Genomic DNA, 56787 nt, shown 5'->3' on the forward strand with positions numbered 1-56787 from the left:
CCCCGTAGGACCCGGCCCCCACGCGCCACGTCCGCGTTATGGTGGAGGCATGGATGGAATCTTTTCGCACGCCGAGCAGCCCGCCCCGCGCGATGCCGGCCACGACGAATCGCCGCCGCCGGCGATCACCGAGACGGTGACGGTTCCCGTCGGATCGGACCAGGCCTTCGAGGGTTTCACCGAGTACATCCACCTCTGGTGGCCGGTGGGGAAGTACTCGCGCTTCGGCTCGGGGACGCAACCCGTCTTCGAATCCGGCCAGCTCTACGAAGAGTCCGAGGACGGAGAGCAGTACCGCTGGGGCACGGTCGTGGAGGCCATCCCCGCGGAGCGGCTCGTGCTGGCGTTCACGCTGGGCCTGGACGGTCAGCCGCCGACGCGGGTGCTCCTCGAGTTCCGCGAGGAGGCGGTCGGCTCCTGCCAGGTGGTGCTCGTCCACGACGGGTGGGCCGACGGCCCGGCCGGACGCGAGCAGTTCGGGCACTATACCGGCTGGCCCGAAATCCTCGGCTTCTACGCGCGCTTCATGGGCGCCTCCCTGCCGTCGTGACGGCCGGGACCCGGGGGCACGCCGAGGCGGCCCCGCACACGCGCTTCGCCGGTCTGCTCGTCGATGCCTTGGGCCCGGACGCCGTGTCCACCGATCCCGGGACGCTCCAGCGCTACAGCCACGACTACGGCCACGTCGCCGAGCCGTTCCTGCCCCTGGCCGTCGTCTTCGCGGGCGGGGTCGAGGACGTGCAGGAGACGCTGCGGCTCGCGGGGCGCCACGGCGTGTCGGTGATCGCCCGGGGCGCCGGAACCGGGGTCTCCGGCGGCGCGCACGCGACCGAGGGCTGCGTTGTCCTGTCGCTCGAGCGCATGAACCGCATCCTCGACATCCGCGCGGAGGACGAGGTCGCCGTCGTCGAACCCGGCGTGGTCAACGCGGACCTGAACGACGCCGTCGCGCCCCACGGCCTCATGTACGCGCCGGACCCCGCGAGCTTCCGGCAGTCCACCATCGGCGGTAACGTCGCCACCAATGCGGGCGGCCTGCGGTGCGCCAAGTACGGCGTGACACGCGACTCGGTGCTGGGCCTGGAGGTGGTGCTCGCGGACGGCACCCTGATCCGGACGGGCCGGGACACGTTCAAGGGCGTGGCCGGGTATGACCTCACGTCGCTCTTCGTCGGCTCCGAGGGCACGCTGGGGGTCGTGGTGTCCGTGACCGTGCGCCTGCGGTACCTCAGTGCCGAGCACCGTTCCGTGGCCGCGCTGTTCCCGGACATCGTCGCGGCCGCCGCCGGCGTCGTGGCCATCGCCCGGCAGCGCGTGCAGCCCGCGATCACCGAGCTTCTGGACTCCGGGACCATGGCCGTCATCGACACCCTGCACGGCACCGACTTGGCCTCCCGCGGTGGCGCCCTGCTGCTGGTCCGCCTGGACGGCCACGGCGCCGTGATCGAGGAGTCCCTCGTCCGCGGGGCCCTGCTGGAGCTCGGGGCGTCCCTGAGCGAGGCCGGGGACGCCCTGGCCGACCGGCTGATCGAGATGCGCCGCAGCAGCCGGGGCGACGAGCAGGACGACGCGTACCGGGTCGGCGAGGACGTGGCGGTGCCGCGCTCGCGCCTGGTGTCCTACATGGCCGAGCTGCGGGAGATCGCGGCGCGGCACACGGTCCTCCTGAGGATCGTAGCCCACGCCGGCGACGGGAACCTGCATCCGACCTTCTGGGTGGAGCCCGCGGAGGGCGAGGCGGGCCTCGTGAGGCTGAACGCGGCGCTCGACGAGTCCATCCGGGCTGCGCTGGCCGCCGGCGGAACCATCACCGGGGAACACGGCGTGGGACAGTACAAGCGCCGCTGGCTGGCGTGGGAGCAGCAGCCCGAGGTCCTCGAGCTGCAGCACCGGGTGAAGGAGCTCTTCGATCCGCAGGGGATCCTCAACCCGGGCAAGGCGATCTAGCGCCGGGCGCAGCGTGCGCGATTAGGTGAATCCCGGAATCGCCCGGTAAGATCGATGACTGTTGAGAAACACCGGGGTGTGGCGCAGCTTGGTAGCGCGCGTCGTTCGGGACGACGAGGTCGCAGGTTCAAATCCTGTCACCCCGACCAACACTAAGGCCCCCGATCCGCAAGGATCGGGGGCCTTCTGCATGTCCGGCGCCCCGCCGGAACGGCTGTCCCCGTCGGAACGGTCCCGGCGTATCCGCCCCTGCTCCGGGCTCAGGCCGGGGGGGCGGTCGAGGACCTGGCGACGAACTCCGTCGGGAAGAAGCCGTCCGTGGGGTCGTGCTCCAACTCGTGCTCGCCGAGGATCGCCAGGACCTTGCTGACGGCGGCGGCGCCCTGCCGGGCGGCGTGCTGGTCGATCGTCGTCAGGCCGAACATCTCGCCGAGCTCGTGGCCGTCGATGCCGACCACCGACAGGTCCCCGGGCACGGACAGGCCGAGGTCCCGCGCGGCCAGTATCGCCCCGAAGGCCATCTCGTCCGAGGCGCAGACGAACGCCGTCGGACGGTGCCGGGGATTCGCCAGCACGTTGCGCACCTTCTGGTAGGCGCCCTGGACGGTGAAGTCCGCGGTGATGAGCCACTCGCGGCGCACCGGCAGCTCGGCCTGGTCCATCGCGAACTCGTAGCCGTCCTCGCGGGCGGATCCCAGCTTAAAGTCGACCTCGAACTCCTCGGTGCCGCCGAGGAAGGCGATGTCCCGGTGACCCAGGCTGATCAGGTGTTCGGCCGCGAGGGCCGCGATGTTGAAGTCGTCCACCCGGATGGTGTCGATGCCGGGGATGAGCCCGCCGATCGCCACGACGGGCTTCCGCACGGCGCGCAGCTGCTCGAGCTCCGTGGGGCGGAGCTTCAGCGTCAGCGTGATGACGGCGTCGAGCCGCTTGCGCAGCAGCAGGTCCGAGAAGACGGAGTGCCGGTGCCGGTCCTGACCGCTGGTGTTGTAGAGCGTGAGGTCGTAGCCGGCGTCGATGAGGGCGCTCGTGGCGCCCTCCAGCACCGTCGAGAAGAACCAGCGCCCCACGGTCGGGACGACGAACCCCACGTTCCGGCTGCGTCCCGAGGCCAGGGAGGACGCGTTGTAGGACACGACGTAGCCGAGCTCCTCCGCCGCCCGCCGGACCTTGGCGCGGCTGGCCTCGGAGACCTTCCCCTTGCCGCTGAGCGCGCGGGAGACCGTCGCGACGGAGACGCCCGCCCGCGACGCGACGTCCTTGATGCTCGGCATGGCCGCCTCTCCTCCCCGCCGCTAGTGGGTGCCGGACAGTTCGATCCACGCGGCCGCGTCCGGGGCCAGCATATGCCCGGACCCCGCCGGCGTCACCGCGCCGGGCACGCTTTCCACGAGGAGGCGGCCCGCGGGCAACGGCGCCGGCGCGTCTCCGGCGTTCAGGACGACGGCGGTGCCCCCGTTCGCGTACGCGACGACGCCCGTGCGCATGGTCGCCTCCTCCTGTTCCAGCCAGGCCAGGCCGCCCTCCCCGAGCGCGAGGCGGCCGCGCTCGGCCAGGCCGCGCCGGTAGAGCTCCAGCGTGGACCCCTCGACGCCGTGCTGGGCGTCGCGGGCGTAGTCGGCCCAGTGGTCCGGCTGCGGCAGCCAGCCGGCGTCGCCGTCGCTGAACCCGTAGGTCGCGCCGCCCGCCGTCCACGGCAGGGGGACGCGGCAGCCGTCGCGGCCGATGCGCGAGCCGCCAGTGCGGTGGAAGGTCGGATCCTGCCGGAAGCGGTTCGGCAGCGTGGTGTGGTCCGGCAGCCCCAGCTCCTCGCCCTGATAGAGGTACACCCCTCCCGGCAGCCCGAGCATGAACAGCGTGGCCGCCCGGGCCCGGGCCAGGCCCGTCGCCTCGTCCGGCTGCACGTCGTCGGGTCCCAGCCCGTCGCCGGCCCGGATGTCGGCCCCGTCCGCGCCGAAGCGCGTGGCGTGCCGGGACACGTCGTGGTTGGACAGGACCCACGTGGTCGGGGCCGCGACCGCGTCGAAGGCCCGCAGCGAGCGGTCCACCACGGCCTTGAGCTCCGGGGCGCTCCAGGACGCGCCCACGAAGGCGAAGTTGAAGGTCTGGTGCATCTCGTCCTCGCGCACCCAGTCGGCCATGGTCTCGACGGGGTGGACGTTCGCCTCGGCGCAGAGGATCCGGTCGCCGTCGTACTCGTCCACGATCTCGCGCCAGCGCCGGAAGATCCCGTGGACCTCCTCGCGCCCGAACATCGGGGCGTCGGCGAACGGGAAGCCGGGCAGGGGGTAGCCGTCGGCGGCGCCGCCCCAGTCCGGCAGCCCCGCGGCCTTGACGAGCGCGTGGGCGACGTCGACGCGGAACCCGCCGGCCCCGCGGTCCAGCCAGAAGCGCAGGATGCGCTCGAACTCGGCGTGGACCGCCGGATTGTCCCAGTTGAAGTCCGGCTGGGTGGAGTCGAAGAGGTGCAGGTACCACTGGCCCGGCGTGCCGTCGGGGTCCGTGGTGCGGGTCCAGGCGCTGCCGCCGAAGTGCGACTGCCAGTTGTTGGGCGGCTCGGTGCCGTCCGCGCCGCGGCCGTCGCGGAAGACGAACAGGGAGCGCTCGGCGGAGAGGGGCGCGGACGCGAGGGCAGCGCGGAACAGCGCGTGCTCGGAGGAACAGTGGTTCGGGACGAGGTCCACGATCACGCGTACGCCCAGGCGGTCCGCCTCCGACACGAGGTCGTCGAAGTCCGCGAGAGTGCCGAAGAGGGGGTCGACGTCGCAGTAGTCGCTCACGTCGTAGCCTGCGTCGCGCTGCGGCGAGCGGAAGAAGGGGGAGAGCCAGACGGCGTCCACGCCGAGCTCGGCCACGCGGTGCAGCTCGCGGGTGACGCCGCGCAGATCGCCCATGCCGCTGCCGGTGGTGTCGCGGAAGGACCGCGGATAGACCTGGTAGATGACGGAGCGGCGCCACCACTTCCCCGCCCCGGACGGGGAGTGGACGGTCTCGCCGAGGCGGTACGCGGTGTCGGGGGCGGAGGGGCGCGCGTCGAGTTCGACGTCGTGGGGGGTGGGCATGCTTCTCATCCTAGACGCGCGCGCCCGGCGATTGGAAGCGTTTGCCCCATCGGTGGAGGACGACGGCCCGGTCTCGGACATCTGCGGGAAGGCCGCTGAAATAAGGTCTGAAACGAGCGGTGAAGATACCTCGGGCGGCGTGTGGACGAGTGTGATGCAAGCGCTTACACTTATGCCATACATCACACTGCCTCCCCGGAACGGTCACGGCTCACACCACTCGCGCGTCCAGCGCCGGCCGGTCCCGGGAGGCACCTCAGAAAGGTTCACCATGACGGTGCGTACTGACGGCAGCGGCGCAATCACCCGCCGCAGCTTTACCCTGGGTGCGTTCGGCACCTCCGCGGCCCTGATGCTGGCGGCCTGCGGCGGCGGTTCGGCGACTCCCTCCACCTCGAGCGCGGCGGCCGGCTCGGCCTCCTCGGCGGCCCCCTCCACGTCGACCACGCTGACGCTGTGGGTCGACGCCGAGCGCGCCCCGGCGTTGAAGTCCATCGCCGCCAAGTTCAAGGAAGACAAGGGCATCGAGGTCAAGCTGGTCGTCAAGGACTTCGCCGCCGTCCGCGACGACTTCATTACCCAGGCGCCTACGGGCAAGGGCCCGGACATGCTCGTCGGACCGCACGACTGGCTGGGCAAGATGGTCCAGAACGGCGTCGTCGCCCCGATGCAGCTCGGCGACAAAGCCTCCCTCTTCGCGGAGGCCTCCGTTCAGGCCATGACCTACGACGGGCAGGTCTACGGGCTGCCGTACGCCATCGAGAACATCGCGCTGCTGCGCAACACCGCGCTGGTCGCCGAGCCGAACGAGACCTTCGACGAGGTCGTCGCCGCCGGCCAGAAGGCGGTCGCGGACGGTAAGGCGAAGTACGCCTTCCTGGTGGGCCTCGACCCGAAGCAGGGCGACCCGTACCACCTCTACCCGCTGCAGACCTCCTTCGGCGCCCCGGTGTTCGAGCAGAGGCCTGACGGTTCCTACGACCCCTCCCAGCTGACGCTCGCCAGCGACGGCGGGCTGAAGTTCGCGCAGAAGCTCGCCGATTGGGGCGACAAGGGCGAGAAGATCTTCAACTCGAACATCACGGGCGACATTGCCAAGGAGAAGTTCCTGGCCGGCGAGTCCCCGTACTACCTCACGGGCCCCTGGAACGTTCCCGCCGTCGCCGAAAAGGGCATCAAGTTCGCCGTCGACCCGCTGCCGAAGGCCGCCGAGGGGGACGCGCAGCCGTTCATCGGCGTCAACGGCTTCTTCATCTCCGCGAAGAGCAAGAACACGCTCGCCGCGACGGAGTTCGTCGTCAACTACCTCAGCCTCGAGGATGCCCAGGACGCGCTGTTCAAGGTCGGCGGACGCCCGCCGGCGCTGACCGCCTCCTTCGACAAGGCTGCGACCGACGAGGTCGTCAAGGCCTTCGGCGAGATCGGCGCCGCCGGCGTCCCGATGCCGGCCGTTCCCGCCATGGACGCCGTCTGGGCCGACTGGGGAGGCACCCAGCTGAACCTCATCAAGGGCAAGGAAGCGGATCCAGCGGCCGCCTGGAAGAAGATGGCAGCCAACATCGAGAAGAAGATCAAGGCCTAACCGGGCCCCGAGCACCCGGGTGCGGACCGGCGGCGCGAGCCGCCGGTCCGCACCCTCCCGCCGGTGACCATGTCCCGGCCCCGCCGGTGACCATGTCCCGGCCTCCCGCCGGCGACAACGTCCCGGCCCCGCCGCACGCCGCGGACGGACACCACGGGTTCCGCTCCGCACGACGAAAGCTCAAGGACACATGGCAGGCACCGGAACAGCGACAACGGTCCGCAGACCACCCACCGAAGGGGAGGACCGCGCCCCCGGCCGCGCGCCGCGCACCCCCGACTCCATGCTCGGCCTGCTGGCCAAGATCCTGCTGCTGGGCTTCGTGGACGCCATCGCCGTCTTCGTGATGTTCCAGCTGGTGGCCACCGAGGAGTGGCTGGTCTTCGGGATCAGCCTCGTGGTGACCCTGGCGATCAACTGGATCTACCTGCGCAAGGACGGGCTGCCGGCCAAGTACCTGGCCCCCGGGGTCTTCTTCCTGCTGGTCTTCCAGGTCTTCGTCATGGTCTTCAGCACCTACATCGCCTTCACCAACTACGGCGACGGGCACAACTCCACGAAGCAGGACGCGATCGAGTCCATCCAGCTCTCGGCCCAGGAGCGCGTCCCGGACTCCCCGCAGTACTCCACGTCCGTCCTGGAACGCGACGGCGAGTTCTTCCTGCTGGTCACGGACCCCTCGGGGCGCGTCCAGCTCGGCGGCGCCGACCAGCCGCTGCAGGACGCCACGGCCACGGCCACCGGACCCACGGGCGCGGCGACCGGCGTCGAGGGCTACCGCACCCTCGAGTTCGCGGACCTGCTGCAGAACCAGGCCTCCATCGGCGGGCTCGCGGTCCCGCTCTCGGAGAACGTGGAGGACGGGTCGCTGCGGACGGCGGACGGCTCCAGCGCCTTCGTCTACAAGCCCAAGCTCAGCTACGACGCCGCGGCCGACACGTTCACGGACACCATCACCGGCGTCGTCTACACGGACAGCGGCGAGGGCAGCTTCGCCGCGGCCGACGGGTCCACGCTCTCCACCGGCTGGAAGATTAACGTGGGCTTCCAGAACTTCGAGCGGGCCTTCACCGACCCCAACCTCCAGGGCCCCCTGCTGCAGGTCGTGGCGTGGACCTTCGCGTTCGCCCTGCTGTCCGTGGCGTCCACGTTCGCGCTGGGCCTGTTCCTGGCCATCGCGTTCAACCGGGCGGACCTGCGCGGCAAGAAGATCTACCGGATCCTGATGATCCTGCCCTACGCGTTCCCGGCCTTCCTGTCCGGCCTGGTGTGGTCTGGCCTGCTGAACCCCGAGTTCGGCTTCATCAACAACGCGCTGCTCGGCGGCGCGGACATCCCCTGGCTCACGGATCCGTGGCTGGCCAAGTTCTCCGTCCTGCTGGTGAACCTGTGGCTGGGCTACCCCTACATGTTCCTGGTCTGCACCGGCGCGCTGCAGTCCCTCCCGGAGGAGGTCGACGAGGCCGCCCGCATGGACGGGGCCGGGGCCTGGACGATCTTCCGGGCCATCAAGCTGCCGCTGCTGCTGGTGTCCCTGGCGCCGCTGCTGATCTCCTCGTTCGCGTTCAACTTCAACAACTTCAACGTGATCTACATGCTCACGGGCGGCGGGCCGCGCTTCCCCGACACCACGTTCGACGTCGGCGCGACCGACATCATGATCACGATGGTCTACAAGGTGGCCTTCGGCGCCGGAACCGGGCGCGACTACGGGCTGGCCAGCGCGCTCGCGATCATCATCTTCATCATCGTGGCCACCGTGTCCGCCATCAGCTTCAACAAGACGAAGGCCCTGGAGGAGATCAACTGATGACGACCCGGTTAGCCCCCGCCCCGCAGCCCACCGCACCCGTGCGGCGCACCAACAAGCGCGGCGACGTCAGCATGCCGCTCGGACGCTGGTTCCGCGAGAAGGGATGGCGCCACGCGGTGGCCGTCCTCGCCACGGTGTTCTCCGTCTTCCCGCTGCTCTATGTCCTTTCCGCGGCGCTGAACTCCAGCGGCACGATGGCCGCATCCAACGCGCTGTTCAGCGTCGTCGACTTCGGCAACTTCCAGGAACTCTTCGCCAACGAGGAGCGCCCGTTCGGCCGCTGGTTCGTCAACACCATGGTCATCGCCGTGGTCACGTCCGCGCTGACGGTGTTCCTCGGCGCCCTGGCCGCGTACTCGTTCAGCCGCATGCGCTTCCGGGGCCGCCGCGGCGGGCTGCTGACGCTGCTGCTCCTGCAGATGTTCCCGCAGCTGCTGACCGTCGTCGCGATCTTCCTGCTGCTGAACTACCTCGGGGGCATCATCCCCGCCATCGGCCTGGGCAGCTCGCTGGGCCTCATCATGGTCTACCTCGGCGGCGCGCTGGGCGTGAACACGTACCTCATGTACGGGTTCTTCAACACGGTCCCGCAGTCGCTCGACGAGTCCGCGCGGATCGACGGCGCGAGCCACGTGCAGGTGTTCTTCAAGATCATCCTGCCCCTGGTCACCCCGATCCTCGCCGTCGTGGGGTTGCTGGCCTTCATCGGCATCTCCAGCGAGTTCGTCATCGCGTCCGTGGTGCTGACGGACCCGGAGTCGCAGACGCTCGCCGTCGGGCTCTACTCCTACGTGGCCCAGCAGCGCTCGGAGAACTGGGGAGTGTTCGCCGCGGGCGCCGTCCTCGCGGCCGTGCCCGTCATGGCGCTGTTCCTCTTCCTGCAGCGCTACATCGCCAGCGGGCTGACCGCCGGCGGTGTCAAGGGCTGACCCCGGCCGGTCCACCCGCGGCGCGCCGGGCCCACCGCGGCGCCGGATCAGGAGACGATAGCAGCATGATTGCTCACCCCCACCACGACGGTTCGGCCCTGCACATCGGCGGACCGGCGCCCCACCTGGGGGACCGGGTCCCCGTCAGGATCCGCGTTCCCGAGTCCTTCGGCGAGGTCGAGGGGGTCTGGCTGCGCAGCGTCCGGGACGCCGAACCCCACTACGACGCCGCGGCGCACCTGGGGACGGCCGACGGCTGGTCCTGGTGGGGGGCCGACCTGAGCATCGTGAACCCCGTGCAGAACTACCGTTGGCTGGTCCGCGCGGACGGCCGCCCGCACTGGATCAACGCCGAGGGGCTGTCCACGCGCGACGTGCCCGACGCCCGGGACTTCCGGATCTGCGCGTTCGAGGCCCCGCCGGCCTGGGTGAACGACTCCGTGATGTACCAGATCTTCCCGGACCGCTTCGCCCGCTCGGAGGCCGCCGACCGGCGGGAGCTGCCGGAGTGGGCGATCGCCTGCGACTGGGACCGCACGGAGGTCATCGGCCGCGGGCCCGAGACGCCGTACCAGTTCTTCGGCGGGGACCTCGACGGCGTGCGGTCCAAGCTGGACCACATCCAGGCCCTCGGCGCGACGGTCGTCTACCTGACGCCGATGTTCCCCGCTCGGTCGAACCACCGCTACGACGCCTCCGACTTCTCCGGCGTCGACCCCCTGCTGGGCGGCGACGAGGCCTTCGTGGCCCTGATCGCGGACATCCACGCGCGCGGCCTGAAGGTCATCGGGGACCTGACCACGAACCACTCCGGCGACGCCCACGAGTGGTTCCGCAGGTCCTACGGGAACCCGTCGGCCCCGGAGTCCGAGTACTACTACTTCTCCGAGGACAACACCCGCTACGTCGCCTGGCTCGGCGTCCCGTCGCTGCCGAAGTTCAACTGGAACTCCGAGGGCCTGCGCCGCCGGTTCATCCTCGACGACGACTCCATGGTGGCGCGGTGGCTCAAGCCCCCGTTCAACCTGGACGGCTGGCGCATCGACGTCGGCAACATGACCGGCCGGATGGGCGCCGACGACCTCAACCACGAGGTCGCCTCGCTGATCCGCGAGGCGATGCGGCGCATCAACCCGGACACCATGCTGCTGGCCGAGTCCACCTCCGACGCCGCCCCCGACTTCCAGGGGGACACGTGGCAGGGCGCCATGACCTACACCAACTTCACGCGCCCGCTGTGGCAGTGGCTGGCCCGCGACAGCGCTCCCGGCGTGGACCTGGACCTGGACGCCACCGCAGAGCACCACCCGGACGTGCACCCCGAGCTGGCGCCCGGGCCGGTCGCGGCCGGGCCGGTCGCGGACGGCGGCGGCGTGCCGAAGCAGGCCTGGCCGGACTACTTCGGCGTGCCGCAGCGCGGCCCGGACCGCATCGAGGCCGAGGACTTCCTGGCCACGCACCTGGACTTCGCGGCGCCCTTCCCCTGGCCCGTGCGCCTGGCCAACATGAACGCGATCGACACGCACGACACCGCGCGCGCCGCCTCCGCCGTCATCGCCGGCGGGCAGCGGGTCGGCGTGGCGCTCCAGTTCACCCTGCCGGGCATCCCCATGGTGTTCATGGGCGACGAATTCGGGCTCCAGGGGTTCAACGGCGAGGACTCGCGCACGCCCATGCCCTGGGACGATCCGGACCGGATCCTGGAGGACCTGCGGCCGCTGTACGCGGAGCTCGCGGACCTGCGCCGCACGCACCCCGCACTCGTCGGCGGCGGCATCCGCTGGCTCCACGCCGAGGGCGACGCGATCGTGTTCGTCCGCGAGCACGCCGAGGGGTCGGTGCTCGTGGCCGCCTCGAGGGCCGCGTTCAGCGGCGTCGAGTTCCCGGCGGCGCTCGTCGGCGCCGCGCACCCGGAGCCCCTGTGGTCGTCGGGGCGCATCGCGGCGACCTTCTCGGGGGCGACCGCTACCGCCGAGGGCCGCGGCGTCGTCGTGCTGGAGGGCGAGGGCCCGGCGGCCGCGCTGTGGCTGCTGCCCGGCGTCACCCCGCCGGCCGCCGCGGCGCCTTCCCCGTAGCCGTCCGCGCGGCCACCCCGGCCCCACCGCGGAGGGCCGCGGCGCCGTCGTGCCGCGGGTCGGGGGACCGCCGGCCGGGGAACCGGGCCCGGGTCAGCGTTCCCTGGACTCCGGCTGGTCCACGGCCTCGAGCACGCCGGTCGGCGGGTTGAGCATGATGGCGGCCTCGTCCCGGCGGTGGCGCAGGATGTCCTGGACGTAGGAGGCGACCGTCTCCTTCATGGGGACGTTGGACCCGCGCCGCTCGGAGATGTACCAGCGGTGCTCCAGCACCTCGTGGACGATCTGCGCGGGCTCCAGCTTCCCGTGCAGCTCCTTGGGGATCGAGCGGGTGATGGGCGTGAAGACGTCCTGGACCCAGAGCGCCGCGGCGAGCTCCTCGTCCATGTCCGGGTGGCGCGCCGCGCGGAACGCGTCGATGTCGTTGAGCAGGCGGCGGGCCTGGCGCTCCTCGACGTCGAGCCCGGTCAGGCGCATCAGCCGGCGCTGGTGGTGGCCGGCGTCGACGACCTTCGGCTGGATCTCCAGGTGCCGTCCGTCGGAGGTGGTCCGCAGCCCGATCTCGTCCACGTCGAAGCCGAGCTCGTTGAGGCGGCGGATGCGCTCGTCGACCCTCCAGCGCTCGCCCGTGTCGAACTCGTCCTTGCGCGTGAGCTCCGCCCACAGGCCGCGGTAGCTGTCCATGATCTGCTCGCTGGTGGCGAGCGGGTCGACCGTGTCCTCGATCAGCCCCGCCTCCATCAGGTCCATGAGCTCCCCGGCGATGTTCACCCGCGCGATCTCGAGGTCGTACTCGCGCTGCCCGTTGGACAGCTCCGGGTACAGCTCGCCGGTCTCCGCGTCCACGAGGTAGGCGGCGAAGGCCTCCGCGTCGCGGCGGAACAGCGTGTTGGACAGGGAGACGTCCCCCCAGTAGAACCCGACGAGGTGCAGCCGGACCAGCAGGAGCGCCTGGGCGTCGATGAGGCGGGTCAGCGTGTCGCGCCGCAGCTTCTGGGAGAACAGCGCGCGGTAGGGCAGCGAGTACTTGAGGTGCCGCGTCACGAGCGCGCAGTCCAACTCCTCGCCCGAGGGGGTGCTGCGGGCGGCGATGACGGCGACGGGCTCCACGCAGGGGACGTCGAGCCGGCGCAGCTTGCGCAGCATGTGGTACTCGTGCCGGGCCACGTGCTCGCCGGTCTCCTTCACGGCGATCACGGCACCGCCGAGCCGGGCGAAGCGGACGACGTGGCGCGAGATGCCGCGGGGGAGCGCCGCCAGGTACCGCGAGGGCCAGTCCTCGAGCCGGATCTGCCAGGGCAGGTCCAGGAGCGCGGGATCGGCCGTCGACGACGTGATGTTCAGCGACCCGGACAGGCCCGCGCCGTGATCCTCGACGACGCGCTCGCGGGGGAGCTTGCCGTGCTGGTTGTAGTCGGTCGGTTCGTCGTGCCAGTTGGCGTCGTGGCGCATCAACTCGTCCTCGCTCGTCGGGCCTGGGTGGTCTGCGGACGGCGACGGCGGCCGGGCCTCCCGCGCGGGGAGACCCGGCCGCCGTCGTCGTCGGTGGCGGGAGCCGGCCGGTGGCCTGCTCGCATGTCGTGCGGGTCGCGGCCCTACTCGGCCGCGGCCTGCTCCTGCTCGGCCAGGGCCTCCAGGTCGGCCAGCGTCGCCTCGGGCGTCCCGGCCGGGACCGGCTCGCCCAGGCGCAGGCCCGTCTGCACGTCGAAGAGGTGCACGTGGCCGGACATCGGGCGCACGTAGATCGTCTCGCCCTTGAACGGCGGCTTGCGCCCGTCCACGCGGACCACCATGTCGTGCTCCGTGCCGTCCAGCGTGGCGTGTCCGTAGACGTACGCGTCGGCGCCGAGCTCCTCGACGACGTCGACCTCGACGGCCAGGCCCTGCCCGGCCGGCGAGAGCTCCAGGTCCTCGGGCCGGACGCCCACCGTGACGGTGCGGCCGTGCGCGCCGGCCACCGTGTCCGCGTCCACCGGGTAGAGGGCGTCGCCGAACTGCACGCCGCCCGGGACCGTCGGCAGCTCGAGCAGGTTCATGGCGGGGGAGCCGATGAAGCCGGCGACGAACACGTTGGCGGGACGGTCGTAGAGGTTGCGCGGGGTGTCCACCTGCTGGAGCAGCCCGTCCTTGAGCACCGCCACGCGGTCGCCCATGGTCATGGCCTCGACCTGGTCGTGGGTCACGTACACGGTGGTGACGCCCAGGCGCCGGGTCAGCGACGCGATCTGGGTGCGGGTCTGCACGCGCAGCTTGGCGTCCAGGTTGGACAGCGGCTCGTCCATGAGGAACACGCGCGGGCTGCGCACGATCGCGCGGCCCATGGCGACACGCTGGCGCTGGCCGCCGGAGAGCGCCTTCGGCTTGCGGTCGAGGTAGTCCTCGAGGTCCAGGAGCTTGGCCGCCTCCAGGACGCGGCGGGCGCGCTCCTCCTTGTCGACGCCGGCGATCTTCAGGGCGAAGCCCATGTTGTCGGCGACGGTCATGTGCGGGTACAGCGCGTAGTTCTGGAAAACCATCGCGATGTCGCGGTCCTTCGGCGGGACGTCGGTGACGTCGCGGTCGCCGATGAGGATCCGGCCGGAGTTTACGTCCTCGAGCCCGGCGAGCATGCGCAGGGAGGTGGACTTGCCGCAGCCGGAGGGGCCGACGAGGACCAGGAATTCTCCGTCCGCGATCTCGAGGTTCAGCTTGTCGACGGCGGGCTTCTGCGTGCCCGGGTACAGCCTGGTTGCATTGTCAAAGGTGACGGTTGCCATGAGTGATCAATCCCTTCACGGGCAGGTACGTGCCCGACGATCCGTTGTGAATGGTCTCACAATCATCTCACATCGAGGACGGCCCGCAGAAGGGCCGGGAGGTCCCCGGTGCCGTCGATGCGGAACCGGGCCGCCGTCGCCCCGGTTCCGACCTTCACCCCGACGTCGCCCGGGCGGAGGACCGCGAAGGCATGCTCGTCCGTCACGTCGTCGCCGACGAAGAGCACGGCGTCGGCGCCGACGACGCCGCGCAGCCACTCCAGCCCCGCGCCCTTGTCCGCGCGCACCACCGAGGATTCGAGCACGGCCTTGCCATCGGAGAGCCGGACCCCGTCGAGGTCCTCGAGCGCGGCGCGCCCCGCGGCGAGGGCGGCGGCGCCGGTGTCCGGGTCGGACTGGCGCACGTGGAGCACGACGCCGGCCGGCTTGTCCTCCAGCAGGGCACCCCGCGCCGCGCCGGCCACCCGGGCCAGGCGCGAGCGGACCTCCGTGAGCAGCCCGGCCTGCCGCGCGTCGAGGGCGAGGTCGTCGGTGTCCGCTGCGTAGCGCTCGGGCGCCCAGCGCTCGGCGCCGTGGCTGCCCACGAGCAGCACGCCGGGACCCGGCGACGCGGCGGCGCGCAGGCCGTCCAGGTGGCGCCCGGACAGCAACGCCGTCGCGGTGCCCGGCAACTCCGTCAGCTCCGCCAGCAGGCGCGCCGACGCGGGGAGCGGGCGCGCGTCCTCGGGGCGGTCGACGAACGGCGCCATGGTGCCGTCGAAGTCGAGGGCGACGAGGAGCCGGGAAACGTCGCCGAGGCGTTCGATGGCGGCGCGGAGATCGCGGTCCAGACCGTCCACGGCTAGGCCTTCGTTCCCTCGAGGGACTCCAGGAACGTCCGCGACCACCGGTTGACGTCGTTGGCGACGATCTGGCGGCGCATGATGCGCATCCTGCGGGCCGATTCGGTGCCGGGCATGCGCACGGCCTCCATGATCGCCCCCTTGAGCTGGTCGATGTCGTGCGGGTTCACCAGCAGGGCGTGGCGCAGCTGGTCGGCGGCGCCGGCGAACTCGCTGAGCACCAGCACCCCCCGGTTGTCGGCGTGGGCGGCGATGAACTCCTTGGCGACCAGGTTCATGCCGTCACGCAGCGCCGTCACGAGCATCACGTCGGCGGCGAGATAGAGGGCCACCATCTCGCGGATCGGGTAGCTGTGGTGCAGGTAGCGCACGGCCGTGTGGCTCATCGTGTCGTACTCGCCGTTGATGGCACCGACCGTGCGCTCGACCTCCTCGCGCAGGGCGATGTAGTGCTCCACGCGCTCGCGGCTGGGGCTGGCGACCTGGACCAGCGTCGCCTGCCCCACGTGCAGGTCGCCGTCGGCCAGGAGCTCGCCGAACGCCTTGATGCGGTGGCGGATTCCCTTGGTGTAGTCGAGGCGGTCCACGCCCAGCAGCACCGTCTCGGGGTCGCCGAGTTCCGAGCGGATCTCCGCGGCGCGGGCGCGGACCTCGGGGTCCCGGGCAAGCTCCGTGATCTGCGCGGAGTCGATCGAGATCGGGTGGGCCTCGGCGCGTGCGGTGCGGATCGGCTGGCCGTCGTCGTCCTGCACGTGGATGTGCTGGGCCTTGACGGTGTAGCCGAGGTAGCGGCGCACGCAGCGCAGGAAGTTGTTGGCGTCGCTCTGGCGCTGGAAGCCGACCAGGTCGGCGCCGAGCAGCCCGAGCAGGACGCGGCGGCGCCACGGCAGCTGGGCGAAGATCTCCAGCGGGGGGAACGGGATGTGGTTGAAGAACCCGATCTTCAGGTCCGGCCTGGACGCGCGCAGCATCTGCGGGACCAGCTGCAGCTGGTAGTCCTGCACCCAGACGGTCGCCCCGTGGTCCGCGACCGCGGCCGTCGCCTCCGCGAAGCGGCGGTTGATCTCCTGGTAGCGGTCCCACCAGGTGCGGTGGAACTCCGGCGCGACGATCACGTCGTGGTACAGCGGCCAGAGCGTGGAGTTGGAGAAGCCCTCGTAGTACAGTTCCACGTCCTCCGCGGAGAGCCCGACGGGAACCAGTCGCATGCCGCCGTCGTCGAAGGCCTCCAGCGACTCGTCGGGCGCGCCGTGCCATCCCACCCACGCGCCCTCGGCGCGGGCCATGACGGGGGCCAGCGCCGTGACCAGACCGCCGGGGGAGCGGTTCCAGCTCGCGTTGCCGTCGGCGTCGGTGACGCGGTCCACGGGAAGGCGGTTGGCGACGACGACGAAGTCGTAGCCACCGGTCGGCGCGGAGGTGGAGCGGGCGGCGTCCTGGGCCGTTGGCACGGGGAGTCTCCTAGATCGGGGGGTCTTGCCTCTTACCTTCGAGCCTAAGTCAAGGGCGGCCCGCCCGTGCACCCAGAACCCGGAAAACAGGCCGGTGGGGTGCACTAAACTGGCCTCAGGCAGGACAGCGGCACGCAACAGAGAAGGATCATCTCCCCATGGCAGCGAACACCCCACGCCCGAGCAAGGCCGAGCGCAGCGCGGACGCCCGCGAGCAGGCCCGGAAGCTGCAGGAGCAGCGCGCCGCGGCCGCGAAGCGCAAGTCGCTGTTCATCAAGCTGGGCGTGGTCGTGGCCGTCGTCGCCATCATCGGCATCATCGCCGCGATCGTCTTCCAGAACAGCAACAACGATGTGCCCGACGCCGGACCGGCGCCGCGGGGCGGCAACGCCGACGGCGGCATCGTGCTGGTCTCGGACACCGAGCTGGGCGGGACCGGCGGCGCGACCGTCGACGTGGCCTCGCTGGGCCCGGCGCCGACGACGACGGCCCCGCCGGAGCCGCGCGGCGTCGCCAAGGCGCCGGCCGGGGAACCCGCGCAGATCGTGGTCTACGTCGACGTGAACTGCGTGCACTGCGCGGAGTTCGAGACCGCGTACGCCGACCAGCTCAAGACGTGGCTGGCCGCCGGCGACGCGACGGTGGAGTACCGCAACGTCGCCTACCTGGACCGCTCCTCGCCGACCAACTACTCCTCCCGCGGGGCGAACGCCCTGGCGTGCGTCGCCGACGCCGCCCCGGCGTCGTACCTGCCCTTCACCCAGGCGGTCTTCGCCCACCACGCCCAGGGCGAGATGAGCAACGACGAGCTGGCCCAGCTGGCGAGCGACAACGGCGCCGACGTCGGGTCGTGCATCGAGGACGGCACCTTCCGCCCCTTCGCGAAGTTCACGCAGGAGTCCGCGCGCCGCGACCAGATCCCCGGCACCCCGAGCGTGTGGGTCCAGGGCGAGGTCTGGAACCCGGAGACCGATCCCGACTTCGCCGGCTGGGCCCAGGGCCTGATCGACGCCGCGTAGCGGTTCCCCGGACCCTCCTCGGCGTCCTCCGGTGCCCCGACGGGCGGCCGGGGGACGCCGTCCGCGTTTTCGGGGCCGGGCGGCGGGTGGGCTAATCTTGTTCATGCTGGCCGCACCGCGGCTCCAGCGCGCCTCCTTAGCTCAGTTGGCCAGAGCACCTGTCTTGTAAACAGGGGGTCACCGGTTCGAATCCGGTAGGGGGCTCCAAATGCAAGGACTTTTCCCTTCCCAGACGCTGGAAGCGACACAAACGCGACAGATGCGCTGTGACCGCGCGCCTTAGATGTTGGTCCGCGCCAACGCCGTCTCGCCGTGAGCTAGGCAGAAGCATGTGTCAGCGGGCCCTGACTCGTAGTGTCGCATACCGCGTGCGAACAAGCATTCACTCGCCAGATCCCGTCCCGGTGCCAGCGGATGGTTTTCCGTCCCTAAAGCCGCGGGTCGCAACAGCCGCAAACTCGGCATCATTTACCATGATGTTCCAGACGGTATCGACGTCTAAAACTGCGATGTCCGGTCAGCTGCTCTAGGAATGCCGGTACCTGCGGACAACGCGCTTCGCGTGGGCCGCGTTGACGCATTCGCATGCGTCGACGTCACCAAATCCCATGTCGCGGGCAGAGCTGCACGGCGTCGGGGCCGGCTCCTGGCCGGACTTTGCCCGCCGCTCGTTCACCCATGCGGCGACCTCAATACCCTCGGCCGCGTGGCCGCACTGAGGGCAATCTTCGCCGGGCGCGTCGGTAGTTTCGTGGTCCAAGACCGTGGAGGGGACTGAGATTCTCGCCATGACTCGAATCATAGCCGAACGCCTAGTCAGCGCCGTTTGCCACCTCGCATAGTCGGCTGTGGGGAAGCGGGGACGGCTCCCCCTTCCGCCGGAAGTGTGAACCCGCACGCCCGGGAAGTAGAGGGCGGCCCCGGAATGCAATTCTGGGTCCGCGCTCCCCAATTCGAACACCCCACGGCCCCGGAGAGCCGACCTCGTGCCTCAGCACCTCGTGCGAACCTACTGACGCGATGGGGCACGCCTCATACGATTGTGCAACGTCTTCCCAGCTCGTTTCGAATCACTCGAGGAATGAAGTTAGCCGCGGGTCAGGGTGCTTGCTTTCGTGCTGCCGCCCGAGCCTTGAGTCCAGAAATTCGGGCTGGTCCCTGGAATAGCTCATAGAGAATTTCACTCATGAAAGTAAGGACCTCGGTGGAATCCTCGGCATCGACAGCGATGGCAATGTCGCCGTGAGCCATATCGTTGCCGAATTGCCGGATTGCGTGAGCGGCCTCCTTCGTGTCAGGACGGATCAAAGACTTTTTTTCCAGCTCATCGATCTTGTTGAATAGACTCCCTGAAATGACGCCTGTCTCCTTCGCCGCTGCCTCGACGACGGTTCGCGCCATGAGGATGGCCGACATGTAGTTCTCGATGCTGTGCGATTTGTAGGCTTCGCTGGCGGCGTTGGCCACATGGGCGGGAACATCGACGAACTCTTGGCCTTCAACGTGCAGAGGAGCCCACGCAGACGGGTCGTTCGAGGACCAAAATGGAATCATGTACACCGGCTCGGTGCCCGTCGGCCTTTCCGAGGAAATTAAGCCGGCGATCGAGAGCCGTTTGCATTGATCACATGCCATGGCCGACTCAATGCGGTACGCGCCGTGACGAATCTGGGTGATTGCTCCAGGTCCAAATGGCGACATGTGTGTGTTCGTCCCGCACCATCCGCATTTGTGTGTCGCCATAATTCCCCCTACTCGGATCTTCCGCTTACCCAATTCAGAGTAGTGGAACCTCATTCTCGCCGAACGGTTGCACACGCGGAGCACACACGATTGGTGAACGCCCTAGCCAGAGCTGCGGCACCTGTTCCGCTGACAAGTGACGGAGGGCGATTGGGCGGCCTGTTTGCCGTCTGAGGACTGAATAACGATTGGAATTATGCGATGACTTCGTGATATTAAGTAACGATCAAGTGGTTTCGATCCACTAGTCACCGAATTAGGGGGATTCGTGAACGGCATTCCACTGCCCTCGGCTGTTGCCCGCGCACGCGATCCCCATCGCGTAGGTGACCGTGCGACGTCCAGCGGGGGTTGGTGGCATAAGTGCCGGCTTCCCGCCAACGGAGGGTGCCCGGTGTCGTACGAGTCTGACCGCGTTTTTGAAGGCATCAAATCCGAGGTCCAGCGGGACTTCGCACGGGCGCGTTTCGCCGTCATGTGGGAGAAGGCCATGGCAGGCAAGCTAAAGTTCGGTCCCTCGGAAGAAGTGGGGGAGTTGCGAACGCGCCCACCGATTCTTCTAGAGATGCGAGTGCAAGTGAATGCCACTGCCAAGGATGTAGCGAAGCGGCACTTGCTGCGCCTCTACTTCACAGAACCCGATCGACCGCATGGAATGATTCTGGCGCTGCATTTCGCCAGGAAGCCCTCGGCCGGGGACCCGGCGGGAACTCAACAAAGGAGCATCATTGTGGCAGCGCAGCGTCACGATGAGGGGGCACGCAATGGTTACACATGGGGATATGGGCAGTAAGGTGACGAATATGGCGAGAGGAGTGCAGATGCAATCGGCAACGAATCCATTTCGAGCGAGCAACCCGAGCACGCAGTCGATGCTGGCGAGCAGCATGGTCCATAACTTCGAGAGCGTTCTCGATGCACTATGCGAACGTCGCTCGGTGCTTCCCCTCGAGGCTTTTGCCGAAAAGCTCGATGTTTCCCCTGAAGAAGTGTTGGCAATCGAGTCGCGGGAAGAGTCGCCCACGCTCGATTTCCTTATTACGTACGCCATGGCTCTAAACGTTCACATCGAGCTCGCAGTTGAGAACGGGGCCGCCTGGGCCAAGCAGCGGCGAGAGCAGGCCATCGCGGCGCAGGCTGCAGAAGTCTGGCATACAACAGCCCGTGCTCCAGAATCACGGAGCTGGACTCAGCTGCGCCAGACGTTCCAGCGGGCCAATGCCTAAGAGGGATGCCGATAATCTGCCGAACATGCTTCGCACCGACGGCTTCGCCATCCATCAATTGCATACCGAACGCAATTTCGATGAGGAAGACAGTCTGGAGTTGCGTATTGGCATGTTCGTGTCGGAAGACGGGCAGCCTGCTATTCTCGCTCGGCTGACGGTACAGCACGATGGTCTCCTGCTTGCGGCCATGAGCAATGCATCGGTCATCGCAGAGGATGCGGAACGATTCGTCGAAATGTCTGACGAGGAGCTTACAGATCTTGTCAGTAACTCGGTCGTCCCCCACATTGCTTACGATGCCGCAGCCGTGAGTCTTCGGGTAGCTGCGGGCCTGTTTGCTAGCGCCGTCGAAATCCCGAGAGCGACTCCAGAGTTCGAGGTGGACATTCTTCGCTCCGACGATAAAGAGTCTGAATCGGCCGACGCCGCGGATCCGGTTGACGCGGCTCACGGTAGCTGAGGGTCCTTAGGCGCCCACTCATTCCTGGTAAGCAAGCCCGTTCCCGCGCTTAGTGGATTCGCTGCGAGACGGGCGCCTGGCACATCGACTTCTGGAATGGATCGGTCTACTCCGTATAGGCGAGCGGCACGATCCCCGCATGGCATAACGGCTCCGACCGAAACACGGAGGTGTCCGTCAACGATGCGACCTCTACGGCAACGATCGTCCACTCGGCCGGCTCCGTTTCGACGGTTACGGACGCGCGCATCGCAGCCAACATCAGCCAGTGGGGCATCATCCTGTCGTGCGCAGTTACGACGGCTAGCACCTGTCCCTCACGATCAAATCGTGGGGCGTCGCCTCTAAGGCCGCTAACGCCGCCGCACTATCCGTACCTCTGGGTCTGAACAATGCCGGTTCAACGGCGGCAGTAAGCGGGGGGTCGCTCCGGCTCGTGCTTATGGGCCCGACTCCGTATCACGGACTTGTCCTGGCTCGCTTCACGCTGACCGGCTTGACGGTTGGGCAGACGGTTAAGGCGAACCTGCGCCATTTCACCGCGGGCGGCACGGGGACGGCGAAGATCATGATAGGAGGCGGCGACGCCTGTCCGTTCAGCATCGTCGTCGCGGCCGCGAACTAGCGGCTGATGAACCCGGGCCGCCAACAACCGGAGGCCCGCTCCAGTGCGTGCCGTGGAGGGGGCCTCCGAGGGACGGAGTGTCAGTGACGGTCGACAAGTGTGCCGCCGTCAGAACGGCGCAGTTTTCGACCGTCACCGACGCGGAGCTAGTCCCTGATTTGCAAGCCGGTTTTCTTGTTGTACTTCCCCGTATTGCCTTCTAGCTCCTCGGGGTTGCCCTCAAAGCGCGTACCAGTCACCTTGAGCCATGCCTGCGGCGAAAACTCCTCAGTCACGATCAGCTTGTTCGAATTGACGACGCGGGAAATCAGGCGCAGGACGCCCGCATCCGTTACCTGGTACGAGTCGTCTCTGGCGGTGCTGTTTTCAGCACTTGCGCCCGCGACGGTGTGCACGGTGTAAGACATGGTTTCCCTTCGTAAGCGCCTGCGACTTGTTCGCGGGCAAAGTCACTCTACCCATTCGAACTGGTCCACCTAACCGCCCAATAAGTGAAGTTGTAACAGCGCCACCATGCAGGCTCGCCGGACTCAGCCGTCGGGCCCTCATGGGTACACATGAGCGTCCCGCCGCTCATGGTCGCTAATCCGCCAAGCGCGCAACCAGGTCCTGAATGCTGCCTGGCTCATAACTAGCCGGTATTGGACCCGGTGTCCTGATGAGGGCTTCAATATTCGCGACATCCTCCGTTGTGAAGCGGATAAGCTGGCCGATGGTCGATGATGGCCACGCCCCTGTCCGGGCCTTGCGCCGTAGCCCGGACTCCGCGGATCAAACCGGGCGCGTGTGTCGCTCAATCCATAGAGCAGGCAGGGTTATGCCGAAATCTGCTCGCGGGTGCTTCCGCGAGCCCGCTAGCAGCGATTCTTGGCGCGCCCGTGATGGACGCGACATGCTCAAAAGGCCTCGTCCGCGGACTCAGTTGCATGTCGATTGCGGGCTCGGATAGAAGGCCAGGGCCCAGGGAAGCCTTCTGAGGTTCGAAGTCCCGGCTTATCCTTGCGCCAAGAAGGAGGATGCCATGCCAACGAGCGAGGAGCAGCACCGCGCCGACATAACTGAGGCGGCCTGGACGGCGATCGACAAGGAGTTCGGGCTGCTCACTGCCGACGAGGTCGTCGTCCAGTGCGGCCCGGACGCCCCGGTGCACCTGCTCGCCGTCAAGCGCCCGGAGGGGCTGCGCTACCCGCGTTTCCAGCTCGGGGACACCGGCCCGCTGCCCGTGCTCGGTGATCTGCGGGCCGCCGCGGGCACGCTCGGCGTGCAGGACGAGTCGCTGCTACTGTGGATGACCGCACCGACCACGTGGTGGGACGAGGAGGACCGGCCCGTGGACCACCTCGACGACCCAGACACCACCGTGCAGGCGTTCCGCTCGCACTACGGTGCCGAGTGGTGAGCCGGCACCGGCGCCCGGCACTCTCCCTGAGGGGTTAAGGGCTTCGTCCCAGCCGGTCGTTCTTGGGGAGCAACCGGTTTTCCATGCCGGGCCGCGCCGCACCCGGTTCGGACGGCGGCGCCGGGCGTCCAGTCATCGGCCACCGGCCGCCGCCGCAGACCGTGAAGGCGAGCTTGTCATGGGACCCTGCAGCACGAAGAAGGGCCCGGCGGCCGTGGGGTGCCGCAAGGCCCCCTTCGCTGCGTCCGGCCTGTGCTTTTGACCCGATCCCCGCCCGAGTGGAAATGGCAGCAGTCGTCGCCACCCGAGGAAACCCGCCGTGCCCACACGGTCCGCAGCGCCCGCCGTCATAGTTCTGGCGCTCGCCCTGGTCGGGTGCGGAAGCTTCGGGCCCGCCATGCAGTCCGGTCCGCTCCAATTTGGCGGCGACACGCTGCCCAACCCGATACCTCTGCTGCGCCGCGCGGTACTACCTGGAAGGCCTGTACAATTTGGGCGAACTCGTGACGAATCCGACCAAGCTGCTGGCCGTCGACGCGGTCGACCCGGACGGCGTGAAGATGGTGCGCACCGGCGCCGCGGGCTACATCGAGGGCGCACTGACGAACTACGCTGGCCCCCGCTTTGACGACTCGGGCGATCCGCCGCCCATGCGCGTACATTGGCCGGAGCTGACCGAGGGAACTCTGGGATACCGACACTCTCAGCGGCAGTCACCCAGGCGGTCTGCCCGCGGTTCCAGGCCGAGGGCATCAATCAGCAGAAGATCACCGACCGGCTCACCGCCGAGCTAGGCATGCAGATGAGCAACGCTTCCCGGCGGTCCTGGCCTAGTCACCCAGACGGACCAGCTCGAGGACCGGGGAGGTCGTGCGGAGCGTGGCGACTCCGTCCAGGCGGACATCGAGCACAAATACCGCGCCCTGACCCCGGGTGAGCTGCAGGATCTCGAGCACTGGCAGCCGCTCTCCATCGCGGCGCAGGTCCGACGGCACGAGGCGTACCCAGGGTCCCGTCCTGCCGTACTCGGCGGGAAGCCGCGTCAGGAAGCTGCCGGCCGTGGCAAGCTCGAGCAAGTAGGCTGAACCGGTGGCGGTCCGCAGGCGGTATGCCCCCGCGGCCAGAACGCCGGCGGGCGGCGCGTCATTCACCGTCACCCTCACTGTCGCGCTGCAGGAAGGCGAGCGCCTCGTCGTCCTCGAGCAGCCATAGCGGGGTCTCCGCGCCCACCCGGTAGGTGAGGTTTTCCATGAGCTGCCCCAGCCGCTCGGCGGGGTGTTTGCTCCAATGGACGGCCAATAGCTCGGTGATCATTTCGATGCGGACGTCGGGCGGCCCGAGTAAGGTCATGGCCGGAGCGTAGACCGCGAAGCGACCCCAGTCGAGCTGCGGCCGGACGGTCCCTACGGCGCGGATCCAATGTGCAATATGCGATATGGCTGGCCGGCGGCCCGCCATGTCCGACATTGCCCTGTGTCGTGCATTAGACATTGCGCGATACGCAACAGTGGACATCAGCCAATGTCCAATATTCGACACTGCCTCATGTCCAATATTGGGTATTGAAGATTTCCACGTCGATGTGCGACCCCGGCGGCGCTTTTCGGGTCGGCCTAAGCCCGACTTGGGACAATGTGCAACGTTGCATATTGACCATACTCAGCTTTCCATATTGCGCTACCTGCGACATTGCGACTTGTACATCCTAGGAATGCTGGCTGGCCGAAGCCTCCGTTCTGTGTACCTTAGTTAACGCCTCTGTTCCATGTGAGTTTCGGCAAGCGCCCCCCACGACTCCCGTCCGGAGTGGACCGACCCGCCGCTGCAAACAATCGATAGTGGGCCTAGGGTGGGGACGCAAAAGCCGGGCGGTTAGGAGAACGGGGGCAGCGGCCCCGTCTGGCGGGCGGCCCACTCGCGGACGTGGGCGTGCACGTCGATGGCTACGACGGTCCGGTCGTCGGGGGTCTCGAAGGCCTTCACACTGATCCCGGAAGCGGCCAGCAGCCGCAGCGCGGCGGACCAGTTGCCGTCGTGGCGGCCCTCCTCGAAGGCGGCGGCGAAAGCTGCGGACACATCGGCGCGGCGGGCCAGTTCGGCTAGGCTGCACCCGCGGGCGAGACGGACCTGGCGCAGAAGCGCACCGGCCCGCTCCACGGTTCCGCTGAACTCCAGGATCTCGTCCATGCCTCCATGCTGGCACTGTCCGGAGTCGGCGACAATCAAGTGGCCAGCCGCCTGCTCAGCATAGGGACGCGAAGACCTCCACCCCGCGGCTAGCTGATGCGCACCAACTGGCTAGACTCGCGATCGGCGCCGTCCTCGGTCCACCTGAGGCTGACCTTGGCGTTGTCGCCGCGCAGGGCGGTGAGCGGGAAGGCAACCTCGGAACCACGGGTCAGGTCGAAAAGTTCGGGCGTGTCGAACCGGAACACGGAGTCGACGCTCTCAACCTCGACGGCGACGTTCTCCGGGGTGCCTTCCCGTCGTTGCCTACGACCAGGTGGTTGGAAGCGGTCCGATATATCGCTTTGCCCTTCGAGCCGAAGCCGTTCGGTTTGCACGTGTGGTCGTGGCGAACGTTCAGCCCTGTGCCGGTCGGCTCCTCAATCGCTGGCGTCCCGGCCCAGTTGGTGACGGCGACGTCGTAGTCGATCGCGGCGGCAACCTGGTTGGCGAGATGGGCCGGGTTATCGTACGAACCCAGCAGGCCCTCGTCGCGCAGCGCCGTCGGGAAGGCCCTGAGCTTGCCCAGCTGCTCGGCGTCGGCGTACTACCGGGTGACCACCTCGTTGGAGAAGAACACGTGGACGGGCTTGCCCGCCGCGTGGGCTGGCTGGATCTCCTCGGCGGTGCCGCAGACGGCTTCCGGGGTCTCGGTGCCGAGCCTCGCGTGTCAAAGAACGCGACTACGACGTCGGCGCGGTCTACGGCCTGCGCGTTGATGATCCCCTGCGCGTAGTTGCCCAGCGTGGGGACGGCATGCTGCTCGTAGAGCCACGGGACCAGCACGATGCCCTCGCGTTCCCCTCGGCGCACATTCCAATGGTGAGCACCTATTGGATCTCGGACCGCTCAGCGGCGGTGTCGCCGGGGCTGGCGATGAGGACGACGACTGCTGCGGCGGGAAAGGTCATGCCGCCCCGCGATCCACCGACTGGGGCCCGCGCTACGGCTTCCACACGCTGCGGCTTGACCGGGCGCGGCGCCGAGGAGGGGAGCACGAAAGTCCTTGGGGCCGACGTGACGGACCCCGAGACCTGTTGGTGCTAGATCGACTCCCCGAGGTGGGCTGCCAGCCTCAGCACCGGGGCGGGCGAGTGCCCCGCCTCCAGCCACACCCTCGGGGTCGTGGGCTTCCCGGCCGGCTCGGACACCAGCTCGGGCTGCGGGGTCGTGAAGAACCCGGCGACGCTCCGCGGGTGCAGGCCCTCCGGGATTACCCGGTATGCCTCGGCTAGATGCGGTAGCAGGCCAGTTGCCGTGAACTGCCAAGCGGGGTACAGCCGTCCGAGGTCCGTGTCGACCGCCGCCAGCCCCAGCTCGTCTTGCCGGGCCAACACATCGGCGGGATCCAGACCCAACCGCTCCCCTGCCTGGACGGGATCCAGCGCCTCCGCCACGAACGCCACCGCGAGGGCCGCCTGGTGCGTGAGCGCCGCGGACACCAACGCGGGATCCGTGTCGACCCCGGAGTGCGCGACCCAGAACGACTGTTCCTCGGGGGATAGCTCGGTCGGTTCCATGTCCTCCAACGTACCGGCGCGGACCCGGGCGGGGAATGCGGTTGGAGCCTCGAGACGTCGGGATGTTGAACACCCTGCCGCAGAACGAAGGAGCCCCTCAACGTTGAGGTTGAAGGGACCCCGAGCCGAGGTTCTAGCCCTTAAGGCCGCGGGGGTCCTTTGCCGGCCGGATGGTGTTCTTGTCGCGGATCTTGCCGTCCGTGCCGTGTGTCGAGATTTCCCCGCCGCCGTTGCGCGAAAGGAGGTCGCGGGCCTTGTCGTAGGCTTCACGCTGGGTCGGAGCGACGATGGAGGCACGCGAAGAATCGCTTCGCTTGGCCTTCCAGTCGTTGCCTTCCTTGTAAATGTTGATGTCGTTGTTGGGCACGTTGTTCGGTCCGTCGCATGTTCGTTGGTCACGGTTAGTCGCTCAGACACATAGTGCGTGCACGGGACCGGCGATCACCGGGGGGTTTCATTTGCGGTTTCCCCAACCCCGACCCCGCCTGATCCCCAGAGCCGTGCAGCGGGCCGCGCACGCGCTTCCCCCACTTTGCTGGTGTCATCCCTTTGCGAGTCCCGGTCAGTCGCGTTTCTAATAGCGGTGCCTAGTCGGTGGGATCCTTCTGTCGCTACCCGTCGGCCGGAGCTGGTGGTCAAGGAAGGGATGGCCGGATCGCTGCGCGGCTGAAACGATCGCTGTGGTCACGGTGCGTGGAGGGGTGTCGGCTTGTTCTCCCGGGAGGCGACTGTCGGTGTCCGGCTCGGGGGCTGACCGGCGGTGTATTTGTCGGACGATACGTCCCACGCCCCGCACCACGACCCGTTCCCCGCAAGAGATCCCGGCCAACGGTCGGCCTGGACCCCGCGGGAGGTTGGCCCGGAGACCAGGTCTTCTCGCGCACCGGCACGGGCCCGCCATCGTGCGGCATCCCGGCCTCGCAGTCAGCCATCCCGAGACGATCCCCGACCAGTCCCACGCAGCGTTCCACGGTCCGCCGCCCGCACACGGTCCGCCAACCGTGCCGGAGCCCGCACCGCACACCGGTCAGCCCGGCACCAGAGTCATGTCCCGCCTCAGCACGGTGTCCTCCAAGGGAGTCAGGGAGTCAGGGAGCCACGGAGAGCCGGCGCAGCGGTAGGCAGAGGCAGAGAGTGCACTTTTAGGCGACGCCGGTCCGCCAGAGAGCCACAGAGAGTCGGAGTGTCAGAGAGAGCAGCCGTCCCGCCGCACGGCCCAGACCACAACTAGGGAGGCGAGTCCCCAGAGCAAGCCGGCCGCGCACAGCGCGGACCGGCCCCCGGCCCAGGACAGGAGAGAGCCAGAAGTCAGGGATCAGGTGCCGCAGGCGCCGCGCGCAGCGCGACGCCCCGCGCAGCAAGTCGGACCACGACCAGGAGCACGATCCGGTGAAAGCCCAGAGAGCAGAAGGCCAGCCCGGCAACAGAGTCCAGAGACAGAGAAGGCACTGAGTCTTTTCGTACAGTCATCCGTAGAGGGACACGACGAGGGCGAAGGGCGCGAAGCGCCCCAGGCCCCTCATGACTTTTATATACCCCGCCCCAGCTCGACCCGATCCAACTTCCAGCCCCGATAACTTCCAGCTCGCCCGGTCCGGGCTGCCGGCCTCGGTCCGCACGCCTGCGGCGCGCGATTCTCGGGCTGGCGCCCTCGCGGCTGCCCGCGAACATCTCGGGGCGGGTTGAGATCCACGTCGCGCTGCCGCGCTCTGCGAGTGTCCGGGTCTGGCCACTGCGGGCATGCGATAGGGCGCCGCCCGGTTGGACGGCGCCCCCTCGGGGCGGTGCTAGTTGGCGGCGGTGGCCGTGGACGGCGCCCCCTCGGGGCGGTGCTAGTTGGCGGCGGTGGCCGTGGACGGTGGTGCGTTCACCTCGGCCGGGACCGGCGTGACCGCCTCGGGTTCGGCCGGCTCCGGGACGGAGGCGACAAGGAAGTCCAGCGCGGACGCGGCCCGCCACGCGGCGATCACGCCGAGGATGAACGCGGTGAGGCTGAAGATCACCGTCACGAACACGATCACCCCGCCGCCCCCGGGCCGGCTGACCGCGGCGGCGGCGACGAGGCCGGTGAGCCCCGCGATGAACCACAGCATGACTGCGAGCAGGAACATGCCGGCAAGAGGTTTGGGTCGTTCGGTCATTGGTTTCCCCCTGGAATATCGGTGCGAGCCCTCAGGCTAACCCGGGGTTGCCGGCGTTTCAGCGCCGGACACGCAGACAGCGCGGGTGTGCCCCCTAGGGTGGGGACATGAGCGCAGAGTGGGCCGAGAATGGCGACCTATCCATCAGCTACGGCCAGCTTGTCGAGGACGAGCCGGACCTTCCGCGCTTCGAGCCCCTCGGTGAGCTCGCGCTTCCCGCAGAGGTCTGGTTGGACATCATCTCGACCGCCGCGCTCATGCTGACCGGGGTGCCGAGACAGAACGGGTCCGGCTACCTGTTCGCCCCGCCCCATGCCACAGCGGACCAGATCGGCGCGGCGCTGGCCGACCGTTTGCGGCACACCGGGATCGAGACGATCTAGCCGTCAGTACGCGGCCGGCGGAAGTCGACGACGAGCAGCCGCTCCTCGGGCAGGTCGGTGAGCAGCTGCGCGGTGAGCGCCCCGGCGCCGACCCGGACGACCCCGGCGCCGACCCAGTCGACCCCGGCCGGGACGATCGTGCTGTTGGGGTTCCAGGTGCGGACCACGGTGACCCGGTTTGCGAAGCGCGCGTGATCGGGCAGGGACTGCAGCCAGTCCACGTAGTCGCCGGCCGCGGGCCCGTCCGGTCTCATCCGATCCGGGCCGTGCCCGACGGCGGAGTCGCAGTCGCACATCCCGAGCGTCAGCGTGAACGCGGACGCCGTCTTCGTCACGAGGTCGGAGTCGACGTGCAAAGCCGAGGGCTGTGGTTCGACGCCGAGCCGGGTCCGGGGCCAGTCGAAGAAACCGTCTGTGTTGGCTGCGCGGTTCACTTCCGGCGACCGACCGGGAGGACGCCGAGCGGCACATCGCCCGGTACGAGGCTCGGATCGCCGAGCTGGACGCCACCGTCCTGCCTCCGCCGGTGATCGCCCCGGTCGGGCGGCGCGTCACCCGTGAGGACCGCCGCCGCGGCTGAACCCGCCTTGCCCCGACCAAGGGGATTGACCGACTGGGAAACCCCAGCAGCTGGTTTCCCAAGAACCATGGTTCATGGGAAAGCGGCCGCGACGTGCCGGCCGCGGAGGTTGGCCACGCCTCAACCCCGGCTTGGCTAGGATGCGAGGAGCAGCAGACCTGAGCCACCCGGGCCCGGGCTGTTCCGCCCCGAAATGGAGGCACACCATGGACCCCAGATTGCTCCTGGCCATCGGCGACGTGTTCGGCGACGCCGGCATCACCTTCGCCGTCGAAAGCGGTTTCGCCAGCGCCGCAGCCGGGCGCACGATCCGCGATTCGATGCTCGCCGGCGCGGCCCTGCGGGAGGCCAGCACCGGCACCCCGATCCGGGTGCTGAGAGGCATCGCCGCGTCCGACGCGACGCTGGCCGCGGTCGCCGGCGGCGCGAAGGCCGCCGGGGGAGGCGGCAAGGACGCGGGAGCGCGGATGCTCGGCCAGGCGTCGACGCAGGTCCGGCTCGCCGTGTGCGGGACCGCGGTCGCTTCGCTCGCCGCGGTCGTCGGGGTCCGGTACGCGGTGCGGGTAGGCCAGGACCGGAAGGCGGCGCGCGAAGCCGTCGCTGCCGACGACGACTAGCCGGTGAGCCCGGGGCGCGCAGCGCCACTCCACCGGGCATGACCGACACTGCCAGCCCGTTCATCACCCCGGCCGTCACCGGCGCCGCCCAGACCGCCGCGGGGCAATACCTTGTCGAGGCGTCCACGCCGGCGACGTTCCGCAAGCTCCTGGACGCCCACGAGATCGCCACGCGCGTCACCGCGGCCGTCGCCGGACCGATCGCCACCGCGGTCCGCCTACACGACATCGCGTTCATCGAGAAACTACATCACACCGACGAGGCCGCCGGGGAGGGCTGGACCGGTCAAGGGCAGCTGTCCTGGGACAGCGAGCCGGGCCGCCCCGGGGAGCACAGGGCCGGGACCATCACCGACTGGCTCCGGTTGCAGGCGGAGGCGACGGACACCTCCGGGCAGGTCGGTGCGGTGCCGCTCGCGGCCCGGCTGGAGCGGGCCCAGAACGCGCATCCTGGACGCCTGCATCCGGGAACGCGACCAGTTGACCCATCGGCGCCGAACCCCCGACTCAAGGCGTCGCCGCCCCCGCCATCTGGGCGGTTCTGAAGGCCTACGGGGACCTTGGCGTGGCGGGAACGCGGGCCTAACAACGGTCCGCGGTGGTGCTCCAGTTAGCGGCCGATCCTTCACCCCGAGGCGCCTGGCCGCGCGGGCGTTGGCCGGATTCCGCTACCTCGGCATCGCGTGCCAGTTCATCCTGCCCCGGCCGTACCGGGCCCGAACCCGGGCCGACTGGTTACAGCCACTCCATCAACCCGCCCCGCTACATGAAGGTCGTCCCGGGCTCCCCGTACAACTCCCGGACCGACACCTGCGCCAAGGTCACCGTCTAGGACGCCGCGGCCCCGGTGAGCAAGGCGGTGCGCCAGCACCCCCGAAGCCCATGAGCACACCCTCCAACATGGGCGACTTCGACGTCACCTCCGCCACCCCGGCTCCCGGGGCACTGGGCACCAACCGACACCTCCCGGGCCGTCCGCCGGTTCCTGAAGGCCGCGCGCGCAGCTGGGGTCGCCCAGCCGGCGTCCCCGGGGATCGTCGAAGGGCCGCAGTCGTTCGCGGCCACCGCCCTGCACGCGACGCACAGCCTGCGCCTGGACACCGGGGACGTCGTCGTCCACACCGCCGGCCCGGGACGGCCCGTCGAGTTCACACCCGCCGGAGGCCGGCTCCCCACAGGGGACTACATCGTGGACGTCGTCCGTACCCGGGTGGTGCGCTGCTTCCCCGCGAACTTGCGCATCGACGGCGCTGGCCTCGCCAGCCGCGTCGTACCCATCCAGCAACCACGCCTCGACCAGGGTCAGGCACATCACGCGCACCACGAGAGGCACGCCATGACACCGAGGTTCAACCCTCCGCCCAACTGGCCGCTTCCGCAAGGAAGGCAGCCCGACACGGACGACACCGACGCCGACGACGCCGACGGCCAGACCCCCAAGCCGCGGGCCTTCGACTCGCCGAGCGTACGGCTCGTCGCAGTGGTCGGAACACTCATCCTGGTGGGGTTCATCTTCGGACCTCCCGCGTCCGACGAGGCCGCGGATCCGGCCGCGTCGAAGGCGGCGGCCGAATCCAGCGAGGCGAAAGCGGCGGCCGCGAGCAAGGCCGTGGCCGCCGAGTCGGCGAAAGCCCAGAACCTGGCCGACCGCGTCGAAACGAAGTGGCTGGACGTCTGGATGGTCGACACGCCGTCCGAGATCGCCGCCGACCGGCCCGGGCTGCTCGAGGGCTACGTCGTGGACTGGGAAAGCACCAACAGTGGCATGGTCGACGTGATGCTGAGCCTCGGCTCCCACCAGGTGTCCCAGTACCAGCTGGACACGATGGCCCACAGCATCATGACCCTGACGGGGCTTGACGTTGAGGATCTGGACCGCGTCGAGGTCCACACCGCCGACTGGGAGGGGAGCGCGGTCGTCTACCGGGCGAACGTCCCGGGCCTGATGCCCTGAGCGGGAGCCCAACCCGCAGGCACGCCTCGACCCGGGCCAGACACCGCACGCACCGCAGAAGAAGGACACCATGCCATTGAGATTCAACCCGCCGCCCAACTGGCCGCCGCCGCCCCCGGGATGGCAACCCGACGGCAACTGGTGGCCGGACCCCAGCTGGGGCCCGATCCCGCCCGACTGGCCCCTCTGGGTCGAGGTCGCCGACCAGACACCCAAACCGGCGGGCCTGGGAACGGCGCTGCTGTGGGGCGGTGCCGGACTCGCAGCCGCCATCGTCGCGCTCACGGCCGTCGCGGGCCCCTTCCTCACCAGTGAACCGACGGACCCCGCTGCCGCCTCCGCAAAGGCCGAGCGTGCCCAGGACCAGGCCGCGCAACGGTCGGCCGAGGCATCCTCCAGCAGTGCCGCCGCCAGCAGCAGCGCAGCCAGCGAAGCCGCAGAGGCGAGCCGTGCGGAAGCCTCCAGTGCGGCCGCGGCCAGCGCAGAGGCGAACGCGCGCGAGCGCGCCGAGGCGCTCATCCGGTCCGCCGCTGCCGCCGAGTCGGCGAAAGCCCAGGACCTGGCCGACCGCGTCGAGAAGGAGTGGCTGGACGCCTGGATGGTCGAGAGTCCGTCCGAGATCGCCGCCCAGCGGCCCGAGATGCTCGCTGGGTACGTCGTGGACTGGGAGAGCACCAGCGACGGCATGGTCGACGTGATGCTGAGCGTTGGCTCCCACCAGGTGCCCCAGCACGAGCTGGACAATCTGGCGCACAGCATCATGACCCTGGTGGGCCTCGACGTCGAAGACCTGAACCGGGTCGAAGTCCGCACCGCCGACTGGAAGGGGAAAGCGGTCGCCTACCGGTCCAGCTACCCGGGCCTGATGCCCTGAGCCGGTATATGCGGGCGGGAACCCGGGCATGGGGCCCGCCCGGACGGTGAGACGTCCGGACGCCCCGGCACTCCCTGCGGCATGACCGACACCAAGAGCAACGACCAGACCTTCGGCACCAGACCCAACACGGTCGCCAGCGACGTCGCCACCGCCCGGAACCGCCTCTCTCGCCGCCAACCACCTGGCTGGCCCCACGCCGAACTGGCCCACCTCGTCGAGAACATCCCGGACGCCAAGACGCCGCGGTGCTGCGTCGCCTTCGAACTGGACGGGCGCCGCCTCGCCGTGTCCGCGGCCCCGGTGCCGGAGAACATCCTGGCCTACGCGGTCCGCTACGCCCTCGGCAGGAGCACCTATGCGTCCACCGAGACGGCCCGCGCCGTCGTCCTCGCCGCCCGGACCCTGTCCGGGCACTGCGCCGTCGGCATCGTCCAGGACATCGCCGAGGCCATCGACGCCGGCCGGGTCTCCGCAACCGACCTCCCCGCGTGGGGCGAGGCCCTCGCGGCCCTGCACACGGTCACCTAGGGGCCCGACCTGCCTGCGCACCGCCGCCGGCGCGGCGGGTTACGATGTGGGCGGGCTCACGCCCGCACACCACGGTGTGGGACGGGACGCCGTCCGGGGGAACGACGTAAGGAGCCCGCCATGGGCAAGCTGAAACAACATCTGGCTGCCAGTCTCACCGCCGCCGCGATCGTGCTCTCCGGCATCCCGGCAGCGCACGCCCAGACGACGGGCGCACCCGCCCAGGACACTGCCGTCTCCAGTGAGCCCGTGGCCCCGTACGTTGGCGGCGCCGCCGGACTCCCGGCGTCCGTGGTCCCGGGGATCCCCTTCGAGTTCGACATCACCGCGGCCGGCGAGGGCATCGCCAGCCTGAAGTTCGTCGTCAACGAGACGCTCCAGAACAAGAACCAGTGGTACTACGGGGTGTCCTACCCCTCCGACACGGTCGACAACGGGGACGGGACCGCCACGCGCCGCGTCCGGTTCTACGTCCCGCGCGACACCCTCTACGGGACCTACCCGCTCGGGCAGGTCCTGGTGAACGACGGCAAGCCCGGCGCGTGGGTGGTCCCCGCCAACGCCGAGCTGGTCGTGGACGATCCGGCCCACCCGGTCGCGAACACGGTCGCCGTCGCCGGGCTCGCCGCCGTCGGCGAACACCTCACCGGATCCTTGGACGCGCCCGGTGCGACCGTCGCCTACGAATGGACGGCCAAGCGGGAGGAGCCCTCCATCGCGGGCAACCCCTGGCGCATCCCGTTCGCCTATCACTGGCAGCACGCGGCCGTGAAGGCCACCGCCACCTGGCCCGACGGCACCGTCCGGGTGCGCCGCGGCCGCTCCGGGGACATCGGGTCCTTCCCGCTCACCGTCGCCGCCCCCACGCTCGGCGTCCCGCGTGTCGGGGCGCCCGTCGAGGCGCTCCACGAGGTCCTCGGACCCGAGTGGGGCCAGATGGCCGGGCACCGCTACGAGTGGTTGCGTGCCGGCGTCCCCATCGCCGGGGCGGTCTCCAAGACCTACGTCCCGACCCTCGGGGACCTCGGGAAGCCCCTGCAGGTCCGGGTCACCTCCGACGGATGGGTTTGGCGGAAGGCCGTCACGCTCGACTCCCCGGCGCGGACCGTCCAGCTCGGCGCGCTGCCCGCCCGGGTGCCGGCCATCGCAGGGACCGCGCGTGTGGCCGTCCGGCTGACCGCGGCGCCGGGCACCTGGACCTCCAGGACGTCCTTCGCCTATCAGTGGACCCGGGACGGCAAGGCCATCGCCGGGGCGACCGGCAAAACCTATGTGCCGGTGCCCGCGGACCGCGGCCGCAGCGTCGCCGTGAAGGTGACCGGCACCGCCCCGGGCTACGCGCCGCGCACCGTCGCCTCCAAGGCGGTCCGCCCCGGGTACGGGATCCTCGGCACCTCATGGGCGTCCATCCGCGGGACCCTGCGCGCCGGCGGCGTCGCCACCGCCACCACCGGCACGTGGACCGCCGGCACGAAGCTCACCTACCGCTGGATGCGCAACGGCAAGACCATCCCCGGGGCCGCCAGCCGCTCCTACCGGGTCTCCCGCGCCGACACCGGCCAGCGGATCACCGTGAGGATCACCGGCACCAAGACCGGCTACGCCGTCGCCACGCGCACGTCCGCGGCCGTCCGCCCCCGGTAGCCCGGACGCACCGCCGCCGAGAAGGCCCCGGTTCGCCGGGGCCTTTCTCGTGCCCTGCCGCCGTGCCCGGGCAAACGGGGGAGCGGACCGGCACTCACCCCGGCATGGAGATCCACGACAACGCCAGCTGGTCCTCCAGCCCCTACAGCTCGGACGGCGCCGCTGTCGCGGCTTCTGTCCTCGCGCCCAGGAGCCCGGCCCATGCCGCACGGCTGAGCCGGCGAGGGACGGGGTCAGTCCTTCGGGCGATCCGGCTCCTGGCCGGTCTCCCCGGACACCAAGTACTCTTGGACGGCCCGCTCTGGCACCCGGTAGGACCGGCCGAAGCGCACCGCGGGCAGGTCGCCCGTATGCACCAACCGGTAGACGGTCATCTTCGACACCCGCATCGCGACGGCCACCTCGGCCACCGTCAGGTAATGGGCGTTCTCGAGCTCCTGCAAATCAACCACGGCATCCCCCAACTGTCGTGACCACGGTCCCCACCGGGTCACTGCCTTCCCGCGGCGATCCCCAAGCACTGCCGCCACGGTGGCTACAGCATACGCACAGACCGTCGACAGTTGACAGGGACATGACAACCCGGTGTCCGGCACGTCCGGCGCACGGGACCGCCACGTCCTCCAGAAGTGGAATGCTTGTGCATTTGCACAACAGATGCTCGCAGATGAGGATCTCTGCGGGGTCAGGACCGCCGGCGCGACTGCCGCCTGCTCTCCGCCCGGTCTCGCGGGTAGCCAGGGGTTGGTGCGTGACGGCGAGGATCCAGGACGACGTGCACGGTGGCCGCCCGACCCAACACCGCGGGACAACCCCTTGCTCGTCGGCAACGGACGGGATCGTGAGCCCACCGACGAAGAGACCGCCATGTTCCCCTGGGCCACCGGCGGTGGCGGCCGCCGGCGCCCCCGGTGGCCGGACCTTCCACGACCCACCTGTCGGCCTGCTGGCGGGCACCACGCTCTGTCGCCGGACAGCCCCCGAGGCGGCCCCGAGACGGTCCCGGAAAGGGGCGTCTGGCCCGTCGGAATGCGCCCTGGCGAGGGGCCGTTCTGGGTCCCGTTTGGGGCACCGGAAAGGCATGCCCGACGGGCTCATTGGAGGCACTTCCAGGACGCCTGTGAACAAGGCCGGCTCGGCCGCCCCGAGACGGTGCGGAGGCGCTCCGGGTGGTCCAGGGGGCGCGGCCGATCCGTCGCGGAGGCTGGCGGCGCTGCCACTGCCGACCGGCGGGCGGTCCGCCGGCGTCGTCCAGAGGCGTTCCGGCGTGGACGGATCGTGTGCTGGACACCCCCTCGGGGCGGCTTTCGGAGCGCCACCCGGGAGGTCCGGGACGGTGGCGTCATCCTTTCGGACGATGCCCGCGTCATCACAAAGGCGTACACGGGCGGATCGCGCGGTGCTCGCGCCGGCGGCCGACCAGCCGGCGGGCCGGAGGCGGCCGGCGCCCGTTCATGGCCCAAACGCGTTTTTCGCTCGCCAAACAGGGCATATTTCGACTCCGTGCCCCAGCCGCCCCAACTTCCAGGAGTCTTGGGGCACGGCTTGGGGCACAGTGGGAGGCCCCTATAGCCCCTATATATAAGGGTTTTTCACGTAAAAAATATATATATGCCCCAGTGCCCCACCATTTGCACCCCCTCCCTCCATAAGGGATCGGTAGTTGTTTCCTCCCAGCCAAAAACAACTACCTACCCTCTTAATGTATGCATTCCCACTGGGGCACTGGGGCACGGCCTCCGAAGGGGCCTGCATCCCTTTATCCGCGCGGATTTTCGTGCCCCAAGGCGTTGGGGCACGGCTGGGGCAGCCGGGGCACGCCCGAAATCGCCTCTCAGGCGCCGAATCCGAGGTGCCTGGCGACCGCGCGGGCGGCCCGGCGGGGGTCCTGCGCGTACAGGCCGGCACCGCCTTCGGCATTCAGTTCGAGGGCCACCGGAACACCGTCGGGACCGGTCGCGACGTCCAGGACGAAGTGCTCCAGCGAGGGGTCCGCGGCGAAGATCTCCCGGCCGGCCCGGCGGGCGAAATCGACGTACCCGAAGACCGCCTAGGAGAGCTCCTCGAGGGGCGCTCCGGGGACCTCCCTGAGGACCGTCTCGAAGCGCTTCCCGGTGCTGTCGAACGGGGTGTGCTCCAGAACCCTTCCGGCGCCCGAGACCGGCACCCCGGCGACGACCGTGAACCGGTACTCGTGGGTCATCGGCAGGAACGGCTGCAGGACCAGGGTCGCTCCCCGTCCCTCGAGCCGGACGAGCTCCCAGCCGGCGTCCTCGTCGTCGGGGGCGAAGCCCCGGTGCGGGTGGTGGGTCCCGGTAAGGACCAGCGACTTGGAGCGGGCGCCCTTCACGAAGAAGCGCGTGTGCCCGGCGTCGGCCAGCCGGCGCGCGGCCTCCTTGAGGGACAGCGACCCGTCGTCCGGATCCATGCCGCAGACCAGGTGCTCGCGGCCGGCGTGGGCGAGGAACCCGGGGTTCTCCCAGTAGGGGAAGACGTCCTGGCGGGCCGCGGCCGTCCCGGCGAGCGTCTCGGGGCCCGGACCCCACTGGTGGACCGGCAACGGGTGCCGCATGCCGCCCGCCAGGGCCGTCAGAACGGCCTCTGGGGCGCTGTGGCCGCTTCGGGGCACCGGGAGGGGGTCGTGGGTGTGCGAGGTCCAGGAAACGGCGCTGAGGGCCTCAGGGAAGGCCTCCAAGGCCGCTGCGAGCCGGAACCGGGTCTCCCAGGCGCGCTCGTAGTCGGATCCGGGCACTGTCGGCCCCAGGAGCGGGCGTGCGCAACCGTGTTCGGCCAGGCGCGCGAGCAGGGCCTCGGCGCGCGGCCGGTGGCGGGGCGGGACGGCGTCCATCCCCGGGATCGGGGGCGTCCCAAGAGCGGATGACGACGGAGCGGGGCGGGGAGTGTGTGGATGCATGTCCCTGAGGAGGACCGGACGTCGGTTCCGTCGCACCGGCACCTCCGAGGCTGTGCGTTGTGCAAATGCATATCTGATGCGTGGGCCGGCCGGCCGCACTCACTGGAGGTAACCGAACCACCAGGAGGCCACCATGCCCAGCATCACGACCGACAAGAACAACGTCCCCCACTCCGCGGAGAACGGGCAGTTCACCGCCCAGGTCCTCGCCACGCCCACCGCGGGCCTGCCCGCCCCGGCCGGCGCCGACTGGATGGCCGAAGGATCCGGCGACGGGGACACCCCCGCGCACCTGGCCGTGCGCGTCCTGGACACCGAGCGCACCGAGGAGGACCGCTTCGAGGCCCTGCGCGGGCTCCTGAAGGCCACCGGCGAGCTCGGCCAGTGGAACCAGGACAACGGCGACGAGGGCGGGCCCGACGAGGAGGCCGTCGCCGACGCGATCGCCAACGACCCGGAGAAGCTCACCGCGGCACTGGACGCCGCCACCGAGCACCTGGAGAAGAACCGGGACAACGACCTCGCCGAGGCCGCGGGCAGTGTCGCCGAGGAGGTCATCTTCGCCCCCCACGGCGGAGTCGACTGCACGTTTCGGCAGGATCCTGCCGGTTCCGGCTGTGCCGTGGGGGCCGGCGGCTATGCTTCGCCCATGACCGCCTACGCCGATCCGCGCTCCCACGCGCTGGAGGCCTCCATCGCCGCCCTGGACCCGAAGCTGTTCACCCGCTGGCCCGGAGGGTGGCGGGGCAACGTCGAGCTGGCACTGCTGGACGCGGTGTTCTCCATCCGGGCCACCCACCGGGCGAAGACCCCCGGCAAGGGCGTCGCAGGGAGGGTCCTGGAGTACCGGGCTTGGCGTGGGGGAGTGGCGGATGATCTGGGGTTCCTGGCCGGGCTCGACGAGGACACCGTGAAGGGTTTCATGGGCCAGACCGTGACCAGCGGCCGGACCAAAGCCTCCGCCGCCATCGAGGCCGCCGGCCGGTTCCACGCCGCGGGCCTGGGCACGACCAAGACCCTGGACCCTTCCGACCGGGACCACCTGCGCCACTACACCGACGTCCATGGCCTGGGCTGGGTGACCCGCGACTATTTCGGCATGAACCTGGGCCATCCCGGATCCAAAGTCGACGTCCACATCCTCGCGTTCGCCCGTGAGGCGACCGGCACGGACCGGCTCGACCCGGAGGACGTGCGGGCCATGCTCCGCGAGGTCCACGCCGCGCGCCCGGACCTGGGAGCCACCGAGACGCACATGGACCACGCGATCTGGCTTTCGCGCCACCCCGAGCTGTAGCCGGTCCCGCCCCACCCGTGTCCCGCAACGACCATTGCGAGGAGCACGGACATGGCACGACACGAAGCCGGAAGCAAGAACCCCGACGGCACCCCGGCGGGAGGACCGTTCGCGCCCCTGCCCGAGCAGGCGTTCAAGCCGCTCGAGGCCGGACACGAGCTCATGTCCATACACCTGCCCGGCGGGCCCGCGCCGCGGACCTACACGGCCACGGACGACCGGGCCAGCCGCGAAGACGCACAGGGGCGGATCCTGTCCATCGGCCGGCGCGACATCACGCTGACCACCGCAGTGAACGGCCCGCACGGCCCGACCGAGTACGTGGCCAAGCGCCGCGCCGGCGACGACGGCCCCGACCTGGCCCTGGACCAGGCGGACGTGGACGCCCTCTACGAGGACGCGCGCGCCGCCGAGGCCCTGGACGCCTACGGGGCGTTCCTCGAGCCGGAGGACGCCCGGTTCCGGCTCCTGAAGCTGTGGACGAACGCCGGCACCGTCCACCTGGAGATCGCCGAGCGGCGGGACCTGGACGAGGTCATCCAGCGCGTCGCCCTGACCTCCCACGGCCAGTACGGGGACACCGAAACCTGGCACGGGTTCCTTCGCGAGCGCGGCGCCACCGAGAGCGAGCTGCCGCTGGCCGGCGAGGCGCCCTTCCTGGACTAGCCGCGGACCCGCGCGGGGGAGCGGGGGAGTGGCGCCGGGATGATGAGACGCAGCGGTTCCCGTCACTGTCAGGGGTGACTGCAAGACTGACCGTCCCGACCACGAGCAAGGACCCCTGTGAGCACGAAGACCGACCCCGAAGGCACCAAGCACCTGATGTTCGGGTGGTGCACCACCAAGCAGTGCGAGGGCAGCGGCCGCGAGGTTATCTGCCCCGTCGAGCAGCCCCACCTGAAGGTCAAGTGCTCCTGCACCTGCCACCCGCACAACTGGGTCGACGGCGTGCCGGGCCCCGCGGCGGTGTTCGCCCAGAAGCAGCGCAAGGCCCTGGCCGCTGCCTGACCGGCCAGAAGCCCGGCGCGGGCCCGCAGGAGCCCCGTCAGCGGCCGCAAGCCGCCGTGGGGCCACCGGGCCCCTGTGAACGAGAAGAGGACGCCCAGCGAGCCGCTGGGCGTCCTGCTGGCGTTGCGGGAGCGTTAGCCGCCGAGCTTCTCGTCGTCCGTCCCGAACGCGAAAACAGCCTGTGACCAGACCGGACGCTACGGGGCTTGGATGGTATAGGTTTCTGCCATGCCCAAGAAGAGACAGATCGTCGTCGAGTTCGATTCCTCCGTCGTGGACGCCAAGGCGTTCGCCCGGGCCGTGTACGCCATGGCGAAGGCCAGCCCCATGGAGCTGGACGGCATCACGGTCGACGGGTTCTCCATGAACAAAACCGACGGATGGCACGTGGGGGAGTACGACATCACCGTCACCCCGCGCCAGTAGGGAGCCACCGGTCGCCACGGGTCTGGCGCGCCCGTGCCCGGGCGGTCGCTGTGGTGCGCCAGCGACGGAAGTCCCTGTCGCGTTCGACAACGACACGATAGAATGTTGTCAGGAGGTGCTGGCGATGGCTGCGGACGCAACCGCGGGGCCCGTTGAGGAGCTGCTGGACAGGTTGAGGCCCGGGTTCAGCAGCCAGGACCTGGCCCAGGCGATCGAACGCGTGCTTCGCCGCGGCAGCGGCGGCGGATCCGCTGCGCTCACCGAGGCCGACCAGGCGTTCTGGGACAAGCACTCGGGCATGCCTGCGGAGCCCGGACTCGCCGCCCGCGGAAGGCTCTCCGGCCTGGTTGCCTCGGCCCTCCACGAGTCCGAGAGCCTCAGCGCCAACCAGCTCGCACCGCGCCTGGGCCTCAAGCCCGCCACGATCCGCCGCTACGTCATGGACCGCAAGCTGTACTCCTTCAAGGCCAACGGCAGGGTCCTGTTCCCCGCCTGGCAGTTCGACGGCAACCGCGCCGTCCCGCATCTGGCGGAGGTGCTGTCCTCCTTCCCTGCCGGAAGCCACCCGCAGACCGTCCAGGGCTTCTTCCTGACCGCGCAACCCGACCTGCGTCTCGGAGGTCGGGCTGCCACCCCCAAGGAGTGGCTGCTCTCCGGGGGTGATCCGGCAGCGGTCTCGGGGTTGGCGGCGTCCGTCGGCCGCCTGTGAGGGTCCCCGAGCCCAGCGAGCTGCGACGCATCGGTCGGCATGAGCGCGTCCTGGCCGCCGGCACGGTGCTCTGGCGGATCCACGCAACGGCCCCGTCCTATCCGATGCCCTGGAACGGGCTTCGTACCTTCGGGCCGCTCCCGGGCGCGCGCTGGGACCCGCACCCCGAGCCGGCCGGCGACCACTCGCCGCTGGGCGCCGCCTATTTCGGGTTCGACCTGCTCACCTGCATCGCCGAGGTCTACCAGGATTCGCGCTTCATTGACGTCGAGACCGGGTCACCGTATGCCACGGCCGTGGAAACGCCCCGGGACGCGGCCCTGCTGGACCTCACCGACCACTGGTTCCTGCGCGCCGGAGCCAAGGCGGCGCTGGCGGGGACGGAGAGGAAATCCGACACCCGGGCGTGGGCCCGCGCCATCCACGAGGCCTGGCCCGATCTTGACGGGCTGGTGGCCAGGTCCTCGCCGGTCGGCCGCGACGTGGCTGTCTTCTGGACTCCCGGGGCGTTCCCGCCTGTCCCGGCCTTCTCCGTGCCGCTGAGCCATCCGGCGATCTCCGGCGCCGTCGCCGCTGCGGCCGAGCTTCTGGACTTCAACTCCAACGCCTCCTGACCCGCCGGCGTGCCAACCCGTCACCGCCGGAGGCTAGCCTGCTCGATAAGACGCATCGCCCAGCCCACAATGCCAGGAGACCCGTGAAGTCCACCAAGCACGCCGGCTACACCGACCCGCATGACCTCCCGACCCTAGCGATCAGCGTCCAGCCCAGGCTCGTCATCGACGGGAAGACCGTGGACCACCCGGTCACCGCGACCATCGAGCACGCCGAGATCCTGCTCGCCCGCCTGGACGGACCCGCACTGGCCGCCGTCATGGAGGGCGGCTACGACACGCACGACCTATTCGACGACGCCGTCCGCGCAGGCCTCATCTTCGACAACATCGAGACCGCCAGCGACGCTGACCCCGAGACGGTCTTCGAGGCACGGCCGGAGAGCGGGTGGGACGGGCCGCTGCGCTGCGACGTCGTGGACGTCCTGGGGAAGGCCACCCAGGGGGACGGGTCCGCCCTGGCCAGGCTCGCCGAAGCCGAACTGGACCCGTGCGCGCAGTACACGGTCCACGAGGGCGAACTCGTCGACGCCAACCAACTCGTCCTCGACGGCCTGTTGGACGCGGACGGCACCTCCTGGCTGCGCCTCGCGGACATCGAGCTCGACGACGACGACGTGGAACCCGACGAGGAGGACCGGGACGCCGTCCTGGCCACGTTCCTCGGCCACTTCGTCAAGGTCTTCCCCGAACCCGGAGCCGACGGGACCCACGCGTTCCGGATCATCGAGAAGGAGGACGGGCTCTACGCGGCCGAGGCCGGCAGCTACCCGAGGGCGTTCGACGCGAAGGCCGCCGCCAAGGGACTCGTCCTGGTCATCCACCAGGCGGGGACCAACCCGCCGCTGGGCGGGGCGACCGTCCGGGGAATCGGGACCATCGAGCACATGGAGACGATCGCGCCGGGCATCGACGCCATGCACCTGGAGGGCGGGGGCACGGCCCTGAAGCTGGCGGCCGGGGCTTCGACGATGACGCCGTTCGCCGCCGCCAACCCCGGGGGCTGGTACTTCGGGGAGAACAAGGCCGAAGTGGCCCGCCACTTCCTGTCCCGGCCCGACGCCGCCACCGGACTGTGGGGGCAGCTCGAGCCGTACGCGGCCGGTCCCGCGTAGCCACGGCCGGACGGCATCCGCCGTGTAGCATCCTGTCGGGGCGTGGCGGGTGCCGCGCCCGCCACGAACGACACGGGGGAACCATGGATCAAGCCAACGCGCCCGCGCGCGCCGAAACACCACAGCCGACCGAGACGGAAAACGGGTCGAAGGGCAACGGCCTCGCCTGGGGGCTGGGCGTCAGCGGCGTCGTCCTGGCGATCGCCGGCATCGCCGTCGGCAGCACCGAGGTCGGCTACTGCGGCACGCCGTTCGCCCCGGACGACGGCATCGCTCAGCTGCGGGACACCCTGGTGGGACTCTCCGGCAATGCAGCAGCCTGCCCGGGGGAGCTGGCCGGTCCCACGATGATGGCGTGGGCGCTGACCCTGCTCGGCGTCGCGCTGTTCGTCGCGGGGCTGATCGTGGGCAACGTGCCCCGCCGGGCCCCGGTCGTCGTCCAGGCGGCTCCCGCCGCGCGCACCGCGGCCGACCGGCTCGACGATCTGGACCGGCTCCAGGCCGCCGGCGCCGTCACCGAAGCCGAGTACGCGTCCAAGCGCGCAGACATCCTCCGCGATCTCTAGGGCGCCCACCGCCCGCCGCAAGACACGGAACAGCCCGGGACGACGAGGTCCCGGGCTGTTCCGTGTGGCGGTCAGGGCTGGTTGTACCTGGCGGTGAACTCCGCCAGGACGGCGTTGTGGGCCTTGGCGCGGGCGGCCTCGCGCGCGGCTTCGAGCAGGTCCTGCTCGAAGTAGATGACGTTCTCCTCCATGGAGTCCTTGTAGGCCCTGTCGTAAGCGGCCTTATAGCCCGACGCCTTGGCCTTCGCGAGCTCGCGTGCGTAGGTCGTCTTGTAGACCGAGTCGTAGGTCGCCTTGTAGGCCTTGGCCTGGGCCGCGCGGAGCGAGGCCTCGTAGGCCTTGTTCCCGCCCAGGATCAGGGTCCACCGGATGCTGGTGTCGTAGGCCTTCTTGTACGCGCGGTGGTAGGCGGCCGTCTTCGCTGCGCGGGTGCCCCGGGTCGCGTCGTACGCCTTCTTGCCGGCCTTGTACCCGGCGCTCTTCGCGCTCGCTTTCGTCTTGGCGCTGGCCTTGAGCGCCTTCACGGCAGCGGCTTCGGCCTTCTTCGCCGCGAGGCGCGCGGAGGTCGACTCGTACGCCTTGGCGTGGGCGGCCCAGGCGGCCTTCTTCGCGGCGGCGCCGGCCAGGGACTTCGCCTTGGTAACGGCGTTCTTGGCGATCGTCGCCGCGGCGGCGTCCGCCTTCTTCTTCGCGTACGGTGCGGCCGCCTTGGCTGCCGCGGCCTTCGCGGCACCTGCCACGGAGGCCGGGGTGATCTTCGCTGCGGCCGCATTGCCGGCATCGACGGCGGCGAAGTGGACTCCCATGACACTGTCCAGACCGTGCTCCGGGTTGGTCACCGGCTGGCCGTTGCGGCCCCACCCGTCGACGCCGGTGTAGAACGAGTAGGACCTGCCAGCGCCGAGCTCGATGTGCATGACCTGGGGGATGAACCGGTACCCGTTGTGGTCCATGCCACAGAAGGACGTGTTGTCGTCCGTGTAGTGGATGCGCATGGTGCCGTCGGCGCAGATGCTGTACAGCGTTCCGTGGCCGCCACCGCGCTCGGCGAGGGGGACCTCGGGGTAGGGGTGGGAGGCGGCGTTGGCCGGGACGGCGCCGCCCACGGCGGCTCCGGCGAGGAGGGCCGCACCGGCGGCCACGGCCGCTAAGCGGCCCTTCAGGTTTGTCATGGACGAGATCATAGCGAAAGACTTTCTGACTAGGCGTGATGACGGCAAGACGCGTGTCCGCCACACCTTGAGAGGGCGGAGGAACGGCTCTGCTTACCGGCCATTCCTTGACCCGCTTCGACGCCGCCCGCGACGCAGGGGAGGAGCCGGATTCATTCATTCGATGAGATTCGCAGAATCGTACTTGAAGTAATCACGGTTATCGGTGCTTTGCGTCAGTGGATTTCAGGCGGGGGAGCCGCCACCGGGACGCACCTGGAACCCAGGACGGGAAATCGGGGCTGTCGTGGTTTCAGGCGTGCGCGAGAGCGTCGTCCATTCGCGCCGGCGGCGGGGCACCGCCTACATGCCGTCGAAGTCCACGTGGGTTTCGTCCTCGTCGAGGTACCGGCAGTTGCACGAGATGTCCCCGGCTCGACGCTGGTGCCGTCGCCGATGACCGTGGTCTTCATGTGCCAGCGGTCGTCCGGATCCTTGAGCCACGACTCGGGCCCCGGCGCCGGCTGCCCCGTACGTTTCGCCATCGTCTTCCTCGACTGCCCTCTCCGGGAAGCCGACTGGGACCGCGACTGCAGTGCGCTGGCCGCTGAGCTGGACCTTGCCCTCGGTCAATGTCGAATATTGGGTCGGCCAACGGCTCCAATGTCGAACATTGGACATGGCGACGACTAGCTGTTGGCGGCTCCCGCGCATCTGGATGGTGAACTCGACAGTCTTGCCCGCATGCCGGTCCCGTCGCCCCACTGCATGGCGACCTCGCCGGTGTCCGTGTAGTACCAGGTGTCGGGGGAGACCTGCGCGGCGAACGCCCCGGTGTAGCTGTAGACCTTCCACCGCGCGATGGTATGCATCTCCGGCGAGGGTTCGTAGGGCTCGGAGTCGAGCGGGGCCCAGTTCGACCAGTCCATGGGCAGGCATCAGGGATCGGCGTCGGCGAGTCCGAGGTGACCCTGACGACGTAGATGGACGTGGTGCCGGAGTAGGTGGGGACGACCTCCACCGTTGCCCCGGCGCTGGCCGTGAACACGGCCCCGTTCGCCGAGTCCGAGGCAGCGGGCGCGGCGGCGGGGAGCTCGAGCGGCGTCGTAACGGACTCGGTGGCGTAGAAGACGCGGTCGGTCGCGAAGGTGCTGAACACGACGAAGGGCTCACCAGACGGAACCGCATCCACGGATGGTCCGGCGGCCGGGTCGTAGGCGCGGCCAAGGCGTGGACCTCCACGTCGTCCAGGGTGCTCCCGCCGAGCCACTCGCTCGACCGCGCGGGGTCGAAGGTGCCGTGCCTGGCCTGCGAGACCCGCTGGGCGGTGGCGGCCGCATGGGCGTCCTGCACGGCGGACTTGTCTTGGTGTGCAGGGCCTTCGGGTCCTCGGCAGAGCGCGGGGCGGGCATGCCGCTGCGGCCGGTGAACAGCTCGTGCATCGGGACGGACATCAGGAAAGATACGGGTGGAAGCTCCAGGAATGGAAAAGCGGTCACCGCTGCGAGGACGGCACAGCTGGCCGGCTCACCGGCGCCCGCTGGCGGACCGTCACGCTCACCGGCGGCACGCGCTGGACGAACGTGCCCCGCGCCCCGTCGACCGAGGAGCACACGAAGCCGTTCTCCGCCAGGAACGCCCCCGCGGCCAGGCCGGCCGTGCAGTGCAGGACGCCGGCGCCGTTGCGCACGGCCAGACGCAGCCCCAGGCGCACCAGAGCGCGCTCCGTGTCCTGCCGGCGGGGGCCGGGCATGACGGCGACCCGGACCAGGCGGAGCCTCCTGCCCCTGCGGGTGAACGCCGCCAGGCCAACGACCCGGTGGTCCACCGTGGCCAGGAAGATCGTGGAGTCGCCGAAAGTGGTCCCGGCCAAGGGTTCGCCGATGATCGTCAGGACGCTGGAGACGGACCGGTCGATGAGCCGAACCGCCGGCACGTCGGCGAGCGTCATGTTCCGGATGCGGCCCCGGTCGTGGCTGGGATCGGCGTCGGGACGGTGGGGTTCCATGGACTGGTCCATGCGCGCTTGCCGGTGCCGGCGGTGGCGCTCGGGAAACGGGTGGTTTCCACTGGCGGCAGAGAGGGCTGGTTTCCCGACATCCGCCCGGACGCCACGCAGGCGCCCGCCACGCGCGGGATGGCCCGAAATGTCTTGGTGACCTGCTATTTTTCGGTGAGACGGGACACATCCCGCACACTCTCGTTGGGTACAGTCCCATCACTCGGAAGGCACTTCATGAACGTCTCCACCCTCGGCCGCAAGACTGCGGCCCTCCTCGCCGGGGCGTCCATCGCCCTCGGCATCGGCCTGGCCGGCGCACCCGCCCACGCGGCGGCTCCCGTCCCGCCGTCGCCGGTCGTCCTGAACGTCGACCCGCTGTTCCTGCCCGAGGACATCGCCAAGTACACACCGGGCGACCCGGCCGAGTACGCCGTCCACGGGGTCCACGGCATGTGGTTCTCGCTGTGCGAGGACCAGACGATCCGGACGACCGATTCCCGGAGCGGCGCGACGTCCTGCGGGTCCGACGAGATCGACCCGGGCACCAAGAAGCGCACCGGCGTCACCTCGTGGAACAAGAAGACGGGCCCCTACTTCACGATCACCAACGGGAACACGAAGGAGTTCTACACCTTCGCGACCGGCCTGCAGCCGGACACCTCCGCGCTGCGCGCCGCCGACGTGGCAGCCGCCACCATCGCTGCCAAAGGAAGCACCGGGCAGATCGCCGAGGCCGCAGGTGTGAAGGCCCGCACCGCGGCGTTCGCCGCGTTCGAGAAGCGGGACTACTACGCCGAGGCCCGCAAGGCCTCGTACCCCGCAGCGAAGGCCGCCGCCATCGCCGCCGCCAAGAAGGCCGGAGCCGCGGCGAAGGCCAGCAAGACGACGAAGGCCAAGGCTGACGCCGCCGGCAAGAGGGCCTCCACCTCGAAGTACGCCATCGGTGCCGCCAAGTCGAGCGGCTACCGTGCGGGCACCGCCGCGGCCAAGAAGGTCAAGGGCACCGCGGCGAAGAAGGCCGCCTACGCGAAGGCGTACAAGGCCGCGTACGACGCCGTCATCCGCGGGATTTACCGCGACGCCTACAACGACGTCGCGGACCACGCATACGGCGTGGCCTACAGCCACACCCACCGCGTGACCTACTACCGCGAGATTGCTGCCCGCACGTCGAAGCTGTACAAGGCCACGTACGCCGCCGCGCAGCAGAAGGCCGAAGCCGCCCATGGGATCGCCTACAAGGCGGCCTACGCGAAGGCCTACCCGGTCGAGTACGCCAAGCACCTCGCCGCGCTGACCAATGTCACCGACGCGAAGCTGGCCGCCTGGCCCAAGCCGTAGCCGTCTGGCCCACAGCCGACCGAAGCCCCCGGAACCGCCTGGTCCCGGGGGCTTCTGCTTGTCCCCGCACCCGTCAGGGGTGACACCCGCCCGCATCACAGGAGGACCCCATGTCCCACGACCAGCCCCGCGAGACCGGAACCGGCACCAACCCGAACGGCAAGCCAGTCAACAAGGGCAACTTCGCCGTCTTCAAGAACGACGAGCCCGCGCCGGTGGTGGAGGGCCGGGCCGAGAAGGTGGGGCGGATGCTCCAGTTCAACGCCGGCGTCACCAGTGAGGCCTTCAACGCCGCGCAGGAGGAGTACCGCCGGGTGACCCGGTCCCTGGTCCGGCTGCAGCTGGCAGAGGAGACCACCAGGATCATGGCCGCCCACCCCGGGGCCACGGCGGTCGACTTCGCGTACGACGAGGAGAACGCCCGCCTGCTCGAGGCAATGTGCGCCGTGGACGCCGACGGAGAGGTCATCGACATCGGTGCCGACATCGAGCCCATCGCCGTGGACGCCGACATGCTCTCCCCGTGGCAGGAGGACCCGTTCAACGACACGGAGGGCTTCGATCACTCCTGGATCCAGCCGATCGGCGAGGTGGTCGGCGGCACGCACGGCGACGCGCTCGTCTACCGGGTCTCCCTGGACAAGGTCGAAGCCCACTACATCGGCTAAGACACCAGAGGCCCGCCCCGGCAGCTTCGGGGCGGGCCTTTTCGTGTCCCAGAGAGCCTGGGGGAGCGTCTACTCGGGGAGGCCGTATCCGCCCTCGCAGAGCGCCGCCTCCGGACAGCCCTGCCACGTCTTGGAGAAGTGCCCGACGATGTCCACCGCGTCGTCCCGGCGGTAGCGCTCGGCGACGGCGCCGACCACGGTACGGGCCGAATCGGCCAGCTTGTCTGTGAAAAACAGACACACTTCGTCGAACTCCCACAGCTCCATGGATGCCAGCAGGAGCTGGCGGTGGGTGACCCACCCGTCCTCGACGTCGAGCTCGGCCAGTTCGTCGACGTCGTCCCGGCACCGTGAGTGCTCGGCGTCCCCGCGCTCGCATCGACGTTCACCGATCCCTGGCATGGACCACACGCCCGGACGCACATGCTCGGGCGCCGGCGGGCGCAGTAGGACCCAAGCGCGCAGGAGCCTCTCTAACGCGTTTGTTTGCGGTGGAGGGGCTCCTCGGTGTTTTCGCGGTGCTGTAGCGGCACCGCGGCTTCTGTGGCTGCTGGGGCGGGTGCTTCGCCCTAGCGGACGCGGGCGGTGTAGCTCGAATATTTCGTGACGCTCGCGTAGCCGGTCTTGGAGCCCACGACACGGACCTTGATGGTGCCGGAGCGGTCCGATGTCGTCAGCCGGTACGAGTAGCCGGTGGCCCGGGGGATCGCCTTGCCCGAGCGGTACCACTGGTAGGCCCGCTTGGTCCCCGTCGTCCACGTGCCCACACTGGCCTTCAGGGTGTAACCGACCTTCAGGGTGCCCACGATCTTCGGGGTGCTGGCGCTCAGGACCAAGTATGGGACCTTGGCGGTCTTCGCGGAGGTCATCGAGCGGGTGGCGTAGCCGGCCTTGGTCCCGGTGACCTTGACGGTCAGCGTGTGGCCGGCGTCCAGGGTGGTGACCCGGTAGCTGTAGCCGGTGGCCTTGAAGACGGCCTTGCCCGAGCGGTACCACTGGTACGTCCGCTTCGTCCCGGTCGTCCACGTGCCGACGCTGGCCTTGACCGTGTTCCCGACCTTCAGCGTGCCGGTGACCTTCGGGGCCGTGGCGCGCAGGGGCAGCCCGGGGACCGCGGCCGTCCTCATCGACATGAACGTCCGGTCCTGGTAGCCGGCCTTGGAGCCCCGGACCCGGACGGACAGCCCGTGGCCGGCGTCGGCGGTGGCCACCTTGTAGGTGGACCCGGTGGCCTTGTAGATGGCCCTGCCGGAGCGGTACCACTGGTAGCTCTTGCGCACGTCGGAGGTCCAGGCGGACGCCGTCAGCGTGCCGCCGATCTTCACGGTCCCGCTGATGCGCGGGGTCGTGGAGGGCAGGGTCGCGTTGCCGGTCGTCCCGGCCATGGGCGTATCCCGGACGACGGTCGTGTACCCGGCCTTGGTGCCGGTGACCCGAACCCAGATGAAGCCGCCGACATCGGACGCCTTCACCCTGTAGGTGGACGCGGTCGCCCCGCTGATCGGCGCCGTGCCGCGGTACCACTGGTAGGTGAGCTTGGTGCCGGCCGTCCACGGGTCGGTGCTGATGGACAGGACGCTGTCGGTGCGGGCGGTGCCGGCGCGCTTCGGGACCGGTGCGGTGAGCGTGCCGACGCCGATGATGCCCGCGGCCGTCATGAAATCCAGCGGCCGGTAGCCGGTGGCGGTGCCGGTGGTCCGGACGGCCACCTCCTTGCCCAGGTCCGCGGCGACCAGCGTGTAGCTGCGCCCGGTGGCCCCGGCGATGGGGGTTCCGGCGCGCATCCACTGGTACGTGTTGGCCGACGCGGCGCTGTCCACCGTTGCGGTGAGCGTGCCGCCGACGGTTCGGACGCCGGCGATGGTGATGGTGGCGTCCTCCATGGTGCCTTCGGTGACGGGGCCGGAGGTGGCGACGTCGTGGACCAGGTCCGTGTAGCCGGGCTTGTGGCCGGTGACCTTAGCGGTGATCCGCTTGCCCAGGTCCTTCACGCCCAGGACGGTCGAGGAGGCGTTGCGGTTCGTGTCCAGGACGCCGTCGGCATACCACTGGTAGAAGACGTCCGTGGCGGCGGGCCAGGACCAGGGCGTCTGGTTGATGGAGAGCGTGGATCCGACGATCGGGTCCCCGACCATGACCGGGGCGTTGGAGGTGAGGGTCCCGGGCTGGACGCGCTCGGTTTCCGGGCTGGTCGCCTGGACGAGCCCGTCGATGTCGTTGGTGGCCCCGGTGACCTGGACGGTCACATGCGTGCCGACGTCGTTGGCGGCCAGCTTGTACGTCTTGGCGGTCGAGAAGCCGATCGGGTGGCCGTCGCGCAGCCACTGGTAGTGCAGTGGTGTCCCCTCGGGCAGCCAGACGCCGGGGTCCGCGGTCAGCGTCTGCCCCACCCTCATGGTCCCGGTGACGCTCGGGACGCCGGCGGTGATGTACACCATCTTGACCGGCTCGGTTTCGGCCGAGGCGACCGACACGGGGGAGTAGCCCTCGCGGCTGCCGGTGACGACGACACTGATCCGCTGGCCGGCCCGCTCGTGATACGGGGTGTAGACGCTGCCGCTGACGCCGGGAATGTCGACGCCGTCGGCCCGCCACTTGTACGTGAACGTGGTGTCCGCCGGGGTCCAGATGCCGGGGTTGGCGGTGAGCTGGGTGCCGCGCGAGGCGACGCCCGTGATGGTGGGGACCCCGGCTGTGACGGGAGGCTTCGGTGCCTCCGGGGGCCGGTTGTCCACGGCCGCGCGCGCGTCGACCAGCCCGGTGCCGCAGCCTTCGGGGCAGGTCCCGGGCAGGGTGCGGGCGGTGGTCTTCAGGCGCTCCTCAACTTCGGCCGGGGTGAGGGTCGGGTGGGAGACCTTCATCAGCGCGGCGACGCCGGCGACGTGCGGGGTCGCCATCGAGGTGCCCTGGTAGGTCGCGTACGCGGGCTCGCCCTGGACGGTGGAGCCGGTGTTCAGGGTCGAGAGGATCCCGTTGCCGCGCGGTGCGGCGCTGTCCCCGCCCGGGGCCGCGACGTCCACAGCGAACCCGTAGTTGGAGTAGGAGGCGCGGCTGCCCTCCTGGCCGGTGGCGGCGACCACGACGGTGTTGTCGCAGTTGGCCGGGTTGTAGAACGCGGTGTCGTCGTTCTCGTTGCCGGCGGCGACCACGACGGTCACCCCGCGGGCGACGGCCCCGTCGATGGCGTTCTGCGAGTAGGCGGAGCACGCCCCGTACCCGCCGAGCGACAGGTTGACGACGGCGGCCGGGGTGGGGTTGGCGGGCACGCCGGCGACCGTGCCGCCGGAGGCCCAGGTGATCGCGTCGGCGATGTCGGAGGTGTACCCGCCGCAGGCGCCGAGCGCGCGGACGTGCTGGATGCGCGCCTCCGGGGCGACGCCGGCGACACCGATCCCGTTACCGGTCACCGCGGCGATGGTCCCGGCGACGTGCGTGCCGTGCCAGGACGAGGTGGACGGGAAGGCATTGGACCCGCACTGCCCGGCGGCGTAGAAGTCGCCCTCGTCGTTCGGGTCCGCGTCGCGGCCGCCGCCGTCGTTGGAGAGCGCGGACGTGGAGATGAAGTCGTAGCCCGGGACCGTGTTCGCGTCCAGGTCCGGGTGGGGCGTCGAGCCGGTGTCCACGACGGCGACCGTCACGCCGGCGCCACGGGCGATGTCCCAGGCCCCGGCGAGCCGCAGCCCGGCGGTCTCCTCGTTGTAGCTCCACTGCCAGTGGTAGAGCTCGTCGTTCGGGGGCTCCGCGGCGATCTGCATGAGGGCGTCCGGCTCGGCGTAGGCGACGTCCGGGTTCGCCTCGAGCGCGGCCACGGCGTCCTTGACCTCACCGGCGTCCAGGGTCTCGCCGGTCGTCACGATGGAGACGCCGTCGGAGGAGCGCACTTCGCGGACCGTCGTGTCCAGCTCCTCGGCGACCTCGACGTACGCTTCCTTGCGCTCCGCGGATGAGTCGGCCCCGTCCTTGAACTCCACAATGAGCCGGTCGGTGGCCGCGCTGGCTTCCCGCTCCGGCTGGTCCGTCTTGGGCACCAGATCGGTGGGCGCTGCTTTGACGGGTGCCTCGATGGGCGCCGGCGATACGGGGGCCTGCCCGGCGTCCGGGGCGGCCGCGGCGGGCCCGGCGAACGCGAGGCTTCCGGCGAGGGCGGCGACGGTGGTGGCGACAACTGCGGAGGCGAAACGGGAGCGCATGGGCTTCCTTCGGGGCGCGGTCACTGGAGAACCAGGGACGGAATCAGGGGTGGGCCTTCGGCGGCCAGTGCCGAGGCCACGTCTCGTGCGGTGCCCCGGTGAGGTGCTGGTTGGGTCGACGTCGATGACAGCTCTGGTGGAACCGGAGTCCACTGCGCACAATAGCAGTCCCAGTAGGGACGTTGCGGCTAGGGCGGTCCCATTTGTGTCATCCAGAGATGCCGGTATCGCTAAGGTGGGCCTCCGCGAGTTCGTCCATGAGACCGGCGGGATGCGGTTCACCGAGCAGTCCAGCGTCGAATACGGCTTCGGGGCCAGCGATAGCCGAACTGCGGGGACTAGTCCCTCCGACCAGCCGCCGGACCGCCAGCTCACCTCGGTCAGAGTTCCCTAGCTGCCGCCCACGGCCACGACCGCCCCCACGGCCACCGCCGCAGGGTTCACGTCGCCCCCTGAGCGCGCGTCCCAGAACGCACGCTCCTTGGCGGTCAGCTCGGTGTCGTTCATACTCACCAAGGTATTGGCTAGGGTTTCGGCTGGAAACGGCCTGGGATCTATCTGGGCCGAGAGGTACTTTCTTTTGGTGTCCTTACGCCGCGAAGCCTCACTCACGGGGGTATGCCCGCCTAAACTAGCCGGAAGCCCGGTCATCCACTGGTTCGCGGCACCGTCAGTCGGAATCGCGAGTCGTCCCCGTGTGAGGCGTGGAGACACTTGACAGACGGATGCGCCAAGGCTCAAGCGCCGTTCGTTGATCGAGGTGCCCCAGGAGGCGAGCAGGTTCGCAGTAGCTGCGACAATGCGGACCCATCCGCCGTCCATCGCCTATGGCGCCATGCCCTAACGCGGAGCACTCTGCCAGTCGTTCCGACCGTGAGCGTCAACTGGCAACATTCTTGGCAACATCATGAGCCAGCCAAGAGCCTCTAGATGTTGGGCGTTTCTTTCTTTTGAATCAAAAGCGTTGACATGTTGACTGGTTTCAACAGGGAGAGAGCTAACGATGTGCCTGCCTTCTAGAGTGACCCCAAGCATCGGAAGTACGCAGAGTCAGGAACCTGTTGGCAACACCAAAAAGGGCGATCTAGGGGCGACATACCGGCCATTTCATGTTGCCACGGGTCTGGCAACAGGCAGGACGGGCCCCGGGGCGACCGCTCGAGGCAGCATCTCCGCGCGGCGCCACTGTCCTCGCCGGTACGCGGGAGGCTGCCAGCTAGGGACCCACCGTGCCGTAATCCGCCGCAACGAAGTTGAGAATGCGTGTTCCTGACTCGCCCCGCAGGTCACCTCGCGGAGATTGGGCCAGCCGCGCCTGTTTCGGCCAAGTGAGGATGACCCTGCCAGACGAAGGCCCCGTACTTGGGCTAATTTTTAGGCCCGCAGCAATCCTGGGATGGAGTGGGTGGACCTCGGCCGTGCGGGGAGCATTCGATGGCGACGGATTACCCTCGAATTCAGTCGTTGCCGGGTCCCGGGATCAGCAGTTCTCTCGGCGGGACGTGTAGAGGAACCGCCCGCGCTTGGCGGGCGGTTCCTCGTCGCCTGCCGGCTAGAACTCGAAGTCGTCCGTGCCGGCATCCGCTGCCGGCACGCGCCGCGAACCAGCGGTCCCGGCTGCTGCTGCCGCGCCGTCTACCTTTCGGGCACACACGGCCGCTTTTGCACGATCGGCGATTTCCCGTGCGGGGTCTGCTGCCCGCTGCTCGGCTTCGAAGGCCACCATGTCGATACCGGTCGCGGCATCCCAGTCGGCGCGCTTGATGAGCCAGCCCTTGGTGACGGAGGCTCCCACGCGGATGCCCTTCCGTGGGTCGGAGATGATCGGTTTGATTTCGGCCTTCAGCGTACGCTCGTCGATCTTCATGCCCATGGACTGGAGCAGGGCGTGCACCGGTCCTGCGAGCAGGACGATGTCGTTCGCTGGACCGACATCGTTCCGGCCGATGATGACAGTACTGGGGGCTCGGTCATAGTCGTTGGACTGCCCGGCCCAGACGGCACGACCGATGGCAAGCGCGTCGATAAGGACACCGACGACCCGGTCCTGGGTCGCATCGGCGTCCTCGCCGAACATCCGACGGTGGCGCTTCCACGCCCCGAAAACGGCGGTGCGGGCGACGGCCATGCCCCCCATCACCATCTCGGCTTCGGCCTTCCTGCCTTGGGCGGTGTACGCCGCGGCCACCATTTCGAGCAAGGCCCGGAACCCGCCGAGGGCGGGCTCCAGGAGCTCGTTGGAGCGGCGCTCGGTTCCCCTGTGCCCGAGCTTGTACTCCGCGACGGGCACGCCGCGGTCGGCCGCGGCGACCTTGCGCAGCTCGATGGCCTCCTGGGCGACGAGGACCTGCTGCTCCCTCGCCAGGGCCCGGCGCGGGACTTCCGCGGCGGCCGCGGAACGCAACCGCTGGACCAGGAAGGCCCCGAAGAGGATGGACATGGCGCCGGTCTCCTCGAGCGCCTCGAGCGCCGGGGCGATCTTTCCCTCGCCGCGGAGCAGCTCGCCGTTGTCGGGGACCTGGAAGGAAAGGAGCCGCTGCGCGGAGGAAACCTGGAGACCGAGTTGCTCGAGGTTCTCGCCCGAGATGATCGTGGTCCGGCAGGCGTTCGGCAGCTTCGGTTTCGGGAACATGGCCCCGTCCTCGCCGCGGATCATCTTTTGGTGCACGTTCTCCGGCTCGTACCCCATGCGCAACAGGCCGTCCACGGTCATGCGGATCTCCTCGATCGCGTTCGCCTTGCCGCTGTCGCGGGCGTCGTCGACGGTGATGACCACGTTGTTCGGCGCCTCGGACGCGTGCCGGATCGACGCCACCGTTCCGGAGAGCTTGATGGCGGGAACCCGCAGCCATCCCGTGCCGTACCAGCCGCCCAGGTGCCGCAGCGCAGCCGTCTTGCCCAGGTTCGGCGGGCAGAAGAGCCCCACGGTGCCCTTCGGCTGGACGCCGACAGCGCAAGAGAAGACCATCCCGGCGGTGACCTCCAGGAGGCCGCTCACCGCGTCGCTGTACAGGCGCCGGGTGCCGTTCCACTGCTCCCATGCGTCGGTGATGCGCTCCGGCTCCTCCGCGGGGTCGACCCACGGGACGTTGATGGGAGAGACGGCCTCGGGCAGCCGGGAGCGGAACTCCGTCTCCAGGCCCGTCGGGGTCAGGAGGCCGTGCTCGGTCAGCCAGCCGAGGACGCCCTCATCGTTCTCCGTCAGGCCCGAGGTAGCGACGCCGTTGATCTCGATGGCGTTCTGCAGCGAGTACGCCCACGCGGCCTTCACCTGGCGGTCCGCGCCGATCTCGACCGCCGCGCCGGCTCCGCCGGCCGGGGCGAGCTTTTCCATGACCTCGCCCACGGTGCCCTGCCCGGAGAGGAGCCGGGCCGTGCCCTGAC

54 protein-coding genes and 2 tRNA genes (1 of these 56 only partly in view) are annotated in these 56787 nt (G+C 69.6%); 31 read left to right on the forward strand and 25 right to left on the reverse strand.

Annotated elements, in window-relative coordinates:
- Positions 1–49 precede the first annotated feature (49 nt).
- The 3 genes from ACETWP_RS13755 (at position 50) to ACETWP_RS13765 (ending at position 2096) form a co-directional block, all read left to right on the forward strand.
- Entirely contained in the window at positions 50–550 is a 501-nt protein-coding gene (locus ACETWP_RS13755; RefSeq protein WP_373972830.1) for an SRPBCC family protein, read from the forward strand.
- Entirely contained in the window at positions 547–1947 is a 1401-nt protein-coding gene (locus ACETWP_RS13760; protein WP_373972831.1) for an FAD-binding oxidoreductase, read from the forward strand. The genes ACETWP_RS13755 and ACETWP_RS13760 overlap by 4 nt, the downstream gene beginning before the upstream one ends.
- Before the next feature lie 72 nt (positions 1948–2019).
- A tRNA-Pro gene (locus ACETWP_RS13765) sits at positions 2020–2096 on the forward strand.
- A gap of 111 nt (positions 2097–2207) precedes the next feature.
- Here ACETWP_RS13765 and ACETWP_RS13770 read toward each other — a convergent pair.
- Positions 2208–3221, reverse strand: a complete 1014-nt coding sequence (locus ACETWP_RS13770) for a LacI family DNA-binding transcriptional regulator (RefSeq protein WP_373972832.1) — start codon at positions 3219–3221, stop codon at positions 2208–2210.
- A gap of 21 nt (positions 3222–3242) precedes the next feature.
- On the reverse strand, positions 3243–5009 hold the full coding sequence (locus ACETWP_RS13775) for a glycoside hydrolase family 13 protein (protein ID WP_373972833.1): 1767 nt from the start codon (positions 5007–5009) through the stop codon (positions 3243–3245).
- A gap of 271 nt (positions 5010–5280) precedes the next feature.
- Between ACETWP_RS13775 and ACETWP_RS13780 the strand changes: the two genes are divergently transcribed.
- From ACETWP_RS13780 to ACETWP_RS13795, 4 genes are all read left to right on the forward strand, one after another.
- The gene (locus ACETWP_RS13780) at positions 5281–6591 is read left to right on the forward strand and encodes a sugar ABC transporter substrate-binding protein (RefSeq protein WP_373972834.1); all 1311 of its coding nucleotides are present in this window, start codon (positions 5281–5283) and stop codon (positions 6589–6591) included.
- Positions 6592–6781: 190 nt separating this feature from the next.
- Positions 6782–8401, forward strand: a complete 1620-nt coding sequence (locus tag ACETWP_RS13785) for an ABC transporter permease subunit (protein WP_373972835.1) — start codon at positions 6782–6784, stop codon at positions 8399–8401.
- Positions 8401–9333: a sugar ABC transporter permease gene (locus ACETWP_RS13790; RefSeq protein WP_373972836.1), complete on the forward strand. Its 933-nt coding sequence runs from the start codon at positions 8401–8403 to the stop codon at positions 9331–9333. Before ACETWP_RS13785 ends, ACETWP_RS13790 begins: the two co-directional genes overlap by 1 nt.
- A gap of 65 nt (positions 9334–9398) precedes the next feature.
- Positions 9399–11408, forward strand: a complete 2010-nt coding sequence (locus ACETWP_RS13795; RefSeq protein ID WP_373972837.1) for a glycoside hydrolase family 13 protein — start codon at positions 9399–9401, stop codon at positions 11406–11408.
- A 93-nt stretch (positions 11409–11501) separates the two neighbouring features.
- On the opposite strand, the gene ACETWP_RS13800 is transcribed toward ACETWP_RS13795, so the two are convergent.
- The 4 genes from ACETWP_RS13800 to ACETWP_RS13815 form a co-directional block, all read right to left on the reverse strand.
- The gene (locus ACETWP_RS13800; RefSeq protein ID WP_373972838.1) at positions 11502–12860 is read right to left on the reverse strand and encodes a DUF4032 domain-containing protein; all 1359 of its coding nucleotides are present in this window, start codon (positions 12858–12860) and stop codon (positions 11502–11504) included.
- Positions 12861–13003: 143 nt separating this feature from the next.
- Entirely contained in the window at positions 13004–14164 is a 1161-nt protein-coding gene (locus ACETWP_RS13805; RefSeq protein WP_373972839.1) for an ABC transporter ATP-binding protein, read from the reverse strand.
- 62 nt (positions 14165–14226) lie between these two features.
- On the reverse strand, positions 14227–15003 hold the full coding sequence (gene otsB / locus ACETWP_RS13810) for a trehalose-phosphatase (RefSeq protein ID WP_373972840.1): 777 nt from the start codon (positions 15001–15003) through the stop codon (positions 14227–14229).
- A gap of 2 nt (positions 15004–15005) precedes the next feature.
- A complete protein-coding gene (locus ACETWP_RS13815) occupies positions 15006–16457 on the reverse strand; it encodes an alpha,alpha-trehalose-phosphate synthase (UDP-forming) (RefSeq protein WP_373972841.1) in 1452 nt (483 codons plus the stop codon).
- A gap of 158 nt (positions 16458–16615) precedes the next feature.
- Between ACETWP_RS13815 and ACETWP_RS13820 the strand changes: the two genes are divergently transcribed.
- Positions 16616–17476, forward strand: a complete 861-nt coding sequence (locus ACETWP_RS13820; protein ID WP_373972842.1) for a DsbA family protein — start codon at positions 16616–16618, stop codon at positions 17474–17476.
- A 130-nt stretch (positions 17477–17606) separates the two neighbouring features.
- A tRNA-Thr gene (locus tag ACETWP_RS13825) sits at positions 17607–17683 on the forward strand.
- 891 nt (positions 17684–18574) lie between these two features.
- On the opposite strand, the gene ACETWP_RS13830 is transcribed toward ACETWP_RS13825, so the two are convergent.
- Positions 18575–19177: a DUF4145 domain-containing protein gene (locus tag ACETWP_RS13830; RefSeq protein WP_373972843.1), complete on the reverse strand. Its 603-nt coding sequence runs from the start codon at positions 19175–19177 to the stop codon at positions 18575–18577.
- Between the two features lie 436 nt (positions 19178–19613).
- Here ACETWP_RS13830 and ACETWP_RS13835 point away from each other — a divergent pair, with 436 nt between their 5' ends.
- The 4 genes from ACETWP_RS13835 to ACETWP_RS13850 all read left to right on the forward strand — a co-directional run bounded on the left by ACETWP_RS13835 (position 19614) and on the right by ACETWP_RS13850 (position 21533).
- A complete protein-coding gene (locus tag ACETWP_RS13835; RefSeq protein WP_373972844.1) occupies positions 19614–20012 on the forward strand; it encodes a hypothetical protein in 399 nt (132 codons plus the stop codon).
- A 28-nt stretch (positions 20013–20040) separates the two neighbouring features.
- Positions 20041–20445 carry a helix-turn-helix domain-containing protein gene (locus ACETWP_RS13840; protein WP_373972845.1) on the forward strand — a complete coding sequence of 135 codons (405 nt, stop codon included), beginning with the start codon at positions 20041–20043 and terminating at the stop codon, positions 20443–20445.
- Between the two features lie 25 nt (positions 20446–20470).
- A complete protein-coding gene (locus tag ACETWP_RS13845; RefSeq protein ID WP_373972846.1) occupies positions 20471–20908 on the forward strand; it encodes a hypothetical protein in 438 nt (145 codons plus the stop codon).
- 496 nt (positions 20909–21404) lie between these two features.
- Positions 21405–21533 carry a hypothetical protein gene (locus ACETWP_RS13850; RefSeq protein ID WP_373972847.1) on the forward strand — a complete coding sequence of 43 codons (129 nt, stop codon included), beginning with the start codon at positions 21405–21407 and terminating at the stop codon, positions 21531–21533.
- Between the two features lie 146 nt (positions 21534–21679).
- Here ACETWP_RS13850 and ACETWP_RS13855 read toward each other — a convergent pair whose 3' ends face one another.
- Positions 21680–21940: a hypothetical protein gene (locus tag ACETWP_RS13855; protein ID WP_373972848.1), complete on the reverse strand. Its 261-nt coding sequence runs from the start codon at positions 21938–21940 to the stop codon at positions 21680–21682.
- Between the two features lie 614 nt (positions 21941–22554).
- On the opposite strand from ACETWP_RS13855, the gene ACETWP_RS13860 reads away from it, so the two are divergent.
- The gene (locus ACETWP_RS13860; protein ID WP_373972849.1) at positions 22555–22932 is read left to right on the forward strand and encodes a hypothetical protein; all 378 of its coding nucleotides are present in this window, start codon (positions 22555–22557) and stop codon (positions 22930–22932) included.
- An 830-nt stretch (positions 22933–23762) separates the two neighbouring features.
- Here the strand turns inward: ACETWP_RS13860 and ACETWP_RS13865 are convergent.
- From ACETWP_RS13865 to ACETWP_RS13895, 7 genes are all read right to left on the reverse strand, one after another.
- Positions 23763–24083, reverse strand: a complete 321-nt coding sequence (locus tag ACETWP_RS13865) for a hypothetical protein (RefSeq protein WP_373972850.1) — start codon at positions 24081–24083, stop codon at positions 23763–23765.
- Positions 24076–24282, reverse strand: coding sequence for a hypothetical protein (locus tag ACETWP_RS13870; protein ID WP_373972851.1), 207 nt, complete (start codon positions 24280–24282; stop codon positions 24076–24078). The genes ACETWP_RS13865 and ACETWP_RS13870 overlap by 8 nt, the downstream gene beginning before the upstream one ends.
- Before the next feature lie 522 nt (positions 24283–24804).
- Positions 24805–25119: a helix-turn-helix domain-containing protein gene (locus ACETWP_RS13875; RefSeq protein ID WP_373972852.1), complete on the reverse strand. Its 315-nt coding sequence runs from the start codon at positions 25117–25119 to the stop codon at positions 24805–24807.
- Positions 25120–25208: 89 nt separating this feature from the next.
- The gene (locus tag ACETWP_RS13880; protein WP_373972853.1) at positions 25209–25367 is read right to left on the reverse strand and encodes a hypothetical protein; all 159 of its coding nucleotides are present in this window, start codon (positions 25365–25367) and stop codon (positions 25209–25211) included.
- A gap of 834 nt (positions 25368–26201) precedes the next feature.
- Positions 26202–26678 carry a hypothetical protein gene (locus ACETWP_RS13885; protein WP_373972854.1) on the reverse strand — a complete coding sequence of 159 codons (477 nt, stop codon included), beginning with the start codon at positions 26676–26678 and terminating at the stop codon, positions 26202–26204.
- Positions 26679–26811: 133 nt separating this feature from the next.
- On the reverse strand, positions 26812–27045 hold the full coding sequence (locus ACETWP_RS13890) for a DUF2188 domain-containing protein (protein WP_373972855.1): 234 nt from the start codon (positions 27043–27045) through the stop codon (positions 26812–26814).
- A gap of 1465 nt (positions 27046–28510) precedes the next feature.
- On the reverse strand, positions 28511–28819 hold the full coding sequence (locus ACETWP_RS13895; protein WP_373972856.1) for a hypothetical protein: 309 nt from the start codon (positions 28817–28819) through the stop codon (positions 28511–28513).
- 107 nt (positions 28820–28926) lie between these two features.
- On the opposite strand from ACETWP_RS13895, the gene ACETWP_RS13900 reads away from it, so the two are divergent.
- Complete coding sequence (locus ACETWP_RS13900; protein WP_373972857.1) at positions 28927–29202, forward strand: hypothetical protein; 276 nt, start codon at positions 28927–28929, stop codon at positions 29200–29202.
- Here the strand turns inward: ACETWP_RS13900 and ACETWP_RS13905 are convergent.
- A complete protein-coding gene (locus ACETWP_RS13905; RefSeq protein ID WP_373972858.1) occupies positions 29199–29636 on the reverse strand; it encodes a hypothetical protein in 438 nt (145 codons plus the stop codon). The genes ACETWP_RS13900 and ACETWP_RS13905 overlap by 4 nt on opposite strands.
- Before the next feature lie 352 nt (positions 29637–29988).
- Between ACETWP_RS13905 and ACETWP_RS13910 the strand changes: the two genes are divergently transcribed.
- The 6 genes from ACETWP_RS13910 (at position 29989) to ACETWP_RS13935 (ending at position 35402) form a co-directional block, all read left to right on the forward strand.
- Entirely contained in the window at positions 29989–30399 is a 411-nt protein-coding gene (locus ACETWP_RS13910) for a hypothetical protein (protein WP_373972859.1), read from the forward strand.
- A gap of 38 nt (positions 30400–30437) precedes the next feature.
- Entirely contained in the window at positions 30438–30944 is a 507-nt protein-coding gene (locus tag ACETWP_RS13915) for a hypothetical protein (RefSeq protein WP_373972860.1), read from the forward strand.
- 791 nt (positions 30945–31735) lie between these two features.
- Entirely contained in the window at positions 31736–32353 is a 618-nt protein-coding gene (locus tag ACETWP_RS13920) for a hypothetical protein (RefSeq protein WP_373972861.1), read from the forward strand.
- Between the two features lie 70 nt (positions 32354–32423).
- Entirely contained in the window at positions 32424–33227 is an 804-nt protein-coding gene (locus ACETWP_RS13925; RefSeq protein ID WP_373972862.1) for a hypothetical protein, read from the forward strand.
- Positions 33228–33308: 81 nt separating this feature from the next.
- On the forward strand, positions 33309–33758 hold the full coding sequence (locus ACETWP_RS13930) for a hypothetical protein (RefSeq protein ID WP_373972863.1): 450 nt from the start codon (positions 33309–33311) through the stop codon (positions 33756–33758).
- Positions 33759–33878: 120 nt separating this feature from the next.
- On the forward strand, positions 33879–35402 hold the full coding sequence (locus ACETWP_RS13935) for a hypothetical protein (protein WP_373972864.1): 1524 nt from the start codon (positions 33879–33881) through the stop codon (positions 35400–35402).
- 233 nt (positions 35403–35635) lie between these two features.
- Here ACETWP_RS13935 and ACETWP_RS13940 read toward each other — a convergent pair whose 3' ends face one another.
- On the reverse strand, positions 35636–35854 hold the full coding sequence (locus ACETWP_RS13940; RefSeq protein WP_373972865.1) for a helix-turn-helix domain-containing protein: 219 nt from the start codon (positions 35852–35854) through the stop codon (positions 35636–35638).
- A 1598-nt stretch (positions 35855–37452) separates the two neighbouring features.
- A complete protein-coding gene (locus ACETWP_RS13945; RefSeq protein WP_373972866.1) occupies positions 37453–38250 on the reverse strand; it encodes a hypothetical protein in 798 nt (265 codons plus the stop codon).
- Positions 38251–38449: 199 nt separating this feature from the next.
- Here ACETWP_RS13945 and ACETWP_RS13950 point away from each other — a divergent pair, with 199 nt between their 5' ends.
- The 8 genes from ACETWP_RS13950 (at position 38450) to ACETWP_RS13985 (ending at position 44051) form a co-directional block, all read left to right on the forward strand.
- A complete protein-coding gene (locus ACETWP_RS13950) occupies positions 38450–39613 on the forward strand; it encodes a DUF8548 family protein (protein WP_373972867.1) in 1164 nt (387 codons plus the stop codon).
- Positions 39614–39664: 51 nt separating this feature from the next.
- Complete coding sequence (locus tag ACETWP_RS13955; protein ID WP_373972868.1) at positions 39665–40279, forward strand: hypothetical protein; 615 nt, start codon at positions 39665–39667, stop codon at positions 40277–40279.
- Positions 40280–40396: 117 nt separating this feature from the next.
- Positions 40397–40621, forward strand: a complete 225-nt coding sequence (locus ACETWP_RS13960) for a hypothetical protein (protein ID WP_373972869.1) — start codon at positions 40397–40399, stop codon at positions 40619–40621.
- Between the two features lie 228 nt (positions 40622–40849).
- The gene (locus ACETWP_RS13965) at positions 40850–41047 is read left to right on the forward strand and encodes a hypothetical protein (RefSeq protein WP_373972870.1); all 198 of its coding nucleotides are present in this window, start codon (positions 40850–40852) and stop codon (positions 41045–41047) included.
- Between the two features lie 124 nt (positions 41048–41171).
- A complete protein-coding gene (locus ACETWP_RS13970) occupies positions 41172–41756 on the forward strand; it encodes a helix-turn-helix domain-containing protein (RefSeq protein WP_373972871.1) in 585 nt (194 codons plus the stop codon).
- Positions 41753–42370: an RES family NAD+ phosphorylase gene (locus ACETWP_RS13975; protein WP_373972872.1), complete on the forward strand. Its 618-nt coding sequence runs from the start codon at positions 41753–41755 to the stop codon at positions 42368–42370. Before ACETWP_RS13970 ends, ACETWP_RS13975 begins: the two co-directional genes overlap by 4 nt.
- A gap of 83 nt (positions 42371–42453) precedes the next feature.
- Entirely contained in the window at positions 42454–43485 is a 1032-nt protein-coding gene (locus ACETWP_RS13980; protein WP_373972873.1) for a hypothetical protein, read from the forward strand.
- Between the two features lie 83 nt (positions 43486–43568).
- Positions 43569–44051 (forward strand): hypothetical protein, encoded by a 483-nt coding sequence (locus ACETWP_RS13985; RefSeq protein ID WP_373972874.1) that lies wholly within the window; start codon positions 43569–43571, stop codon positions 44049–44051.
- A gap of 71 nt (positions 44052–44122) precedes the next feature.
- Here the strand turns inward: ACETWP_RS13985 and ACETWP_RS13990 are convergent, their stop codons facing one another.
- The 3 genes from ACETWP_RS13990 to ACETWP_RS14000 form a co-directional block, all read right to left on the reverse strand.
- Positions 44123–45223: a hypothetical protein gene (locus ACETWP_RS13990; protein ID WP_373972875.1), complete on the reverse strand. Its 1101-nt coding sequence runs from the start codon at positions 45221–45223 to the stop codon at positions 44123–44125.
- A gap of 668 nt (positions 45224–45891) precedes the next feature.
- Entirely contained in the window at positions 45892–46131 is a 240-nt protein-coding gene (locus ACETWP_RS13995; RefSeq protein ID WP_373972876.1) for a hypothetical protein, read from the reverse strand.
- Between the two features lie 566 nt (positions 46132–46697).
- Positions 46698–47210: a hypothetical protein gene (locus ACETWP_RS14000; protein WP_373972877.1), complete on the reverse strand. Its 513-nt coding sequence runs from the start codon at positions 47208–47210 to the stop codon at positions 46698–46700.
- 228 nt (positions 47211–47438) lie between these two features.
- Between ACETWP_RS14000 and ACETWP_RS14005 the strand changes: the two genes are divergently transcribed.
- Positions 47439–48545, forward strand: a complete 1107-nt coding sequence (locus ACETWP_RS14005) for a hypothetical protein (RefSeq protein ID WP_373972878.1) — start codon at positions 47439–47441, stop codon at positions 48543–48545.
- Between the two features lie 110 nt (positions 48546–48655).
- Positions 48656–49213, forward strand: a complete 558-nt coding sequence (locus ACETWP_RS14010; protein ID WP_373972879.1) for a hypothetical protein — start codon at positions 48656–48658, stop codon at positions 49211–49213.
- 69 nt (positions 49214–49282) lie between these two features.
- Here ACETWP_RS14010 and ACETWP_RS14015 read toward each other — a convergent pair whose 3' ends face one another.
- From ACETWP_RS14015 to ACETWP_RS14030, 4 genes are all read right to left on the reverse strand, one after another.
- Entirely contained in the window at positions 49283–49615 is a 333-nt protein-coding gene (locus ACETWP_RS14015; protein WP_373972880.1) for a hypothetical protein, read from the reverse strand.
- Positions 49616–49782: 167 nt separating this feature from the next.
- A complete protein-coding gene (locus ACETWP_RS14020) occupies positions 49783–53403 on the reverse strand; it encodes a S8 family serine peptidase (protein ID WP_373972881.1) in 3621 nt (1206 codons plus the stop codon).
- Positions 53404–53793: 390 nt separating this feature from the next.
- Positions 53794–53916, reverse strand: coding sequence for a hypothetical protein (locus ACETWP_RS14025; protein WP_373972882.1), 123 nt, complete (start codon positions 53914–53916; stop codon positions 53794–53796).
- 1039 nt (positions 53917–54955) lie between these two features.
- A protein-coding gene (locus ACETWP_RS14030) for a hypothetical protein (protein WP_373972883.1) crosses the window boundary here: on the reverse strand, positions 54956–56787 show its 3' portion. The gene runs 1600 nt beyond the window's last position; 1832 of the gene's 3432 nt are visible here — the last part of the coding sequence; the start codon falls outside the window, past its right edge — the gene reads right to left on this strand; its stop codon occupies positions 54956–54958.

Source organism: Arthrobacter halodurans (genome assembly GCF_041877255.1).
In the GTDB taxonomy this organism is placed as follows: Bacteria; Actinomycetota; Actinomycetes; order Actinomycetales; family Micrococcaceae; genus Arthrobacter_N; species Arthrobacter_N halodurans.

What these genes read in the sequence shown, in the direction of transcription:
- ACETWP_RS13755 (WP_373972830.1), top strand. Translation starts at nt 50, where the DNA reads ATGGATGGAATCTTTTCGCACGCCGAGCAGCCCGCCCCGCGCGATGCC.
- ACETWP_RS13770 (WP_373972832.1), bottom strand. Translation starts at nt 3,221, where the DNA reads ATGCCGAGCATCAAGGACGTCGCGTCGCGGGCGGGCGTCTCCGTCGCG.
- ACETWP_RS13775 (WP_373972833.1), bottom strand. Translation starts at nt 5,009, where the DNA reads ATGCCCACCCCCCACGACGTCGAACTCGACGCGCGCCCCTCCGCCCCC.
- ACETWP_RS13780 (WP_373972834.1), top strand. Translation starts at nt 5,281, where the DNA reads ATGACGGTGCGTACTGACGGCAGCGGCGCAATCACCCGCCGCAGCTTT.
- ACETWP_RS13785 (WP_373972835.1), top strand. Translation starts at nt 6,782, where the DNA reads ATGGCAGGCACCGGAACAGCGACAACGGTCCGCAGACCACCCACCGAA.
- ACETWP_RS13790 (WP_373972836.1), top strand. Translation starts at nt 8,401, where the DNA reads ATGACGACCCGGTTAGCCCCCGCCCCGCAGCCCACCGCACCCGTGCGG.
- ACETWP_RS13795 (WP_373972837.1), top strand. Translation starts at nt 9,399, where the DNA reads ATGATTGCTCACCCCCACCACGACGGTTCGGCCCTGCACATCGGCGGA.
- ACETWP_RS13800 (WP_373972838.1), bottom strand. Translation starts at nt 12,860, where the DNA reads ATGCGCCACGACGCCAACTGGCACGACGAACCGACCGACTACAACCAG.
- ACETWP_RS13805 (WP_373972839.1), bottom strand. Translation starts at nt 14,164, where the DNA reads ATGGCAACCGTCACCTTTGACAATGCAACCAGGCTGTACCCGGGCACG.
- ACETWP_RS13820 (WP_373972842.1), top strand. Translation starts at nt 16,616, where the DNA reads ATGGCAGCGAACACCCCACGCCCGAGCAAGGCCGAGCGCAGCGCGGAC.
- ACETWP_RS13830 (WP_373972843.1), bottom strand. Translation starts at nt 19,177, where the DNA reads ATGTCGCCATTTGGACCTGGAGCAATCACCCAGATTCGTCACGGCGCG.
- ACETWP_RS13840 (WP_373972845.1), top strand. Translation starts at nt 20,041, where the DNA reads ATGCAATCGGCAACGAATCCATTTCGAGCGAGCAACCCGAGCACGCAG.
- ACETWP_RS13845 (WP_373972846.1), top strand. Translation starts at nt 20,471, where the DNA reads ATGCTTCGCACCGACGGCTTCGCCATCCATCAATTGCATACCGAACGC.
- ACETWP_RS13855 (WP_373972848.1), bottom strand. Translation starts at nt 21,940, where the DNA reads ATGTCTTACACCGTGCACACCGTCGCGGGCGCAAGTGCTGAAAACAGC.
- ACETWP_RS13860 (WP_373972849.1), top strand. Translation starts at nt 22,555, where the DNA reads ATGCCAACGAGCGAGGAGCAGCACCGCGCCGACATAACTGAGGCGGCC.
- ACETWP_RS13870 (WP_373972851.1), bottom strand. Translation starts at nt 24,282, where the DNA reads ATGACCTTACTCGGGCCGCCCGACGTCCGCATCGAAATGATCACCGAG.
- ACETWP_RS13875 (WP_373972852.1), bottom strand. Translation starts at nt 25,119, where the DNA reads ATGGACGAGATCCTGGAGTTCAGCGGAACCGTGGAGCGGGCCGGTGCG.
- ACETWP_RS13885 (WP_373972854.1), bottom strand. Translation starts at nt 26,678, where the DNA reads ATGGAACCGACCGAGCTATCCCCCGAGGAACAGTCGTTCTGGGTCGCG.
- ACETWP_RS13895 (WP_373972856.1), bottom strand. Translation starts at nt 28,819, where the DNA reads ATGACCGAACGACCCAAACCTCTTGCCGGCATGTTCCTGCTCGCAGTC.
- ACETWP_RS13900 (WP_373972857.1), top strand. Translation starts at nt 28,927, where the DNA reads ATGAGCGCAGAGTGGGCCGAGAATGGCGACCTATCCATCAGCTACGGC.
- ACETWP_RS13910 (WP_373972859.1), top strand. Translation starts at nt 29,989, where the DNA reads ATGGACCCCAGATTGCTCCTGGCCATCGGCGACGTGTTCGGCGACGCC.
- ACETWP_RS13915 (WP_373972860.1), top strand. Translation starts at nt 30,438, where the DNA reads ATGACCGACACTGCCAGCCCGTTCATCACCCCGGCCGTCACCGGCGCC.
- ACETWP_RS13920 (WP_373972861.1), top strand. Translation starts at nt 31,736, where the DNA reads ATGACACCGAGGTTCAACCCTCCGCCCAACTGGCCGCTTCCGCAAGGA.
- ACETWP_RS13925 (WP_373972862.1), top strand. Translation starts at nt 32,424, where the DNA reads ATGCCATTGAGATTCAACCCGCCGCCCAACTGGCCGCCGCCGCCCCCG.
- ACETWP_RS13930 (WP_373972863.1), top strand. Translation starts at nt 33,309, where the DNA reads ATGACCGACACCAAGAGCAACGACCAGACCTTCGGCACCAGACCCAAC.
- ACETWP_RS13935 (WP_373972864.1), top strand. Translation starts at nt 33,879, where the DNA reads ATGGGCAAGCTGAAACAACATCTGGCTGCCAGTCTCACCGCCGCCGCG.
- ACETWP_RS13945 (WP_373972866.1), bottom strand. Translation starts at nt 38,250, where the DNA reads ATGGACGCCGTCCCGCCCCGCCACCGGCCGCGCGCCGAGGCCCTGCTC.
- ACETWP_RS13950 (WP_373972867.1), top strand. Translation starts at nt 38,450, where the DNA reads ATGCCCAGCATCACGACCGACAAGAACAACGTCCCCCACTCCGCGGAG.
- ACETWP_RS13955 (WP_373972868.1), top strand. Translation starts at nt 39,665, where the DNA reads ATGGCACGACACGAAGCCGGAAGCAAGAACCCCGACGGCACCCCGGCG.
- ACETWP_RS13965 (WP_373972870.1), top strand. Translation starts at nt 40,850, where the DNA reads ATGCCCAAGAAGAGACAGATCGTCGTCGAGTTCGATTCCTCCGTCGTG.
- ACETWP_RS13970 (WP_373972871.1), top strand. Translation starts at nt 41,172, where the DNA reads ATGGCTGCGGACGCAACCGCGGGGCCCGTTGAGGAGCTGCTGGACAGG.
- ACETWP_RS13985 (WP_373972874.1), top strand. Translation starts at nt 43,569, where the DNA reads ATGGATCAAGCCAACGCGCCCGCGCGCGCCGAAACACCACAGCCGACC.
- ACETWP_RS13990 (WP_373972875.1), bottom strand. Translation starts at nt 45,223, where the DNA reads ATGACAAACCTGAAGGGCCGCTTAGCGGCCGTGGCCGCCGGTGCGGCC.
- ACETWP_RS13995 (WP_373972876.1), bottom strand. Translation starts at nt 46,131, where the DNA reads ATGGACTGGTCGAACTGGGCCCCGCTCGACTCCGAGCCCTACGAACCC.
- ACETWP_RS14000 (WP_373972877.1), bottom strand. Translation starts at nt 47,210, where the DNA reads ATGGAACCCCACCGTCCCGACGCCGATCCCAGCCACGACCGGGGCCGC.
- ACETWP_RS14005 (WP_373972878.1), top strand. Translation starts at nt 47,439, where the DNA reads ATGAACGTCTCCACCCTCGGCCGCAAGACTGCGGCCCTCCTCGCCGGG.
- ACETWP_RS14010 (WP_373972879.1), top strand. Translation starts at nt 48,656, where the DNA reads ATGTCCCACGACCAGCCCCGCGAGACCGGAACCGGCACCAACCCGAAC.
- ACETWP_RS14015 (WP_373972880.1), bottom strand. Translation starts at nt 49,615, where the DNA reads ATGCCAGGGATCGGTGAACGTCGATGCGAGCGCGGGGACGCCGAGCAC.
- ACETWP_RS14020 (WP_373972881.1), bottom strand. Translation starts at nt 53,403, where the DNA reads ATGCGCTCCCGTTTCGCCTCCGCAGTTGTCGCCACCACCGTCGCCGCC.